Here is a 57,671-nt window from a genome sequence, read left to right as displayed (position 1 = left end):
AACCTTAGAATCCCATCAACAACAATTGCAATATTGGGCTAACCACTGCTCTGCCAACTTTTTACACAAGTCTCAATTAGTAGCTGCGGAAATAGCTCGGATTGAAGGTCGAGATTTGTCAGCAATGCGCCTGTATGAGCAATCAATTGCTTCAGCCAGTGAGCAGGGATTTGGGCAATATGAAGCCTTGGCTAATGAGCTAGCGGCTAAGTTCTACTTGGAGCAAGAGTTTGAATTAATTGCCAAAACTTATTTGGAAGCAGCTAAAAATGCTTACGTGCGCTGGGAGGCATTTGCTAAAGTCAAGCACCTGGAAGAATCCTATCCTCAACTATTGCCACAACAACAGCTTGTTTCTAATGGCACGTTTATCACCACAGGTGAGCATTTAGATTTTTTATCAGTAGTTAAAGCCTCTCAAACTATAAGTAGTGAGATTGTTTTTTCACGATTATTGAAGACATTAATGCAAATTGTGATTGAGCAAGCGGGAGCAGAAATCGGTTATTTGTTGCTTGAACATGAGCAAAATCTGGTGATTGAAGTAGAAGCTAAGGTTAATCCCCAAGCAGAAAAGCTCTATGTTTCTCGACCTATATTAGAGGGTGAAATTTCTCAGCTTATTCCGCAATCAATGTTGAATTATGTTCAGCGAACTCAAGAAACAGTGATTTTGCAGAATGCTACTGAGCAGAATTTGTTTTCCAAAGATGAGTATGTAATTCAAAAGCAACCTAAATCTGTACTTTGTTTGCCGATCGCCCGTCAGTCAAAATTACTTGGTATTTTATATTTAGAAAATAATCTCATCTCCAGTGCATTTACACAAGACAAACTTTCTGTATTAGAAATTTTGACAGTTCAAATTGCTATTTCTCTAGAAAATGCTCGTCTTTATCAAGGTTTAAAAGACAGCAAAGCACAACTAAATTTGGCGTTGAAATCTGCCAAAATCGGTGTTTGGAGTTGGGATATTAGCAGCGATCGCTTTGACTGGGATGAGCAGGTTTATCAACTATTTGGGTTAACACCGGAAACCTTTGCTGGCACTTCTGAGGCAATTTTAGCTCGTCTGCATCCAGATGATCGGGGATTGCTGACTCAATCGTTGAGTCGAGCTATTAACGAAGGTGTGGAGCATAATTTAGAATATCGAATTATTTGGGATGACGGCAGTATCCGCTACGCAGCCTGTCGGGGAAAAGCCTTTTTCAACGAAGCGGTTATTGCCACACACATGAGTGGTGTTGTGCTTGATATTACCGATCGCAAACAATCTGAAGCCGAACGAATCCAACTGATTCAAGAGCAAACCGCCCGACTGGAAGCAGAAGCCGATCAGCAACGAGCAGCATTTTTGGCTCAAGTCAGTGCAACCCTCGCTTCTTCCCTCGATTACGAAAGCACGCTAGCAAGTGTGGCAAACTTCGTTGTGCCTTACTTTGCCGATTGGTGTAGCGTTGATCTGCTGCAAGACAACCAATTTATTAATCGGGTAGCAGTTGCTCACCGAGATCCAGAGAAAGTTAAACTTGGTTGGGAACTTCATCAGCGTTATCCAAGAAAATTGGATGAGCTTGGAGGTGTGCCTAAGGTACTGCGTACAGGAATTCCTGAAATGGTAACTGAAATCTCAGATGCGCTGTTAGTAAAAGGCATCCCAGATGCAGAACATCTCAGGATTATACGTGAAATCGGTTTAAATTCCTGTATAATTTTTCCATTGATGGCACGTGAAAAAGTTTTTGGTGCAATTTCCTTTTTTACAGCGGAGTCAGAGCGTCGTTACAACACAACTGACTTGTCATTAGCGGAAGATATTGCCCATCGAGCGGCGATCGCGATCGATAATGCCCGCCTTTACCAAGAAGCGCAGCAAGCCCAAAGAACGGCAGAAAGAGCATTAGAGCGCATTGCCCGTCTTCAATCGATCACGGCTGCTCTTTCAGAATCTTTGACACCAGCCCAAGTATCTGATGTGATTGTAGAGCAGAGCATGGCTGCCTTGGGAGCTAGTTCTGCCCTTGTTGCTTTGTTGAATGAAAGTAAAACTGAACTGGAAATTGTACGTGCGGTTGGCTATAAGCAAGATTTGATAGACACTTGGCGGAATTTTGCCATCGATTTACCCTCTCCCTTAGCAGAAGCGGTGCGGACTGGGAAACCTATTTGGGCCGAAACAACAGAAAATCGGATAGCTCATTACCCACACTTAGCAGAAATTTACGCCCAATATGATTTTAATGCCTGGATTTCTATTCCATTGATGGTAGAAGGTTGGGCAGTTGGCGGTATAACTTTAGGATTTGCCCAACCTCAACAACTTAGTGGAGAAGATCAAGCATTTCTCTTGGCTGTTGCTCAACAATGCGCCCAAGCGATCGCCCGCGCCCATCTCTATGAAGCCGAACGAACGGCAAGAAGCGCTGCTGAAAGCGCAAATCGCGTCAAAGATGAATTTTTAGCTGTGCTGTCTCATGAATTGAGAACACCACTCAACCCGATTTTGGGTTGGGCAAAACTGATGCGGAGTCGCAAACTTGACCAAGCAACCAGCGATCGCGCCCTAGAAACTATTGAGCGCAATGCCAAGTTACAAACTCAATTAATTGAAGATTTGCTGGATGTTTCCCGCATCCTTCAGGGTAAACTTAATCTCAACTTCGACCGGATTAATTTGGTATCAGTGATTGAAGCTGCGATTGAGACAGTGCGTCTATCGGCGGAGGCTAAATCCATCCAAATTCAGACAATTTTTGAATCTGGTATCGGAGAAGTTTTAGGCGATGCCAATCGATTACAACAAGTCATTTGGAATATTCTTTCTAATGCCATTAAGTTTACTCCCATCGGTGGACAGGTAAAAATTAAATTAGAGCAAGTTGGCTTACAGGTACAAATCTGCATCACTGATACAGGGAAGGGGATTGCACCTGAGTTCTTACCATTCGTCTTTGATTATTTCCGTCAAGCAGATGGTGCGACAACTCGCAAATTTGGCGGTTTAGGTTTAGGATTAGCGATCGTCCGTCATCTTGTAGAACTTCATGGGGGAACTGTGCAAGCAGAAAGTCTGGGCGAAGCTAAAGGAGCAACTTTCACCGTCAGACTTCCATGTTTACAGGATAAAAACAAAGGAATTAAGGATGTAGAAGATAACTCTTCACTGGTGGCGAATCAGTCTTTGCCCTTATCTGGCTTAGAGATTTTGGTAGTGGATGATGACGCAGATATGCGAGAATTTTTGCCCTTTATGCTGGAGCAATATGGTGCAACTGTTACCGTTGCCGCCTCAGCCATTGAGGCTTTAACAGCATTGAGTCAATCCCAGCCAAATCTGATCGTCAGTGATATAGGGATGCCAGAAATGGATGGCTATATGCTGATGCGACAGATTAGAAGTCTGGAACCAGAGCAAGGCGGGACAATTCCCGCGATCGCTTTAACTGCTTATGCTGGTGAGATGAATCAGCAACAAGCGATCGCTGCGGGATTTCAGCAGCATATTTCTAAGCCTGTAGATCCAGAAGAATTGGTGAAGGCGATCGCCTCATTGGTTCCCGATTTGGCATGATGGTGGAATATAGCACAATACGCTTGGGTTAAGGCTAAAATCCTTTTTTTAACGAACCGCAAAGGACGCAAAGGACGCAAAGGACGCAAAGGACGCAAAGGAAGAGAAGGAAGAGAAGGAAGAGAAGGAAGAGAAGGAAGAGAAGGAAGAGAAGAAGACGCAATACGGTTCGGTTAAGATCCCCCCGCCTACGGCGACCCCCTTAAAAAGGGGGTAAATAGGAGGAAAAGTCCCCTTTTTTAAGGGGGGTTGGGGGGATCTCCGAGAGCCAAATATACTAACCGAACCGTATTGGAAGAAGACGAACCCCTACCAATAATTTGTATTTTTGAGGACTACCCAGATGACTGAGACAGCAACCCAAATACCGTTAACCGCCTTACTTCCTATGCTGACAGCGATCGGCGAACGGGACTACCCACGTTTTAAAGAGCTTGAGATTGATTTTGCCTCTACTCACGGCGTACAAGTGTGGGAGGATGTTTTTAATTTTCGTCTCAAGCCAGCACTGGACAAAGACTCTGACCGTTGGCTGTTAATTCAAAAATGCAGTAAAGATTTTGCTGTAGTATAGCAACGGACAAGCAGGTTAGGACATTAACTGATGATAAAACCTATATACAAACAGACTTTCAACCCAGTCCCTAGTCCCCAGTCCCTTGCTATATCAACGATATAGCCAAACACGCAACAGCGACAGCAATTGTTCGGTATCTACGGGTTTAGTAATGTAGTCTGATGCACCAGCTTCAATACACTTTTCGCGATCGCCTTGCATGGCTTTAGCGGTCAGTGCAATAATCGGCAAAGATTTAAATTGCTCGTTTTGGCGGATTACGCGTGTTGTTTCGTAACCATCCATTTCTGGCATCATCACATCCATCAACACCACATCAATATCTGGTGTATTTTGTAACATGGCAATTCCCTCTCTGCCATTTTCAGCATATAAAACCTGGATTTGATAACGCTCCAGCATACTGGTAAGAGCGAAGATATTCCGCATATCATCGTCTACAATTAGCGCTTTTTTGCCAGTGAGTAAGTAGTCTTGTGAATGCAGTTGTTCAAGTATTTGGCGCTTCGGCTCAGGTAAATTTGCTTGGACTCGGTGTAAAAATAATGCTGTTTCATCGAGGAGACGTTCGGGCGATCGCACATCTTTAATAATGATTGTCTCGGCAATCCGTCTGAGTTCTGTTTCTTGAGCTTTGCTAATTTCTCTACCTGTGTAGACAATAATTGGTAAAGTTTTACCGTGAGGTAAAAGCTTTATCTGTTCAATCAGTTCAAAGCCTGTCATATCGGGTAGCCCTAAATCGAGGACGAGGCAATCAAAATGCTGGGTGCGAATCGCTTCTAGGGCTGCTGTACCAGTAGCCACGGCTGTAGTTGAAACATCGCTGTTGCCAATTAACTCAACAATACTCAGCCGTTGAGTGTCATCGTCTTCGACTACTAATAAATTTTTCACCTGGCGCTCAACAAAACCTTTAATTTTGGTCAACGCCTCGGATATTGTCTCACTGGTTAAGGGTTTTTGTAGATACGCGATCGCACCTAGTTGTAAACCGCGTTGTCTCCCTTCCTCAACTGTCATGATATGTACGGGAATGTGACGGGTATTTGGGTCATGCTTTAGACGATCCAATACCGTCCAACCATCCATTTCTGGCAACCGGATATCTAGCAAAATCGCTGAAGGTAGAAATTGCTGCGCTAACATCAAACCTGTACTACCGGTTTGGGCAGCTATTACCTTGAATCCTTGCTGTTGTGCCATATCTAAAAGGATACGCGCAAAATTAAGGTCATCTTCGACAATTAATAACACGCGATCGCCTCTTTCAATGGTGGTGCGATCGTCATTTATGAGTGCTGAGTGCTGAGTGCTGAGTGGGGAGTAGGGAGTGGGGAGTGTCGATCTAGACTCAGGACTCAGCACTCGGAACGGGCTAAACGCCCCGCTATCGCTAACAGCACTCAATTGTGGTAAGTAGAATGTAAAGGTGCTACCTTCACCGGGTTGACTGATGAGTTTAATTTCGCCGCCGAAGAGACGGGCGATTTCGCGGCTAATTGATAAACCCAATCCTGTGCCGCCGTATCTCCGACTGGTAGAGCCATCGGCTTGTTGGAACGCTTCAAAAATCACTTTTTGTTTTTCGGGGGCAATGCCAATACCTGTATCGGTGACTGAGAAACCGATGACAATCTGAGCGCGATTTAAGGTTTCGTTGTCGTTGCTCCATCCCTGCTTGGCCACTGCAATCTGTAACCGTACCTCCCCTTGTTCTGTAAATTTAAAAGCGTTGGAGAGGAGATTTTTCAACACTTGTTGTATGCGTTTGACATCTGTATAGATGCTGTTGGGCAATTCGGGAGTAAATTCAATTGCAAAGGCAAGCCCTTTACTCTGAGCGATTTGACGGAAGGTGCGCTCAACTTGTTCGCCCAACTCCGCCAATGGCATTTGAGTCATGTCAATAGACATGGTTCCAGATTCAATTTTGGCAAGATCCAGAATGTCATTGATTAACGCCAACAAATCAGTACCGGCTGAGTAAATTGTCTGGCTGTATTCGACTTGCTTGGCGGTGAGGTTGCGATCGATATTATCTGTTAATAATTTCGCCAAAATCAACAAGCTATTTAGCGGTGTCCGTAGTTCATGGGACATATTGGCGAGAAATTCTGATTTGTATTTTGAGGAAAGGGCGAGTTGTTCAGCTTTGTCTTCTAAAGACAGTCTTGCTTGTTCAATTTCCCGATTTTTGCGCTCGACTTCTTTTTTCTGCATCGCCAACAACTCTGCCTTTTCTTCTAATTCGGCGTTGGTTTGTTGCAGTTCCTCTTGCTGTCCTTTGAGTAAATCTTCAGAGGTTTTGAGTGATTGGGCTTGTTGTTCTAAACGCTTGTTGGTTTCGCGGAGTTCGCTTTGCTGGGTTTGGAGTTCTTCAGCTAAAGATTGCGATTGTTTGAGTAATTCTTCAGTTCGCATCGATGCTGCGATCGTGTTGAGAACGATCGCAATACTTTCGGTAAGCTGGTCGAAGAATGTCAGATGAATTTCGCTAAAGCGGCGAAAGGATGCTAATTCAATCACTGCTGTCACCTGTCCTTCAAAGAGTACAGGTAACACCACGGCATTCAGGGGAGACGCTTCTCCTAAACCAGAGGCAATTCTGACATAATCACTTGGCACATCCGTCAGCAGAATTCGCTCTTTTTCTAAAGCGCATTGTCCCACCAAACCTTCACCCAATTGGAAGCGGTTAGCTAGATGTCTGCGTTCGCGGTAAGCGTAGCTACTGATTAATTTCAAATATGGTGTATTTTCCGCAGACTCCATCAGAAAGAATACGCCGTGTTGCGCTCCTACCAAGGGTGCTAATTCTGAGAGAATGAGTTTAGATACGGTTTCTAAGTCTCGCTGACCTTGGAGCATTCGGGTAAACTTGGCTAAGTTAGTTTTCAACCAATCTTGTTCGGTGTTTTTCTGCGTTGTCTCCCGCAGGTTGGCAATCATCTGGTTGATATTATCTTTGAGTATTGCTACTTCCCCAAGTGCTTCGACGGCAATTGAACGAGTTAAATCGCCTTTAGTTACAGCTGTAGCAACTTCTGCGATCGCTCGCAACTGAGTTGTCAGTGTAGCAGCAAGTTCATTTACATTATCCGTTAAATCTTTCCAAGTTCCAGCCGCCCCAGGTACTCTCGCTTGTCCGCCTAACTTCCCTTCAATTCCCACTTCTCGTGCTACTGTGGTTACTTGATTAGCAAATGTTGCTAGGGTATCAATCATCTCGTTGATTGTCTCTGCCAAGGTTTCAATTTCTCCCTTAGCATCTAACATTAGTTTCCGTTTCAAGTCTCCGTTAGCAACTGCGGTTACAACTCTGGCAATACCGCGCACTTGTGCCGTTAAGTTGCCCGCCATTGAGTTCACGTTATCAGTTAAATCTTTCCAAGTCCCCGCCACACCTTGGACTTGCGCTTGTCCGCCTAACTTCCCTTCAGTTCCCACTTCTCGCGCCACCCGCGTTACTTCACTGGCAAAGGAACTGAGTTGATCTACCATCGTGTTGGTGGTATTTTTTAAATCCAAAATTTCGCCTTTGGCATCGACGGTAATTTTCTTCGATAAGTCGCCATTTGCTACCGCTTTCGTAACTTCCGCGATGTTGCGGACTTGTCCGGTGAGGTTCCCCGCCATTGAGTTAACGTTGTCCGTCAAATCTTTCCAAGTTCCAGCTACGCCTCTAACGTAAGCTTGCACACCAAGTTTACCTTCCGTTCCCACCTCACGGGCAACCCTGGTAACTTCTGATGCAAAGGAATTTAGCTGATCCACCATTGTATTAATGGTGTTTTTAAGCTCCTGAATTTCACCTTTCACATCGACGGTGATTTTTTTAGATAAGTCGCCGTTAGCTACCGCCGTCGTAACTTCGGCAATGTTCCGCACTTGCGCCGTCAAACTTCCCGCCATGAAATTCACGCTGTCGGTTAAATCTTTCCAAGTGCCGGCTACACCTTTAACTTCGGCTTGTACGCCCAGTTTACCTTCAGTTCCCACCTCACGGGCAACCCTGGTAACTTCCGATGCAAAGGAATTGAGTTGATCAACCATCGTGTTAACGGTATTTTTCAACTCTAAAATTTCACCTTTGACATCAACAGAGATTTTCTTAGATAAGTCGCCATTTGCTACAGCTGTGGTAACGGCGGCAATGTTTCGCACCTGTGCCGTTAAACTTCCCGCCATGAAGTTTACGCTGTCAGTTAAATCTTTCCAAGTTCCAGCTACGCCGCGCACATCTGCTTGTACGCCGAGTTTCCCCTCACTTCCCACCTCACGGGCGACTCTTGTAACTTCACTGGCAAAGGAGTTGAGTTGATCCACCATGATATTGATGGTATTCTTGAGTTCCAGAATTTCGCCTTTGACAGCAACAGTAATTTTCTTAGATAAGTCACCATTGGCGATCGCAGTTGTCACTTCGGCAATGTTCCGCACCTGTGCCGTCAAGCTTCCTGCCATGAAGTTCACGCTGTCGGTTAAATCTTTCCAAGTGCCGGCAACGTCTTTCACTTCCGCTTGTACACCCAATTTCCCTTCAGTTCCCACCTCACGGGCAACTCTTGTAACTTCACTTGCAAAGGAACTGAGTTGATCCACCATTGTATTAATGGTATTTTTCAACTCCAGAATTTCACCTTTGACATCAACAGTAATTTTCTTGGATAAATCGCCTGTTGCAACCGCCGTAGTCACTTCGGCAATGTTCCGCACCTGCGCCGTCAAACTTCCCGCCATGAAGTTTACGCTGTCAGTTAAATCTTTCCAAGTGCCAGCTACACCGCGTACTTCTGCTTGCACGCCAAGTTTACCTTCGCTTCCCACTTCACGGGCAACCCTTGTTACTTCTGATGCAAAAGAATTGAGTTGATCCACCATTGTGTTAATGGTATTTTTCAACTCCAGAATTTCACCTTTGACATCAACAGTGATTTTCTTGGATAAGTCGCCTGTTGCAACCGCTGTAGTCACTTCGGCAATATTCCGCACCTGTGCCGTTAAACTTCCCGCCATGAAGTTTACGCTGTCAGTTAAATCTTTCCAAGTGCCAGCCACACCGCGCACATCGGCTTGCACACCCAGTTTACCTTCACTTCCCACTTCACGGGCAACTCTTGTGACTTCACTCGCAAAAGAACTGAGTTGATCCACCATTATATTGATGGTATTTTTAAGTTCGAGAATTTCACCTCTGACATCGACGGTGATTTTTTTGGATAGATCGCCATTTGCGATCGCAGTCGCAACCTCGGCAATATTTCGCACCTGTCCGGTGAGATTACCCGCCATTAAGTTAACGTTATCAGTTAAATCTTTCCAAGTCCCCGCAACTCCCCGCACTTCTGCTTGCACACCCAACTTACCTTCAGTTCCCACCTCACGCGCAACTCTTGTAACTTCCGATGCAAAGGAATTAAGTTGATCCACCATTGTATTAATGGTATTTTTCAACTCCAGAATTTCGCCTTTGACATCCACAGTAATTTTCTTAGATAAGTCGCCATTTGCTACAGCGGTAGTCACTTCTGCAATATTCCGCACCTGTGCCGTCAAGCTTCCCGCCATGAAATTCACGCTATCAGTTAAATCTTTCCATGTACCCGCTACGCCGCGAACTTCTGCTTGACCGCCCAATTTACCTTCTGCACCCACCTCACGCGCAACTCTAGTAACTTCACTTGCAAAAGAATTAAGTTGATCCACCATGATGTTGACGGTGTTTTTCAACTCTAAAATTTCGCCTTTCACATCCACAGTGATTTTTTTGGAAAGGTCGCCATTCGCTACCGCCGTTGTCACTTCCGCAATGTTACGCACTTGGGCAGTTAAATTTCCTGCCATTAAATTAACGTTGTCTGTGAGATCCTTCCAAGTACCGGCTACACCTTTAACTTCTGCTTGTACGCCCAACTTCCCTTCCGTTCCCACCTCACGGGCAACTCGCGTTACTTCACTCGCAAAAGAATTAAGCTGATCCACCATCGTGTTGACGGTGTTTTTTAGTTCTAGAATTTCACCTTTGACATCAACAGTGATTTTTTTGGATAAGTCACCATTGGCGATCGCAGTGGCAACTTCGGCAATGTTGCGAACTTGACCAGTGAGATTACCCGCCATCAAGTTAACGTTATCCGTCAAATCTTTCCAAGTACCAGCCACACCTTGCACTTCGGCTTGAACACCCAATTTACCCTCAGTTCCTACCTCACGGGCAACCCTGGTAACTTCACTCGCAAAGGAACCCAGCCGTTCTACCATCGTGTTGACGATATTCGCAGTTTGGAGAAACTCACCTTGCAGAGGTCTGCCATCAATTTCTGTGGCGATCGTTTGGGATAAGTCACCATTGGCAACCGACCGAATCACGCGCGTAGTTTCAGCCGTTGGTTGAACTAAATCTGTAATCAGAGTATTGACAGAAGTCACACAATCTGACCAAGAACCTCGAACATCTCCGAGAGAGGCGCGATCGGCAATTTTGCCTTCTTTGCCGACAACGTTACCAATACGTTGTAGCTCCGCCGCCATCCGCTCATTTTGATCGATAATATCATTAAGCGTATCAGCAATTTTCCCCGCCACACCAGTATGGTCTATGGGCATCCGAGCCGAGAAGTCACCTTGTTTAACAGCATTCAGCGTTCTTAGTAGCTGATTTAAATCTAGATTGTCGCTGTCTCTAGTTAACTGTTCGGTTGCCATAGCCTTATCCTTAATCTTGAATCTTGAGGAATTTTTTGTATTTTTTGTATCCCGTACCTAGTTAGAGAACTTTTAGGTAATGGTTATCAAAATAGAGAGTAGGAAATAAAAAGTAAATCAAACTAATTTTTATGGGTGCGAGTGTAAGCAGTTGATAAAGACTGCTAACTAAATAGTATTGCCGTTGTATCTGACATACCACTTAGCTAATGATAGCTAGTTGGACTCCGTTATGGAGCATTAACTGTGGGCGATGCCTACCTGGGCGAATACAGCATCGCACAGGAAAACACAAGATGACAATTAACATTACATTTTATGATTTTTGAAATTTGAGGAAAGCAGCAAATCAACAAATCCTAACTGATAACTGAAGATTTGCTAAAGTCAGAAATATCCGGCAACTCCAAGGATTGGCAAATGGTTAGAGAGTACTCAACCCAGAGACATCTGCCTCCGCTTGAAAGTGGCGATCGCTTAACTCGCCCTGAATTTGAACGGCGTTATGCGGCTGCACCCCAGATCAAGAAAGCAGAACTGATTGAAGGAATCGTTTACGTGGCATCTCCCTTAAGACATCAGCAACATGGCAAACCCCACAGTCGGGCTATAACTTGGTTAGGAGTATACCAATCATTGACTCCTGGCGTTGACTTAAGCGTTGAACCAACCGTCAGACTAGATTTAGACAATGAACCCCAGCCAGATGTAGTGTTGTTTATTGAACCAGACGCAGGCGGACAAACCCGTTTGAGCAGCGACGGTTACATTGAAGGATCTCCCGAATTGATTGTTGAAATTGCAGCGAGTAGCGTTGCGATCGATACAGGCAGCAAAAAGCAGGTTTATCGCCGTAATGGGGTGTTGGAGTACGTAATCTGGCAATCTTACGAGAATAAAATTGAATGGTTTTGCCTAATTGATGGCGACTATCAATTGCTATCTCCCGGTGCAGATGGAATTATTCGCTCTCAGGTGTTTCCGGGTTTGTGGTTAGCGGTGGAGGCGCTGTTAAACAATCAGATGGTGCGAGTGTTGGAGGTGGTGCAAGCGGGGTTGAATTCACCGGAACATAATGCGTTTGTGCAGCAGTTGAAGAAATACACAAGTCTGAAATAGTTTACTCACTGAGTTTTCGTGTCAGTTTTACCCCACCCTAACCCTCCCCGTATGTATTGGCTAGCGTGTATACACAAGTCGAGTTGGCAATCAAATGGACAAAAAAGAACGGGAAATTATTTTTAGAATCCTTGATTTTTCGTTATACCCCTATCAATAATGCAACACTATAACTTACCTACTGTGACTACCAATTTTTTTAGTATTTTTCTAACACTCATTCGTTCTTGGTGTTATCTCTAGACTTTTATCATAGCGTCTCTGATCGGATAATACTTGCCAAAAGCTGGAATAGTAAACGAAATTTTGCTTACAGCAGGCGATCGCAGATAATTGAGCTTTTCTGAAATCAAAAATATCTATTTTTTTATTTTAAAAAAACTCATAATTCAATATAGTCCATCTCTTGATAAAAACAATAAAAAAGTAGCTTTATTTTTTGCGATCGCTACTCAATCTAGAATTACTTTTAACTTCACTGTCAGTAAGCTCATACAAATAAAATCTAACTAAAGATGGTTGTAATTTGTCATTGGTAATAGGCTAAAAAGTCTTTACCTAAGATAGTTATGTTTATTTGTACTGACTTACTTGTTGGCTCATAGTCTAATTATTCAAGAAAGATTAAAGCAGTCAAATCCTCTAGGCTACTACAGTAACTCGATAAACTTTTAGTATTATCAGAAAAACTAATTATGGAAAAAGAAGTATTGCCATTAAACAGTAAATCTGTCATATTTAAGAATCTAATTAAAACCAAAAGCATTTGCATTATGTTAGCGACATCTATAAAAATTCTTAATGAGCATTATCAATCTCTCAACAATGAGGGTATAGATGTCATTCAAGGATTAACTCGAAGTGCAAAAACCTTACCTCCAAAATATTTTTACGACGATCTTGGCTCAGAATTATTTGAGCAAATATGTGAATTACCAGAATATTATCCAACACGAACAGAAGCATGGATTTTGCACCAATATGCTGATGAGATTGCTCAGATGACAGGTGCTTGTGAACTTGTGGAATTAGGTAGTGGTAGTTCTACAAAAACAGAGTTTTTATTAGATGCTTATCAAAAGTTTGCTAGTTATTGTAGATATATACCCATTGATGTTAGCAGGGGAATCCTTAAATCTAGTGTAATCAAGCTACAGCAAAAATATCCGACTTTCTTTATTGAGGGATTAATAGGAACCTATGAACAAGCACTCATAAAACTAGAATCTACTTTTGCAGCATCACGGCTAATTTTTTTCTTGGGTAGTTCTCTTGGTAACTTTAATCCACGAGAATGTGATGATTTTTTAAAACAAATTACTAAGACTTTACAGGTAGGTGACTACTTTCTTTTGGGGATTGATTTACAAAAACCCAAGGAAATTTTGGAGCCAGCCTATAACGATACTCAGGGAGTAACAGCAGCTTTTAACATAAATATACTCTCTCACTTAAATTGGCGTTTTCAAGGCAATTTTGACCTCAATTTATTCACTCATCAAGCTATTTATAATGAGACTGATGCTCAAATTGAGATGTATTTGCATTGCCAAAAGAGTCACAAGGTATCTTTAGAAGCATTAGACTTACAAGTTTTGTTTGCAGATGGAGAAAGTATTCTTACTGAAATTTCTCGTAAGTTTGATTTAGTTATTATGCAAAAGCAGCTAGAAATACACGGACTTAAAACACTTAAGACTTGGACAGATCCCAATAATTTATTTGGGTTAATTCTTTGTCAAGCTTAAACTTAAATTTTATATCATGCCCAGTTGAACAATTTTAATTGCGTTCACCATAACATATTACCAGTAATCTGCTGGGCATGATATTACTTATTCAAAATTGAATTTCAAATTCCAAAATAATTCTTCATCCTGTACATTTTTTAAATATCAATTTAATTGACACCATGAACAGTTATCAATCTATTTATCCACCAAAACTTGATAGTTGCAATTCTCAAGTAATCCTAGATTACTTTAAGAATGCTTGGCAGATGGAAGATATATTATTGAAAAGTCTGGTTGGGGAAGAGACATTCTATATCAATCCAGACCCTTTGAGAAATCCTCTAATTTTTTATCTAGGGCATTCGGCTGTTTTCTACATCAATAAATTAATCCAGGTAGGATTATTAGAAAAACGCCTCAATCCAGAGTATGAAATCCTGTTTGAAATTGGAGTCGATCCAGAAATTCCAGAGGAGTTGAATGAAGCGATCGCTCATTTGCAATGGCCGCAAGTTGCAGAGACTTGGGAATATCGAGAACAAGCATATACTGTAATTTCCGAACTAATTAAGACAACCCCAATTACTCTACCAATTCATCCCACTCATCCCCTTTGGGCTTTAATGATGGGGATTGAACACCAGCGTATTCATATTGAAACCTCTTCGATGTTAATTCGCCAACTACCGATTGAGAGAGTAAAACGTCCCCAAAATTGGCAATATGCCCCTTTCAATGGTTACACTCCTCAGAACGAAATGATAGAAGTTACTGGTGGGGTAGTAAAACTCGGTAAAGCCTTTGACGATTCGACTTATGGATGGGATATTGATTATGGCGATCGCACTGTTGAAGTTGCATCTTTTTGCGCCAGTAAATATCTGATAACGAACGCCGAATTTATCTATTTTATGAAGGCTAGTGGCTACGAAAATCAAGACTATTGGGATGAAGAATCTTGGAATTGGAAAACCCGATACAATATTCAGTGTCCCAAATTTTGGTTACATGAAAATGGTAGCTACAAGTATCGAGCGATGTTTGATCAAATAAATTTACCCTTAGATTGGCCTGTAGAAGTCAACTATTATGAAGCAATGGCTTATTGTCGCTGGCAAGGGAAAGATACTCGCTTAATGAGTGAAGCAGAATATCATTCAGCAACTTACAGTAATAGCTTATTAGATAATATAGAAAATTACAATCTCAATTTAAAATTTGGCTCACCTAGCCCTGTTGGAATGCTAGAAAGTACGAAAAGTAACTCTGGATTATACGATTTACGGGGTAATGTTTGGGAATGGTTGAGTGATAACTTAAATCCACTTACAGGATATCAACCTCATTTTCTTTATCAAGATAATTCTGCCATCTTTTTTGACGATCAACATCAGATGATGTTGGGGGGATGTTGGATAACTAATGGTACAGAAGCTTTAAAATATTACCGCAACTGGTTCCGTCCCAATTTTTATCAGCACGCTGGTTTTCGGATTGTTCAAGATGTGAAATTTTAATTTAATTCTCACCCCCCTTAATCCCCCCTTGTAAAGCTATCCATTATAAACATCTTTCTTAACAGAAAATTTGACAAAAGCCAGAGATTGTGTGTTGTCTAGATGAAGACCCCCGAAGCATTGCAAAGAAACACCGGGCGATTGGAAATCGCGGCTATACAAACTTCTAGTCTGTTCGCGTAGCGTGCGCCTTAGCGCAGGGCGGCGATCCGTCAAAAGTTGATGCTCCCGAACCAAATTAGGTGACGCAAGAAGAACCAAACGGTTAATCAAAATAGTCGAAAATTTAAGGACTAAACCTGAAGCTAGTGTTCCACAAGCAAGTGAAGGATCAGTCTTCTATCTTACTTGCACCTGAAATCAATAACACAGTTAGAATTCTGAGATTGGGCTGGAGAATATCTAATTCTCTAGCCAATCCAAATCAGAAATTATGCAATCACCAAATCCAATCTCACTCGACTCGCTGACCCCTTCACTACTGACTTCTTTAGAAGTGTGCAGTGATGAATCAGTGTATGCTCCCGGCTATATTCAGCCGCATGGACTGTTGCTGATGCTGCAAGAGCCACAGCTAACAATCTTGCAGATTAGTGAAAATGTGGAACAGTTTTTTGGGATTTCGGCAGAAGCATTGCTGGGTCAACCATTACAACGGTTATTTTCTAACGTTCAAGTGCAACGACTTGCTGGGTATCTAGCTCAAGATAACTTGGAGCTTTGCAATCCGTTTGGGCTAAAAACGCGGCGTCGGGTTGCTCAGACTGATTGGCAACTGAAAAATCAAACATTTAGAGGTGTGATGTATCGGATGGTAGATAGGTTGATCCTGGAACTAGAACCTCAGCAATCCAGCAACAGCAGCCATTCAACCCAGTTCTATCACCGCCTGCAAGGGGCGATCGCCAATCTCCGTAATGCCACTAACCTGAAAAGTATGGCTCAAACCCTTGCCAGAGATATAAAAGCAATGACTGGGTTCGATCGGGTGATGATCTACCGCTTTCAGGCAGACGACAGCGGTGTGGTGATTGCGGAGCAGAAACAGAGGCATTTAGAAAGCTACTTAGGACTGCACTATATGGCGACAGATATTCCCGCGCCAGCCCGCAAGTTGTTTTGCCGCAACTGGATGCGATTCATTCCTGATGTCAATTACACCCCGATCCCCCTAATTCCCAGCAACCATCCTCTGACGGATACACCCCTGGATCTGAGTAATTCTGTGTTACGAGGAGTCTCTCACTATCACATTGAATACTTACAGAATATGAGGGTTGCTGGGTCGATGACGATTTCGTTGCTCGACGACAAACGCCTCTGGGGATTAATTGCCTGTCACCACTCCAGCCCGAAACTAGTGGATTATGAAACTCGCCAAGCCTGTGAATTTTTAGGACAGTTTGCCTCAATTGAACTGGTGCATAAACAAGAACAAGAATTGCATATTTACCGAACACAGGTGAAAAGGATTCAGGATGAACTACAACAGTCATTATTGCAAGAGTCCAATTTGATTGAGCAAGTTTTGAGCCGAAATACTTTTCAATTACTGGAGCTAGTTCATGCTCAAGGAGCGGCGATTTCACTTGACGGTCATCTGACATTAGTTGGTCAAACGCCATCGATCGCCCAAGTGCAGGATTTAGTGACGTGGTTGGTGCAACATCAGGGGGAACAAGTGTTTGCTACCAATTCCCTCTCACGTTTATATCCAGAAGCGAAGGCATTTAAAGATCAAGCTAGCGGCATTCTCGCAATTTCAATTTTATTCAATCATGTTAAACAAAAGTCTTACCACATTATCTGGTTTCGACCAGAGCAAATCCAGACAGTGAATTGGGTGGGCAACCCCCAGGATACAGTGAAAATCAATGAAATTGGAGAGATGGAATTGTGTCCCCGAAAGTCCTTTGAACTGTGGAAGGAAACCGTGAGAGAAACTTCCTTGCCTTGGGAGATTGCGGAACTAGAAGCTGCTAGTGAGATGCGAAATACGCTGATGTTGGCACTGCTGGAGTTTTCCCAGATAGCCCTAGAACAAGCCGCAGAACAAGCCGCGATCGCCAACCGCGCCAAAAGCCAATTCCTCGCGAAAATGAGCCACGAACTACGGACTCCTCTCAATGCCATTCTGGGATTTTCTCAGTTGATGAACCGCAGTGGCAAGATTCCACCTGAGTTTCAAGAAGATTTAGACATCATTAGCCGCAGTGGAGAACACTTGCTAACCTTGATCAACGATGTGCTGGAAATGTCCAAAATTGAAGCGGGTCAGTTACAGCTAACGGAAAACTATTTCGATTTGCATCAACTAATCCACTCCATTAGAGATATGGTTTCCCTCAAAGCTTTAAATAAAGGAATTGATCTGAAAACAGAGCAGCATTCCAGCGTTCCTCGCTATGTGTATGGTGACGAATCAAAACTGCGCCAAATTCTGCTCAACCTGTTAAGCAATGGGATCAAATTTACGACAATAGGCAGTGTAACTCTGCGATTACAAGTTTTGACCGGGAGAGTTGGCAGCGTCAACTCACTTGATTCAACACAACGCAGTCCCTCTCTTTCTATCGATGATTCCAAACCAATCATCACCCTTCATGTAGAAGTTGAAGATACTGGATGTGGTATCGCTCAGTCTGATCTAGAGACTGTGTTTGAAGCCTTTATCCAAACAGAACTAGGTCGCCATAATCAAGGTACAGGATTAGGCTTATCGATTAGCCGTCAGTTTACCCGTTTAATGGGTGGTGATATTACAGCCCACAGTACTCTGAATCAGGGGTCAACTTTTATTTGTGAGGTTTTACTGAGTTTGGCAAAGTCAGTGGATATAATCACCTCAGATATAACTTGTACTGTTATCGGTCTGGAAGTTGAACAGTCCACTTATCGCATTCTGGTAGTGGAAGACGTTAGAGAAAATCGTCAGTTGCTTGTCAGGCTATTGGAATCAGTTGGTTTTGAGGTTTGTGCTGCCGAGAACGGAAATGAGGCGATCGCTCTTTGGGAAAAATGGCAGCCCCACCTGATTTTTATGGATATTCAAATGCCGGGAATTGATGGCTACGAGACTACTCGACAAATTCGAGGGAGGGATGCAGGTAAAGACGTGGTGATTATTGCGGTGACGGCTTATGCTTTTGAGGAAGACTACACCACCAGCATTCAAGCAGGTTGCAACGACCACATCAACAAACCATTTATAGAAGCTATCCTATTTGAGAAGATTGCACACTACTTAGGAGTCCGCTACTGCTACCGCGAAGAAGCTTTATCGGGGTTAGACCAGCAAACTTTACCTCAGAAATCCCTAACTACCAAAGATTTACAGGTAATGTCGCCAGAGTGGATTATTCAGGCGCATCAAGCAGCTTTGGATCTCAACGATGCCGAACTCTACAATCTCATCGCTCAAATCCCCAATGAGGAGCAAGTTCTCGCCAATGGTCTGAAATATCTGGTGGATAATTTTGAACTGGAGGCGATCGCAAATCTAACCCAAACTTAGAGGATGTTTGAAAAGTATTGGGCGAATAGAATTCGCGGCTACACAAACGTGGACTAAGAAATCAAGGTTTTTTAACCCACGGAGGTGGGTTTTGCCTGTGTAGGTGCGGTTTCTAACCGCCCTTTTAGCGCATTAATTTAGAATCATTCTAATTGCTCATTTCAGGATAGTAAAACTATGAATTCTCCATTTCTCGGAATGAATCCTTATTTAGAAAATCCTGTGTTTTGGTCAGAAGTACATCATCGATTGATCACAGCGATCGCAGATACTATTGAGCAAAATATTCCCCCACAGTATCGAGTTGCAATTGAACAACGTACTTATTTAAGTGATGACTCCGATTCTGTATTAGTTCGCATACTTGATGTTTCGGTAGATATATAGGAGTGCGATTTGATTTCTGAAAAAATCTAAGTATCTGTAGGGTGTGTTATGGCGTAGCCTAACGCACCTAAATCGTTAACTGGTGCGTTAGCCTTTGGCGTAACGCACCCTACTGGCGTGGCAAGGCTAAAATGTTGCAATAGAAAAATTAGGTTATGTTTCTAAAATCTCAATATTTGAGACATTTGTAATGCACTATTTTAGTCTTGCCACGCTACTACGTATATTTCAGAAATCAAATATGAGTCCTATAGAACCGATTATAATAAAGAACCAGTACCACCTCTAAAATCGGAAGATGCTGTATGGTCTGATACCCTTTTACGCGAACAAGGGTTAAGAAATAATTAGTTTTTACTGTAAATTAAAGGGGTTAAGAACCTGCAATCTACGTGTAGCACCCATTTCAGTCTGGGTTTAAATCCTCGCCTGAAATGTCTTTAATTTTGAATTTTGTTAGGGCAGCGTAAAGCCTGCGGCATGGCTTCTCTACGAGACGCTGCGCGAACGCTTAGAGCGAGTCTGCGTACCCTTACAGGGAAGCAAGCTACGCTTTTAGCGTCTCGTAGAGAGCGTCATTTTGAATTTTGAATTGTTAATATTTCCCATTTCCCTATGGCTAATTTACTTAAATCCCCTTCAGAAACGAATATCCTCATCGTGGACGATACCCCCGATAATCTACGTTTGTTAGCCAAAATGCTAGACTTGGAGGGTTATACTATTCGTAAATCCCTCAACGGGAGAATGGCATTACAAGCCGCCGGGCGAAATCCGCCGGATCTTATTCTGCTTGACATCAATATGCCCGAAATGAATGGCTATGAGGTTTGTCAACAGTTGAAAGCATCAAAAAAAACAGATCAAATTCCGATTATTTTTATTAGTGCCCTTGACCAAATTAATGATAAAGTGCAGGCTTTTGAATTGGGTGGACAAGACTATATCACCAAGCCATTTCAAGAACTTGAAGTGCTAATACGAGTCAGAAATCAGTTACTTATCAAACAGCAACATCAACAACTTATTGAGCAAAATCAACGCCTAGAGGGTGAAATTCAGGAACGCCTAAAGGCTGAAGCAGAGGTAAGGCAGCTATCTTTAACTGATGAGTTGACAGGATTATATAATCGACGTGGTTTCTTTTGGCTGGCAAATCATCAATTCAAAATTGCCCGACGCACAGAAATATTTTGCTGTCTTTTGTTTGTTGATTTAGATGGTTTAAAGCAGATTAATGATTCTCTAGGGCATGAAATAGGAGACAGAGCGATCATTGACACAGCCAAATTACTAAAACAAAGCTTCCGTGAGTCGGATATTATTGCCCGTATAGGAGGAGATGAATTTGTAATATTTATTTCTGTCTGCTCTCCAGGCAATACAGATGAATTTCGTCCGCGATTGCAAGAAAATATTGATCGCTTTAATCAAGAGCATAATTACTCATATCAACTATCCATAAGTGTTGGTGCTACTCAATGTGCTTTAAATGAAAACGTTTCATTAGAACAATTGCTAGAAGAGGCTGACAAGCTCATGTATGAGCATAAACGTGCTAAACGTCTCGTAACTTAACAAAACATAAATATTGGCCTCAGTTGCCAGAATTCAGAATTGAATTCTGTATAACTTGTGAGCCAAGGCTTTGATTAAAATTTTTTACCTATTCTCTTTACTTATAGGACTTACGCAAAATATCTCTCAAACTCTGATTTCTCCGTGCCCTCTGTCCTCTGCGGTTCCTTATTCCGTAACTCGTGCGTAAGTCCTAACTTATTCCAAATGTTATTTCCCCGTGAGCTTCACTAGTCCAACACCACCGAAATAAAGCGCTAAAACTGCTCCCGCTAAAAGACTTTGAGTCAGGGGATCAGTAGAAGGTGTCAGGACAGCTCCTAAAACCACTGCTCCCATAATCACGTAACGCCAACCAGAAACCATCTGTTGAGACGAGACAATATTCAAATTACCGAGCAACAATTGGATGATGGGAATTTGAAATGCTAAACCAGTGCTGAATAACAGTAGCAGCACAAATTCAAAATATTTATCAATTGACCAAAGTTGTTCGACTACATCCGCTCCGTAGCTGATGAAAAATTTCAATGCGGCGGGGATAAGAAGTAAATAGGCAAATACTAAACCTGCCCCAAACAGCACACTCGAACCCAAAACCACAGGCCCCAGTAAACGGCGTTCACGGCGAGTCAGTCCTGGAACCACAAATTGGATAATCTGGTAAAGAATGAAAGGACTAGAAATTATGAAGCCAGTGTAAGCTGCCACTTTGAGGGAGACAAAGAAATATTCTCCTGGTGCAAGTTGGAGAAATTTTACTCCTTGTGCTGGAACCTCAAGTAGTTGGACAATGGGCTTAACAGCAAAGAAACAGCCGATAATGCCCACCGCTACGGCAATCAGCGAATAAAAAATCCGCTGCCGCAACTCTTCTAGGTGGTCGAAAAGGGACATTTCGATTTCACCTGGCAACTCATCAAGAGGATCGGTGTCTGAGTTGCCATATCCTTCAGGATCGATGTTGGGAACGTTTATAGTATCTACGTCTTGTGAAGGCGTCACGTCGCTTCGCTCCGAATTCAAAATTCAAAATACCCTACGAGAACGCCAAGGGCGTACAAAATTCAAAATTAACAATCCCCTAAATTTATTTATGGGCTTGTATCATGAGTTTTTGTCAGTCATCGACCATTTCGGTGACCGAGCATTCTTCATTATTTTATCTGGGGAATGCAGCTACCATAGATATGTTTTTGGGTGCTGTGGGTTTTTGTCCTGTTTTTTGGGTTTGCATCTGCATAAGTTAGTAGGAAGCCATCTTGTAGGCAATGCCTAACCTGAAAAAGGGTGGAACCGATAATTAAGAAATCACGTCTCTGCGACCAGTAGCGCTGAATGAAGAGTGCTGAGTGCTGAGTTGAAAGACCGCCCACGTTCGCGCAGCGTCTCGCAGAGAGGGGCATGGCAAAAACCCAAGTGCGAAAGTACCGAGTACTCCTCTTCTTACTCAGCACGGGCTAAACGCCCCGCTACCGCTAACAGCACTGAGTATGGTAAATTTACACAACTTCAAAACTTCAACATTTAACACTCAGTTTTAAAAATCCGGTTCATCAAGGTGGCATCTATACATAGCGTAATCGGAAATTTTTAGCTGAGGTTGGGTATGAACCGAACAATTTGCATTGCCCTCATGGCATTGCCTATTTATTTATACAATGTTGAGCTAGGCAATACTTGTAGTAGTGACGTGACTATTGTTAAAAACCAGTTTTCCACAATAGCTGCTCTAATTGCTTACAGTACAAATGCTCAATCACGCATATTACCGTGGCAAATATCGGCTAGAGATGACCAAACCGAAGATTGCCTTCGGCTTGGTATTTGCAAAGATTGATAAGGGAACTCCAAGAAATAAATTATCCAATATTGTGGGGTGGGCATCTTGCCCACCATACAAACTGGGCGGACGAGACGCCCACCCCACAAGAGTTATTGGATATTTTTTTATTTGTCAGTCCCTAAAAAAAGGCAGCCCCATCATCAAATAAAATTAATGGTTGTAGAATATCAACGTACAGTAGTGGTTACAGGAGCCTCAACAGGAATTGGTCAGTCCACTGCTTTGCTTTTAGACCAGTTGGGCTTCTCTGTTTTTGCTGGCGTGCGTCAAGATATTGATGCTCAAACACTTAAACAGAAAGGATCGCCAAGGCTGATTCCGATTTTTTTAGATGTTACTGATGCTGAATCGATCGCAGATGCCGTTGATAAAGTAACAAATGCAGTCGGTGGTGGGGGAATTTTGGGTTTAGTAAATAATGCCGGAATTGCTGTCCCTGGCCCCTTAGAATTATTAACGATCGCCGAATTTCAACAACAAATGCTGGTTAATGTCACCGGACAATTAGCAGTCACACAAGCATTTCTTGGTCTATTACGCCAGAGTCGGGGGCGAATTGTCAATATGGGTTCCATTGCTGGTAGAAGTCCAACGCCGTTCTTGGGAGCTTACAATGCGTCAAAATTTGCGTTGGAAGCACTCACTGATGTGCTGCGGATGGAGTTAAGACCTTGGGGAATCTCCGTTTCTATTATCGAACCTGGTGCGATCGCTACCCCAATTTGGGAAAAGTCTCTCAGTCAATCGGAAATAGCACAGGATGATTTACCACAATCGGCACAAAATCTCTACGGGCAAGCCATGAATATTGTCCGCAAAAAAATGCAGATTCTTGCATCTGGGGGAATTTCTGCGGATATTGTCGCTCAAACCGTTATTCAGGCGCTCACTGCAAAGAAACCTAAGACGCGCTATCTTGTTGGACAAGATGCCAAAATTGGAGCGTTGCTAAAGCATATTTTGCCCGATCGTCTACATGACAGAATAATTTTATACTCAATGGGGCTATAGATTACTGATTGTCAATACTTCAGAGTTCACATCGCACTTAGTTATACTTTAGCGAGAGTGATAAAAGCGGGCTAAAGTCCATTGCCAATCAAAATAAAAGATGCCCAATAATATGGGTGACTAAAGTTACTAGCTGCTACAGGTGCGTTGTGACCTAGAGACTTCCAGTTTCCATTAATCAATGAGACTTGAGCTTTTCTTAAAGCTTCAACTTTAGTCAAATTCTCAGTAGAGAGGATACCATAAAAAGCACTCATGAGTGCTTGTGTACCGCCATCATCCACAGACCACAAAGAGGCGATCGCAGCTCTAGCACCAGTTTGTTGCATCTGATAGCCAAAGCCCAAAATTTCCTCACCGTTACCTAACTTGCCTCCCAAGCCGGTTTCACAGGCGCTCAACACTACTAAATCTACATGGGGGAGTGACCAAGTGGCGACATTTCTAAAATTAACGCGATCGCCATTCCCGAATAAAATAAACGAATCTTCTGGTTTACCCACAACAAAAGCTGCATGAGTCGCTAAATGGACAATTGTATAATCATCCATTTGGGGTACAGCAACGCTGGGGGTAAAGGCATCGTCTAAAAGCTTCTTAGTTTCAGGAACCGCAGCTGCTAGACTTTCTACCTCCTGCGTTGCAAAGGGTAAGCCAGCGTAAGCAACCTGTCGATTCCCAACTTTGATTTGATAATTACCTTTAGTAAAAGCACCGGCTAAAACTCGCAAAATAGATTGTTTTGGAGTATTTAAGTTAGTCAGACTGGCAGATGTAATGTGATTAACATTAAAGCGCTGCACTAGCCATTGCTTGCCATCATATAAAGCAGTTAAAGGAATGTAGCGTAACTGGTCATCAGGAGCGTAAATTAGAGTTTGTGTATCTGATGACTCCAGGTCTTTTTCTATCGGTTTAATTAGCCAGTCATACAATTGTTGTGCAGATGCTTTAATATTTTGGCTGGGGTCGATTAAAGCTTGGCGGAAAACACCAATTGATTTATAGAGGTTTTCGCGTTTTACAGCAACGGTACGATGAATTGGTGGAGATTCAGGAGTGACTAGTACCAGTTCCAAGCTATCTTTTAAAATCAATGGGTAGAGTAGTGCTGATTTTTGCGGTAATCGCGCCAAATTATCGCGAAGTTCGTTGAGACTCTCTAAATCCAAATTTTGCCGCCTAGCTGTACGGCTAATTTGCTCTATCTGTGCTTTGACTGAAGGACTATTGATAAATTCGTTAAATTCATCTAGAAGTTGCTGTTGATTTAAGACTAATTGCTCGATGCGTTGTTTTTGTTCGAGCGATCGCTCTTTGGGGCGAATTTTCCGTAGTGTCGTCAGTTCTTTACCCAACACAACAGCATTATCCAGAGTTTGCTCTAACTTTTGTTTAATTGGTTTTTCTGTTGCGGCTATATTAATACCTTTGACAGTACGTTGATTACCTGACACATTTTGGAGATATTCTTCTAGTTCTTCAACCTTGAGCAAATCCATTGTCCTTTGTGCTTCAGCAACACGTTCTTGTTTGAGTAATCGTTCACCCAAAATACGATATGTCTGGCTAACAGTTATGCTGTAAGCATCTGGTTGCAGCACACTCAGCGCTGATGGATTCAAGCGAGCTTTCTCACGATTAATCAAGCAGTGCTTGTAGAAAAAAATTGCTAACTCTGGTTGGTTTTGAGTATCAAATAAGTAACCTATATTACTGTAGGTTTTGCCAAGTCGAACCAGATCCTCAAGTTCTTTGTTAATTAATAGGGCTTGCTGATAAGATTTAAGTGCTTCTTTATACTTTTTTTGGCTTTGGTAGATTCTACCGATGTTGTTGAATGTTACCGCTTCCCAAGAACGCTCTCCAAGTTCTCTGCTGATGGCTAATGCTTTTTGTAATTTCTGCAACCCTTGTGTAAATTGACCTTGGCGAGATTCTTTGATAGCTTCTTCATTGAGCCTTGCAACTTCTGATAGTTGATTATTCTTGGGTAAAGCTTGAGCTTTTTCTCCAGATTTGTACCTCAACCTTGCATTTGTGCTTACATGGTTATTGTCTGGGTATACCATCCCAAAACCTAGTAAACTAAGTAGAGTCAAAGCAAAAACATTAACATACTTAATATTAGGCTGCATAATAAAATACTCCCTGTTCCAGGAGGGTACATATTAAATCAAGAAGTCCGGCAACGCAATTAATTTTTATTTGGAAAATTTATAGGTGCTGAGAAATTTGAACATGTCAGAAGAAAAATCCAGCCAACCAAAACTACCACCAACCAGTTCGCTTGACAATCCATCAAGTCATGAATTTGGGAATTGGTTTGAATATCCTGTGAGAGTGCAACCCCACCACACTGACTATGCCGGCATTGTCTGGCACGGTTCCTATATAGCTTGGATGGAAGAAGCACGCATTGAATGCTTGCGATCTATCGGGATTGAATTTGCTGATTTAGTCACTATCGGCTGCGATTTACCAGTTGTAGAACTGTCGGTGCGCTATCATCACTCAATTCAATTAGGTCTAACAGTGGTGGTAAAAACGCGTATGGCTGAGGTGACTGGCGTCCGAATCAATTGGGATTATGCCATTGTCTCAACTGATGGACAACAATTGTACGTCACCGCCAAGGTGACTTTAGTCGCTTTAGATCGCGAAAGAGGTAAGATTATGCGTCAGTTGCCAGCGAGTGTTAAGGATGCATTAGCCAAGATTTCGGCATTAAATAACAATTTTTAATTTTCTATTTGCCACTTTGTATCTGGGAGATAGTTTGAGCAAACTGCGTTACGTGGTGCCAGATATCTTGCGGAGTAATGCCAAAACTGATATTTAATAAGATTAGGATTGCGGCAATAGTCAATGCACTCTTTAGGGTTGCTTTCAGCAACTTCCATAATATTATGAAGACTATCCAAGCTACAATCAGCGTAGCAATCATATATTAATTCCTTTATACATAATTCCTTAATAATTGCCCTTATCTGAGAGTGTGTTTATTCACAAAGGGTAAATATATAGCTATTACAGCCAACTAATAGCAGTTACTAAAACTGGTTTCTTTGCGTAAATGTTCCAAAAGTATTTTACACGAGAATCAGACAAGAATTTGGATCTCAGGCAAATTATTTGGCAATTTGGCAAACGTCCGAAAAATCTGTTTATTTGTTTGTAGATATGTATAAAAACGATAAATGAGCAGGAAGCCACTAAATATATTGTAGGCAGAAATTAGGCTTTAGTCTGAAGTGAGAACAGATATATTCAGATCCCCGACTTCTTCAAGAAGTCGGGGATCTTTTGGTTCGATTTAAGGTTTTTATCGCAGAGAAATTATCTGCGAGTGAGTCTCTAACTTTTCAGTCGCTATTAAAACTTCTTGTCTTGCCCATTTATCTGCTGCCAAAATGTCATCTAAAGAGGGATTTGTACGGTTATCATTTTGATGGCGATCGCACACCCATTCGATACACCGGGGAATATCTAAAAAGCGAATTTTTTCATCTAAAAATAAAGCCACAGCTTGCTCATTGGCGGCATTCAACACAGCAGGCATCGAACCACCAGCTTTACCCACAGCATAAGCCAACCGCATACAAGGATACTTCTGGTGATCTGGTTCGCGGAAGGTTAAATTTCCAGCTTTGACTAAATCTAGTCGTTCCCAGTTGGTGTAGATGCGATCGGGCCAAGATAGGGCATACAGTAAGGGTAAGCGCATATCCGGCCAACCGAGTTGGGCTAAAACTGAAGTATCTTGCAGTTCAATCAGTGAGTGAATGATACTTTGGGGATGAATGACAATTTCGATATTGTCATAATCTAATCCAAACAGAAAGTGAGCCTCAATTACTTCCAGCCCTTTATTCATCAAAGTAGCAGAGTCTACTGTGATTTTCCGCCCCATCGACCAATTCGGATGCTTGAGGGCATCAGCTACGGTTACATCTGCTAATTTTTCTACATCCCAGTCGCGGAAAGCCCCACCAGATGCAGTCAGCAAAATTTTCCGCAAGCCATCCTTGGGAACACCTTGGAGACATTGAAAAATTGCAGAATGTTCGGAATCGGCTGGGAGTAATTTGACACCATGTTTTTCAACTAGGGGTAGAACTACAGGTGCGCCGGCAATCAGGGTTTCTTTGTTCGCTAAGGCAATATCTTTACCAGCTTCAATCGCTGCGATGGTAGGTAGCAAACCAGCACAACCAACGATGCCCGTAACAACAGTTTGGGCATCGCCGTAACGGGCAACTTCTATCACTCCGGCGTCACCCGCGAGTAGAATCGGTTGGGGATCGAGGTCAATGATTGCTTCTTTAAGGGCTGGTAATTGCTCTTCTGAGGAAATTGCTGCTATTTTCGGTCGAAATTGCCGAATTTGAGCAGCCAACATTTCCACATTACGCCCAGCTGCCAATCCCACAATCTGAAATTGATCTGGGTACTGAGTGACAATATCTAAAGTCTGAGTACCAATAGAACCAGTGGAACCAACGAGAGTAATCGCTTTCACAATTGCTTAAGGATTTACAGACAACTCCCACTATAAATTGCTGGGGACTCTTTAATCACAGCAATCACCATAATCGATACATTGCCGAAGAAGAGCGGAAGAATGAAAGTGCCCGCGTGTCTCCATGTCCTCTTTTTCTCGTCCCTGCGTCAGCCCCAATTTGTTAATTTCAAAGTTTTACAACAGATAAATCTCAAAAGATGTAACTAGACAAAATATGTATTTATAAATACTATCTTTTTAAAGAGAAACTCCGAGATAATTGGCAAAAGTAACCAAATAGGAAATAATTTCAATTAATTGCTAATTTGTCCAGTTTGTTAATTATGTTGGCGCAGGATTTAATATGCAAGATGTTACTCATAAATTGCTGTGTTACAGCTATATGTATAAGGATGTAGAAAGGAGTTTGTTAAAGCACTCAAGCTTATGGTCAAAGTTCAGATAGTTATAAAAAAAGTTTTATGGAAAAATGATTTCCTGTTTCCAGCCGCAATATGGTTTGCCAGTAGGATATTCATCTGGACTGCTATGTTGCTGATTGCGCCAAAACTACCATTACCAGCAGATGAATTTTTGCCCCATTTTGGCTGGGGGATTTTTGATGCTTGGGATAGTATACATTATCGAGCGATCGCAACTTCTGGCTATGAATTTGCCAATGACGGCAAACAGCATAATCTGGCCTTCTTTCCCCTATTTCCCTTAAGCATCTGGGTTTTGATGAAATTGGGCTTACCGTTTGAACTAGCAGGTATGTTAGTCAACAATTTGGCATTTTTTGCAGCGCTTTACTGTTTATACTTTTGGGTCAAGGAGCATTATGGCATCAATGCAGCGCATTGGGTAACATCTGTGGTTTCTTTGTATCCGTCGTCCATGTTTACGGGAGTGATTTACACAGAGGGGCTGTATTTATTTTTGAGTACGGCAACTTTACAGGCCTTTGATCATAAACAGTATGGCTGGACTGCCTTTTGGGGTGCAATGGCCACAGCAACACGTCCTACAGGTATGGCATTAATTCCAGCATTAGCGATCGCAGCCTGGAAAGAACGCCGATCACCCATTGCCTATATAGCTGCTTTGACTACCGCTATTGGCGTACTTCTATTCAGTTTGTATTGTGCGATTTATTTTGGCAACCCTTTAGCTTTTATCGAAGCACAAAAAGGATGGCGACCAACTCTGGGCTTTGATTGGCAGGGTTGGTTAAATATGTTCATGCAAATTGTAGTCGGCAGAGAAAATTGGCAGAATGGTTGGGTTCAAAACCCCTCTGGCAGGATTCAAGATCCTTGGTATCTCTTCTTGTTTGGCTTGAGTGTTGCCAGCAGCTATCTTTTATGGCGTTTCCGTCAAAGTTTTAGTTCTGTAAAATTATTCTATGGCTTTTATGCTTTAGCCTTACTTTTGTTGATTCTAGCAAGCGAACAGTGGATTAATAACTTGCTCAACTTGTTCATGGTCTTGGGTGGTGGCTATATATTGTGGCACTTACACACGCAACTGACACCGATTACAGTGATTTATGGCTTTTGTGGTATTGGTTTGCTGTTGGCTTCTGGAGGCACTATCTCCTTGAGCCGTCTCGCTTATGGTATTGTGCCCTTGAACATAGCCATTGGTGTGCTGTTATCTCGCCATCCTCGTCAGGGATATTTAATATTGGGGGCTTTTATGACACTACTAGCCAAAATAGCTGTAGGATTTGCCCAAGAGCGCTGGGTTGGTTAGAGGGTGAGGGTTGATCCATTCCATATAGATGAGTTGCATTGAATTTTCTAATGAATTTATTTAGTCAAACGAAGATCGCGATCGCTTCATTATTTCTAGGTGTAGGTGCCATATCTTTTGGCTCTATTTTTATGAAAATGAGCGAAATGGAACTCAGCCCCAGTGCCACTGTATTTAATCGCTTTTGGCTTGCTAGTGTGGTTTTCTTACTCTGGCATGGATACAAGGCAATACGGCAGCGATTTTCCAGAGAAAAACCTGTAGAACAGCAACCTTACACCAGTCAGGATCTATTGCTATTGCTAGGTGCTGGTATTCTTTGGGCTGCCACTTTAGTTTTGTTGGCTTGGTCACTAACTCAAACTAGCGTAGCAATTTCTAGTGTGTTGCATAATCTCGCCCCTATATTTACTAGTTTAGGGGTGTGGCTGTTATTTCGTAAGCGTTTTGAGCGCCAATTCTTGATTGGGATGGTTGTTGCCCTTGGGGGAGCGATCGCGATTGAATTTGAGGAACTGCAAATAGCCACAGACGAAGTTCAAGGAGGCTTGGCTGCCATAGTTTCGGCAATTTTATTGAGTGCATACCTGCTAATCGTAGAAAAATTACGCACCAAATTTTCTCCGGTCACAATTCAGTTATGGATCTGTGCGATCGCAGCTTTAGCTATTTTCCCCATACTTTTATTCACTCAAGATCAACTTTTCCCTTCTACAGTCAACGGATGGCTTTGGGTCATTTTCCTAGCTGTAATCTGCCAAGTTTTAGGTCATGGGCTTTTGACCTATAGCCTTGCTAAGTTTTCCTCTGTGGTTGTCTCCTTGGTGCATCTCTTAGAGCCAGTATTTAGCGGTATTTTCGCTCTGGTAATATTTTCGGAAACATTAACTTTATCAAATTGGGTAGGTTTTGCCGTAGTTTTAATCGGTTTATACTTAGCCGTATCTAGCCAAGCTGCTGTTAATTTGCCGTTTCAAGAATCAGTCACAAATATAGTTAACACTTTCGTTAAAAGTATGACGAGCAAACTGTCATTACTAAAGCAACAATTCTCCGAAACACCAGCTTTATTAGGGACTGTCTCATTATTGTTTGCCCTAATTCCCATATCTTTAGCACCATCTCTAACCAAATTGTGTCAACAAGAAATTGGTGCAAATGCTGTAGTATTTCATCGCAGTTGGATTGCTACAGTTGTCTTTGGTCTGTGGAATGGACTTGAGGCTTACCGTTACCAACAATCCATTGAAGGAGGTAGGAGGGAAGAGACAGGGAGCAGGGGGCAGGGGGCAGGGGGCAATATTACTCCTGCCTTTATTGATCGCCAATCTATAGAACAGAAGCCTTTTACGAAACAAGAAGTGTGGCTATTGTTGGCAATGGGAACCTCTGCTGGAACCTACCTTCTCTTGTGGGCTTGGGCGCTGAGTCAAACTAGTGTTGCCAATGTGGCTTTACTATCTAATTTGAACTCCTTATTTGTTGCTTTAGCTGGGTATTTTTTATTTGGTCGGCGTTTCGATCACAGATTCGTGATTGGTCTGGTCATCGCCTTGGGGGGAGCGATCGCATTTGAACTCAATAAGGTACAATTTGCAACCGATCAAATATTGGGTGATGCCTTAGCATTGCTTACTGCGGTTTTCATGGCCACGTGTATGCTGCTAATAGAACGACTACGAACCCGATTTAGCACTGCAACTATCATGCTGTGGCGCTGTGGAGTGACAACAATGTTTCTACTACCTGTCCTCCCATTCCTTGAAAATAGACTATTTCCCTATTCCTGGACGGGTTGGTTTTTCATCATATTCCAAGCCCTCTTCTGTCAAGTCTTGGGTCAGGGACTTTTAGCTTATAGCCTCAGCAGAATCTCTTCAGGAGTTGTCGCCGTCACGCTTCTTCTAGAACCAGTTCTAGCTTCCATTTTTGCTTGGTTTATTTTTTCAGAACAAGTCGGTTTGTTTGACTGGGCAATTTTTGCCGTAGTTTTAGTAGGTATCTATTTAGCCCAATCTAGCCAATCCACTGTTCAAGTAACAAACGAAAGCTTGTAGCATCATGACAGTTACCTATAAGAATAAGCTGGCATTATATTAGCAATCCGATAGCGAAGCGGTAGCGAGTCAGACGCTCCTGCGTCGCTAACGCTGCGCTATCGAGCGTCTTTGATTTCTGAATCACTCGTAGAGGTAAGGGACTGGGGACTGGGAAGAAGGAATAAAGGTGTACTGAGTTTTGTTCAAAGATCAAATATGAGTCTTATATTAGCAATCAAGCTTTTTGTAGTGGCTGTTAATTTTTTGTGCCTTTTTGTTACAAAATAGTGTTCCTAGAACAATACGGTTCAGTTAAGGCTAAAACTCTGTTATCAAAGTCAAATTTTTAACGTAGACGCAAAGCGGCTTGCCGCAGGCTACCGCCAAGGCGCAGAAGACGCAGAGAGAAGAAAGAAATGCTTAACTGAAGCGTATTGGTTCCTAGAATATCAATTAAAGGTTAATTTATCTATCTATAAAGATGAATATCAGGAAAAAAATTTTGGCTAATAGTTTATTTTTTGTCATAGCAATGTGGCTGTCGAGTAGACTTTTAATAGCTATCACAATGTTACTAATTGCCCCATTGTTCTCAACTCCATCAAATGGTGTTTCTGCCACCTTTAGCTGGGATGTTTTTTATGCTTGGGATAGTGTTTGGTATGAGAGAATTATGACTTCTGGTTATGATTACTCTAGTAACTTCAATGAAATGCATACAGTCGCATTTTTCCCTTTATTTCCATTGTTAAGCCGTATCGTTATGTACGTTGGCTTTACTCCCAAAGTGGCAGGTATATTAGTTAATAATTCGGCTTTTTTTGCTGCTTTACTCATACTTTTTTATTGGGTACAGGAGCTTTACGGAACAAGCACAGCACGATGGGCGACAGCTACTTTAGTATGGTGTCCCTATTCCCTTTATGGAACCGTAATTTACACTGAAGGTCTGTTTTTGTTGTGTACTACATCTGCCTTACGAGCTTTTGATAAAAAGCAATATATTTGGGCAGGATTCTGGGGAGCATTATCTACAGCAACGCGACTACCTGGAGTTGCACTCATCCCAGCTTTTATATTTGTTTCTTGGAAAGAACGTAGAGGTATAAAAGCCTATATTGCCAGTTTAACTGTTGGCTTGGGTATATCTCTGTACAGTCTTTATTGTCAAATTAAATTTGGCGACGCTTTGGCTTTTATCCATGTACAAAAAGCTTGGCGTGGTGATGCAACAGGGTTTGCTTGGGAAGGTTGGTGGATGATGTTGATGCAAATTACGGTAGGTTTTACTAATTGGAAATCTGGCTATATTAAAGACCCTTTACATCCATTATTATTTTTGATAATTATTATTAGTGGCTGTTTATTATGGCGTTTTCGTTTACATCTAGGGATGATAAAATTCCGCTATGGATTATATTTTTTATGGCTATTATTGTGGATATTGACAGGAGATGAAATAGTTAAAATTGCCCTAGTTTTTGGTGGAATCTATTTACTATGGTTCTCACGAGCTAAAATTCCCCTTGTTACTGTTGTCTATGGGTTTTCTTCCTTCACTTTAATTTTAAACACTGGGATTACACCCTCGGCTGAACGCTACGCTTACGGGATTATATCGCTGTCAATGGCATTCGGGTTATTACTTGCCCGTTATCCTCGTTGGGGATACCCAATTATGTACTTTTTTGCAATACTAATGTTCACATTTTCTATTCGATTTGCCCGCGATCTTTGGGTAGCTTAAGAGGATATTTTAAAAGTCCTCTGCTCGCTAGGAAAGCGTTTTAGATCCCCCTAAATCCCCCTTAAAAAGGGGGACTTTTAGAGATTTTGCCCCCCTTAAAAAGGGGGGTTGGGGGGATCAAAAAGTGCCTAAAATTACAGCTACCCACTTTTAAAACATCCTCTAAGTTGATATTATTCATTAGTATTTTATCTATAAATAAGATACCCGACTTCTCTGAGAAGTCGGGTATCTGTGGCTTTTAGTATGATTAATTTTTGGTAATCAGTGTAAATCCATCAACGGCTCCTATAACTTTACTACCAGTTAAATTAATTTGCTGTAAAGCCATATTATCTAATAGCAAATAAGATTTATTAGATAACATTTTTTGTAAAATTGGTACAGTTGCAGCAGTTACCTTGCAATCGCTGTAAAAGTCCAAGCTAGGACGCCCATACGCAAAAGAAGTATAAATTTGTGTTCCTGGTGAAACATTTGCCCGAATTAAGTCTGCAACTGGTTTAACTGGAAAAGCTTCCTTTAATTCCCAAATCCATGATTGCGAACTCATTAATAGTGCTAAAACTAAATACATCCCTGTAAATAGCGCCGGAATAAAGTTGCGATCGCGCTTTTTAATTAGCCATGCTGTGATACCCATACTTATTGTCAAAATAATGCTCATGACTATCAAAATAGGCTGTTTTTTCAGATAAAAGTAAACACAACCTCCTAAACCAGCAACAGCAATAATAGTCAGAAATATAGTCCAAGTTCTTACCCTAAAATTACCATGTTGCCAAATTTCGCTAAATCTAGCACCAATTGCCAAAGCTAAAAATGGATATACAGGCATCACATACCAAGGCAGTTTAGTTCTCATCAAAGAAATAGTTCCTAAGTAAATAATTGTACCTAATAGAACTAGATAACCCCAAGTATGATGACGTTCTTTCCAAGCTAGATAAAGCCCTCCAGGTAAAAATAATAGCCAGGGAAAACCATATTTAAGTAATTCTAATAAATAATACCAAGCAGGCCCGCTATTACCTTCAACAGATTGTACCAGGCGGTCAAAAGCTTGTGCTTGAAAATGCACTTCTAAGAAAGTATTACCATAATGTTGCCACTGAGCAATATACCAAGCGATCGCCGGGGCATTTCCTAACAAAATTCCCACCCAGAGATAGGGACTTTTTAATAAAGCTAATTGTCGATCTGCAAGCAAAAATAAACAGGCGATCGCCCCCAACAGGAAAACTATCATCCCTTTTGTCAGAATAATTAACCCCAGACAAAATCCCACCCCTAGAGCATATTTTCGGTTCTGACGTGCCTTCAAAAAACAAAACAGCAACAGCAAGAAAAAAGAAATAGTCATCCCATCTAACATTGCTAGTCGTCCATGACGCACCACAGGCAACATTGTCAAGTAAACTAAAGCAGCAAATAGAGCCGGTAAACTTTGCTGAAAGGCCAAACGCCCCAGCAAGTAAAGCAAAGGCACTCCCAAGGCAGTTAAAACCGCACCAGGTAAGCGTGTGGTAAATTCTTGTACTCCTCCTAAGTTGTAGCAGCAAGCAATTAACCATTGCATCAAAGGCGGTTTTAATAAAAATGGTTCACCCTGAATAGTTGGATAAAGCCAGTTACCAGTGCGATAAATTTCTCTGGACACTATAGCGTAAGTACCTTCATCCCAATCTCGTAAAGGGGAGTTTCCTAAAAATATCAGCCAGAGAACTAGAGATATTACCAGTAAGCTAAATAACCATTCTTTTTCTTGGAATACGATCGTTCTTTTTGTGAATAGCTTTACAATATTTATGCTATACATTTAGGTTTGATAATTATAGTGAATAATATTGCTAATTATGCATCTAAAATACTCACAGTGAAAACTTTTTTGGTGGTATGAGGAAAAAACTTAATCAGCTTGGTTATCTTGGTTGGATAATTGGCGTGAGTGCCTTAATTTTGTTTGGATGCAGCAGCTTACGACATGAGTTATTTCAATCAAACGCTTTTGACTTAGGAATTTTTGACCAAGCGATTTATTTAATTAGTCAAGGGGAACCGCCTATTAGTTCTTTCATCGGTTTTCATATTCTCGGCGATCATGCTACTTGGATATTCTATATCTTGGCTTTACTGTATAAAATTTACCCTAGTGTTTATTGGCTATTTGCTGTGCAGTCAATTGCCTTGGCATTAGGTGCTTTACCAACTTGGCATCTAGCGCGTCAAGCTGGACTGAAGGAAAACCAAGCAATAGCGATCGTATTTGTATATCTCTTGCAGCCATTGGTGTTTAATGCCAATTTATTTGATTTTCACCCAGAAGTGATAGCTGTACCACTACTATTGACCGCAGTTTTAGCAGCACGGTTAGGTCAGTTGGGATGGTTTTGTTTAAGTATTTTTGTGGTCTTGGGATGTAAGGAAATAGTGTCCCTCACTGTTGCTGGAATGGGAGTTTGGTTGCTGTTGTTTGAAAAACGGCGTTTATATGGTGCGATCGCTCTTGGTGCTGGTGTCACCTGGTTTTTGATTGCTACTCAGGTAATTATTCCTTTTTTCAACAGTGCAGAAGCAACAGCATTGGTACGTTACAGCTATTTAGGTAATTCAGTTTTAGACATTGCTAAAAATATCGTTTTTCAGCCAGGACTAATCTTGGGAAAGGTTTTTGTATTGGATAACCTGGAATATTTAGTTCTGGTGCTAGCACCTGTGATTTGGTGGCTTTCCCTGCCAGGAATCAAACCTTTGGTAGGAGCTATTCCTTGTTTGGCACTCAACATTCTAGCTGATTACTCACCTCAAAAAAATCTGATTCTTCAGTACTCTCTTCCAGTGCTGCCATTTTTGTTGTTGGCTGTAATTTCTAGCCTCGCCGCAGGTAGGGGATTGCTACAAAATAAACGAGCAATTATTCTGTGGTCATTAGTGGTGTTTTTAAGTCTGGCAAAATTTACCTTGTTTGGAGGTAAATACTTAAAATCTATAGATACTTGGCAAGCTACAAAACAAGCGATCGCTCAGATTCAAACTCAAGGAAGTGTTTACACCACAGCACAAATTTCCCCGCATTTAAGCCACCGAAAATTGATTACATTTACAAATAACGATTCCCCACCTGCTGATTTAAATACTTATAATTATGTATTACTGAATGTCCGTCATCCCAGTTGGTCAAATACTCAAGAGTTTGCTGGTAGCTTGGTAAATCAACTGAAAAATAATCAAGAATTCCAGTTGAAATATCAGCGTGATGAGGTGTATTTATTCGTCAAAGTTGCTTAAGCAGCAGTTTTTGGATAACTTTTTATCGAAGTAGAATACATACGTCAGTCATCAGAATTAAGTTGGTATTCTGTACAAGTGGCCAATAGCGCATTGATAGAGTATTGATTATCATTGATTTTGAAGCGTTTCTGTTATATCGAACTCAGGTGATACGACTTTTCTCGTTTCTCGTTCCCAGTCTCCGACTGAGAATGCCATCCTAAAGGCTCCGCCTCTGTTGCCAGCAACAGCATTTCCAGCCTCCGGCTGGAAACGAGATTTGAAGAGGGTTTTAGCTTAAGTTGACACCAATGAGCGAGGCGTAGCGTCTCCGGCTTTGCTTCTGAATTCTTCTTCATCTTCCCACTTCAGCTAGGAGACGAGATCCAAATACTCCCGTTGAAAAAGATATCCCATCTTGACGAAAGGTAATTCTTTAGTGCGTTGTTATACGCAATACTAAGATATTCTTGCTTTCTTCGCCAAGATTGTCATGGTTCCATTCGATGAACAGCTACGCCGCTTAGTTACAGAAGCCTGTGGACACAAACCTGGAAGCCCTCAGCGTCAGAAGTTGCTCACGCAAATTATTCGCTTGACAGCAAGTAGACTCTGGAGAGAAACTACTCCCTACTATCAAGATGCACTACAACAAACTTGGTTGTATTTCTGTCGGAATGTTTGTGAAGGTTTGACAGGTCAAATCTACGATCCCAATTATGGCAGTGTCATTACTTGGCTGAATGCCTACCTCAGAAGGAGACTACAAGACTTTTACCTTAACCAGAACCGGGAACAAGCCACAACAGTCCCTCAGAGAATTCGTCAGTCTACATCAAGTGGAATAAGTGAAGCCATTGATCCTATAGATAACCTCCCGGCTAGTCCCCAAGCACCTCCAATTCTGGAAGATTTGGAGATGTGGGCGCAGACAGATTCTAATGGAGAACTGCGCGGTATTTACATTAAAGGGCGTCCAGATGTGAATTGTCAGGTGTTAATTCTCAAACGCTTACCCCCAGAAGTTAGCTGGAGAGAATTATCTGAAGAATTTGGGCTGTCAATTCCCACATTAAGCAGTTTTTATCAACGCCAATGTCTACCGCGTTTGCGTAAATTCGCAGAATTGGAGGGATTATTATGATGGGTGATGAGTGTTGTTAGCAGTAGCGGAGTGCTGAGTAAGAAGTAGTACTGTTGAATCTTTCCATTTTCAGCCGAGAAACTCACTCTTTGGTGATAAATAAGATTGTGGAAGCTCAGGGGTAGGTGAGAGAGAGGAATGATACCATTACTCTGGTAGCCCAAGCACCTATAGTTCATCCTGTACGCTCCTGGTTATCATCTACCTCTTGTCGTGGTTATGGCTAAAACAACTAGGATTTTTGGCGCTAATTCTGTAAAAGCTAAAAGGCAAAAGGGGCTGGGACGTAGCGTGTTTTTCCTATGTTGCAGGATTTTTTACCCCTTCAGAGTTGGCCAATCACTCATTTTGGAAACCCAAAAAACTGCACTGGCTCACTTTTTATCTTTGCCTTTTTACTTCCTGATTGCTTTGCTATGCATTATCGGTTCACCGGTGCTAGCAAAAGTTCCTAGTTCAATCAATTCATCATCGCAACTGTCAATTAACAGGCTGATATCGCTAGCTGTCACCACCGATCCCGCTTCATTATTACAACAGGGCAAAGTTTTATACAGTGCTGGTAACTTTGCGAAAGCTGTAGAAGTATTGCAAGAAGCTGTCCAAGCATATAAACAGCAAGGGGATAATCTCAAACTAGCAGTGACACTGAGTAATCTTTCCTTAGCTTATCAGCAACTCGGTGCATGGAATCAAGCGCAGCAGGCAATTAAAGAGAGCTTAGATTTGCTGAAAGGACAGGATAAAAACCAAAATTTGCAAATATTTGCCCAATCATTAGATATTCAAGGCCGTCTACAACTGGCAATGGGACAGTCCGAGGCAGCTTTAGCAACTTGGCAGCAGACGGAAGAAATTTACAAGCAAGCAGAGAATCAAAGTGGTGTGGTGCGATCGCTAATCAATCAAGCACAGGCGTGGCGCACCCAAGGATTTTACCCCCGCGCCGTCAAAACACTCGATCTGGTTAGTCAGACATTAAAATCTCAACCAGATTCTATAGAAAAAACAGTGAGTTTGCGATCGCTCGGTGATGCCCTTTTGGTATTGGGTGATCTCAAAAAGTCACGCCAAGCACTAGAAGAAAGTTTGAGAATTGCTCAAAATCTGCAATCTGGCGCTGATATTGGGGCTAGTCTGTTCAGCTTAGGGAATAATGCCCGTAAACAACAGGAAAAACAACAAGCGATCGCCTATTATCAACAAACAGTCGCAGCATCTCCCTCACCTCTGACAAAAATTCAAGCGCAATTAAATCAACTGGGACTACTAATTGAAGACCAACAATGGGCAAAGGTTCAAAGTCTCTTGCCGTTGATTGAGTCCCAACTTGACCAACTTCCCCTCAGCCGTGCGAGTATTTATGCTCATGTTAACTATTCACAAAGTTTAGCAAAAGTCAAGAGTGGTGTATTGCAAGCATCTAGAAATAATTATTACTCAGGAATCAGCACCAAAGACTCAGCAAAGTTACTCGCTAGTGCCATCCAGCAATCCCGCAGTTTAGGGGATAAACGGGCAGAGGCTTATGCTTTGAAGAGTTTAGGCGGCTTGTATGAAGAAACCAGACAGTGGTCAGAGGCGCAAGACCTGACCCGGCAAGGGTTAGCTTTGGTGCAGAGTAGCAATGCACCAGAAATTACCTATAGCTTGGAATGGCAGTTAGGTAGATTGCTGTGGGCAACCAAAGATATTAATGGTGCGATCGCCGCTTATGATGCGGCTGTAGAAACTCTCCAGTCTCTCCGCAGAGATTTAGTAGTGAATAAAGATGTCGTGAACCAGGATATACAATTCAACTTCCGGGACAGTGTAGAACCCGTCTACCGCCAGTCAGTAGAATTATTGCTACAATCCCAACAGGGAAAACCAAATGAAAAAATCTTAGAGAAAGCACGCGATCGCATTGAAGCACTCCAACTAGCAGAATTAGACGACTTCTTCCAAGAAGCTTGTCTGCAAGGACAAAAAGTAGCCCTAGATGAACTGGTAGACCAAAATAATTCCAAGGCTGCCATCCTTTATCCAATTATTCTTCGTGACGAACTCCAGGTAATTGTCAAAATTCCCAAACAATCTCTGCAAAGCCACAGTACCAAGATTTCCCAAGCAGAAGTAGAGAAACTCTTAGTAGAACTGCGAAGAAATCTTGTCAATCCCACTGCGACTAAGATTGTCCAAACTCAATCGCAAGAAGTTTACAACTGGCTGCTGAAACCCATTGAGTTACAACTGCAAAAGAGTGGCGTCGATACCCTAGTATTTGTCCTAGATGGCCCATTACGCAACTTACCAATGGCAGCACTCTACGATGGTCAACAATACTTAGTAGAGAAATATGCGATCGCTCTCAGCGTAGGTTTGCAACTCCTAGATCCGAAACCGCTAGTAAAACAGCAACTCAGAGCGCTAACAGCAGGACTGACTCAGCCACCGCCAGGATTTACCAAATTTGCACCATTGCTTGCGATTAAATCTGAGTTTGATGGCATTACTAAAGCCGGAGTTGCGACAACCAGCCTCATGGATGGAAATTTTAAGAAAAAGAATTTAGAAAGTGAAATTAGTGCTGCTTCATTCAACATAGTGCATTTGGCAACCCACGGTCAGTTTAGTTCTCGCCTTGAAGACACTTTCATTTTAGATTTCGATGGTCAGATCAATGTCAAAGATTTTGATACTCTCTTCCGCAGTCAGGGTAAAACCATCGTAGAACTATTAGTTTTGAGTGCTTGTCAGACAGCAGCAGGAGACAGTCGTGCATCACTCGGTCTAGCAGGAGCCGCTGTACGAGCCGGGGCACGTAGTACCATAGCTTCCCTATGGCAAATTGATGATGAATCAACAGCGATGTTTGTGAGTGCCTTCTATCGAGAACTCAAGAGTGGCAAAATCACCAAAGCCGAAGCAGTCCACCGTGCCCAGCTACAACTGTTGAAACATCCCAACTATCATGCACCAAGCTTTTGGTCTGCCTATGTGTTGATTGGGAATTGGTTGTAATTTTGTGGCATAAATTTAGTGAATGCAGCTGATATGTAACATAGCAGCATTGATCACTCAAGATTGACTTATGAATAACTCCACCTATCAGCTAGACGATTTCGCTTTAACATTGCCGATTTCCCAAAGAGCTCGCATAACTGCCCAGCAATTTGCTAACCAGCAGCCAAACCCTGAAAAAGCAGAGCAAGTCCGGTTGAATACTCTAGCTGTATGGGTGGTAAATGACTACTTGCAGATGATGGATATTCCAACTGATCTTCAAGCTAGTGACAGCTGGAACCCCATCATGCGCTTTTGTGGAAATGTTGCTGACTTAGATGTACCCTCAATTGGTCGTCTGGAGTGTCGCCCCGTCCATCTACATCAGCAAATATGTTCTATTCCTCCAGAAACTTGGGAAGAACGAGTAGGTTATTTAGTAGTTCAATTTGATGAATTGCTCCAAGAAGCGAGGCTGCTTGGTTTTATCCCTAGTGTCGCAACTGAAACACTGCCTTTAGCGCAACTGCAACCATTGGAAGCCTTTATCGATCATCTATGGCAACTGCGTCAATCTCCAGTTAATTCACTAGTGAATTTGAGTCAGTGGTTTGCTGGTGTATTTGAGACTGGCTGGCAAACTATTGAATCCCTGTGGAACATACCAGAACTCAGACCAACTTATGCATTTCGCAGTATTGAAACTTTGGAACTAGAGACCATTAATCGACCAGAATCAACTACTAAACGGGCAAAACTGATTGATTTGGGTATCCAAATTCTTAACCAACCAGTCATGTTAATTGTGGAAATTAGCTCCGAAAAAGATCAACAAACTAGTATTCATCTCCAATTGCACGCCACTGGCAATCAAATCTATTTGCCACTAGGAGTTCATCTCACTGTTCTAGATAGTTCGGGAGCAGTATTTCTAGACGCTCAATCTAGAAGATCGGACAATTACATTCAGTTGCAGTTCCGTGGTGAACCCACAGAGCAATTTAGCGTTAGGGTAGCCTTGGATAATACTAGCATTACCGAATATTTCCGAATTTGAATTGTGTAGCTATCTTACCTCCTTGTCAGTAATTTCTTAAGTGGTAATTGGTTAATTAAAAACTAAAAATTCAAGCTGGCTTTTGGGGATTTTGAGAAAAGTCTGTAGATGCTTGTGGAGCTTGTTATGAGACATTAGAACAGGGCGTGATCTTGCATAGGGAGATAACGAGGGTCATGGGTAAGTTAGTAGTGATGAAATTCGGAGAGGGTAGTTTTGAGCAGGGATTTGCTGTCACTCTCCAAATTGGTGAAGAACACGAGCGTGCTGCAACAGAAATTACAGGGAAGCTACCTTCATTTCCTGAAATGCCGCTCTATTATAGTCATTGGCAGTCTAGTTATCGGCAAATAGGCAATCGTTATCGCCTTCATGCTGACAAAATGCAGGTAACTAATGTATCGATGATTCAAGACTGCGAAAACACTTCTCATATTTTGCGGGCACGCTTTAATACCTGGCTGCGAGCGGAAGAGTTTCGCCCTTTGAGAGAAAAATGGTTAGAAAGATTGTCGTCTACGGACGAAGTACGGGTAATTTTGCAAACAGAAAATAGCCAATTACAGCTATTACCCTGGCATCTGTGGGACTTGTTAGAACGCTACCCCAAGGCTGAAATTGCCCTTTCTTCACCATCTTACGATCGCATTCACAAGCTACGCACTCCCAATAAATCAGTCAACATTTTGGCAATTGTGGGCAACAGTAAGGGGATTGACACCCAAGCCGATCAAGCTTTACTGCAACAGTGTAGTAATGCAGAAGTCAGTTTTTTAGTAGAACCGCCGCGTAAAGAATTAACTGATCATCTCTGGGGGAAAAACTGGGATATTCTCTTCTTTGCTGGACATAGTTCTAGTAATAAAAATGGAGAAAGCGGACGAATTTATCTGAATAAAACTGATAGTCTGACCATTGGCGAGTTAAAGTATGCTCTTAAGAAAGCCATTGAAAACGGCTTGCAATTAGCTATATTCAACTCCTGTGATGGATTGGGTTTGGCGCGAGAATTGGCTGATTTGCAAATTCCTCAAATAATTGTCATGCGCGAACCTGTCCCAGACCAGGTTGCCAAGGAGTTTTTAAAGTATTTTCTCGAAGGCTTTGCAGGTGGTGAGTCTTTATATCAAGCGGTACGCCAAGCGCGAGAACGCTTGCAAGGACTTGAGGATCGATTTCCTTGTGCGACTTGGCTACCAGTGATTTGCCAAAATCCAGCCCAGATGCCACCTACTTGGGATGAATTAAGGTCTGTAAAAACTGAAGAAGATAAACCGAATTTACCTTTGCCTACCAAACGCAGATTTCGGACAATTTTGTTACCCAGTTTGGCAATTACAGTCTTGGTTTGTGGGATGAGATGGTTGGGATTTTTAGAAAATCAAGAGATTCAAACCTTTGACTTAATGATGCGATCGCGCCCTGCGGAAGGTATCGATTCCCGACTGTTGATAATCACAATTGACGATGACGATCTGGCAATTCAAAGACAAAATAACGAATCCTTGATCGGAGCATCGATTTCCGAAAAATCTCTTAATAAACTCCTGGCAAAACTGAATCAATACCAACCCCGTGCGATCGGCTTAGATATCTACCGTGATTTTTCTGCCAAAGAACCAGATTTAATTACTCGTCTCCAACAAACTCAAAACTTGATTGGTGTATGCAAGGGGAGTGATAGCACAGGAAATATCAAAGGCATTAAGCCACCCCCAGAAATCCCCCCGGAAAATTTGGGATTCAGTGACTTTATTCACGATCGCGATGGCGTGATTCGTCGGCAACTTCTGTTTATGAATCAGGAGACAACATCCTTGTGTTCTGCTCCTTATGCCTTCAGTTTACAACTAGCCTCCCTCTATCTGCACCCTTTAGGAATTCAAACAAAGTTCACCCCAGAAGGGAATTTACAGCTGGGTAAAACTATTTTTCCGAATCTGAAGCCTCATACTGGCGGCTATCAAAATATTGATGCTAATGGTGGTCAAATCTTACTCAACTATCGTTCATCAAAAGAGATAGCCGAACAGGTGAAGCTAACGCAATTTTTATCTAGTCCAATTAACCCCAGCGCCATTAAAGACCGAATTGTTCTCATTGGTGTAGTGGCAAAGGGGGATTCTCCAGATACCTGGCCAACACCCTATGGCGTTCCTTTAGATGAGCAAATGCCAGGAGTGTTAGTACAAGCTCACATGGTCAGCCAGATCCTCAGTGCAGTCCAGGATGGGCGGCCGTTATTGCAGGCTTGGTCATTCTGGCTTGAAGTGGTCTGGATTTGGGGCTGGTCTTTAGTGGGGGGAGTTTTAGCTTGGCGCAGGTTTTCATTACCCTGGTTGGCGTTGGCAATTGGTGTTACTTCTAGCGTTTTGTATGTAGTTTGCTTTGGTCTGTTAATTTCAGGTGCTTGGGTGCCGTTTGTCCCGTCAGCTTTATCACTAGTAGCTATGGGAGGATTGATGTCAATTTATAATTCAAAAACAGATCAGGAGGGGAATAGGGAATAGGGAATACGGAGAATAACTAATGCCCAATTTAAAATCTAAAATCTAAAATCGTATAAGCGAAGGTTTTTATGAATTCAAATGCACAACCACCAATAAAACTGTTTTTAGTAGTAGCTTTTAGCTGTACAAGTTTACTAGTTAGCTTGATTCCAGTACTGGCTAAACCAACCCCAACCCTGGCTCAAGCCACAACCTTGAATCAACCTCCAATTCCATCTGGCCCGGCTCCTGGTGGTCGGGTTCGTGGTGGAGCGAAACGCGGGGGGCCTGGATGTAAAATTACCAAACTTGACCTGACTGCTTTAGTACCTTTTACTCAGGAAGCTAACTCAGTAGTTAATGTCTGGGGACAAACAACAGTAGAACACCCAAGTTGGTTTTTCTATGTGCCATATACCAAAGATTTGCCTTATGCAGTTGAATTTGTACTGCAAGAATATCCTGACTCTAAGGATTCTAAAGAGATTTACCGAAAAGCGATCGCTCTACCAGATAAAGCAGGAGTCATCCGCGTTTCTTTGCCTACGAATACTCCGGCTTTAGCAGTAGACAAACAATACCGCTGGTTTTTTACCATTAACTGTGACAAAGAAAAGAATTCGCCCCCGACTTACGTTGAAGGGGTAATAAAACGAGTTAACCTGAGTGAAGCAACAGTCAAAGAACTAGAAACCACAGAACCTCGAAAGCGCTATGCAATCTATGCCCAAAAAGGAATATGGTACGAGGCACTGACGACATTGGCGGAACTGCGTCAAAAAAATCCTCAAGATGCGGCACTGCAAGCAGAGTGGTTAAATTTACTAGGCAGCATCCGCTTAGATGATGTTGCAGCAGAACCTATTCTTCCAGTAACACCTTAAATTCAGAAAAAATTTTCAGTTAAGAATTATTTGTAAACATGTTGATGTAGAGACTTTGCATTGCAGAGTCTTTACAGAGGCAATACGGTTCAGTTAAGCCTTTTTTCTCGCCCTGCTTCCTCTGCTTCCTCTGCCTCCCCTGCCTGCCTTAACAGATAAATTTCCTTAACTGAACGTGAATTCGATTGCTCATATAATATCTACCCAATTTGCTCAATCAAAAAACCTCTAAGAAGGTTTTACTACCCAAAACCGTCCCTCTCCGAGTCGGAGAGGGACAGACTTGAACTTTAGTTCAAGGCAGGGAGAGGTTCGTCGAACTCACGTTAACTGAACTGTATTGTCTACAGAGGTGTTGTTTAGTTTGCAGCCGCACTTACTAAACCATTGTGCCTCAGCAAAGCGATCGTACTTGGTTCACGACCCCGGAAAGTTTTAAACACTTCCATTGGATGCTTGCTACCACCTAAGGCCAGCACCGTATCTCGATAACGTCCACCTGTCGCTTTTACAGCTTCCTCATCTTCTAGCCCAGCTTCTTCAAAAGCGGCAAAAGCATCAGCGCTCAGTACCTCAGCCCACTTGTAACTGTAGTAACCCGCTGCATAGCCACCCTCAAAAATATGCCCGAAAGCACATAACATTGAGTCTTCTGGAAGTGGTGGTAAGATGGTAGTAGTTTTAGCTATGCGATGACGCACATCTGCCGGAGTTTCATCGCTACCAGAACGATAACGGTAATGTAATTCTAAATCAATACTGCTAAAGTGAATTTGCCGCAACATCGCAGTACCACTCATATAATTACGCGCCGCTAGCAGCTTTTGATAATAATGTTCCGGTAGAGCTTCTCCAGTTTCGTAATGTTTAGCCATGCCAAACAAAGTAGGTCGCTCATAACACCAGTTTTCCATAAACTGACTAGGTAGTTCCACTGCATCCCATTCCACGTTATTGATGCCTGCGGCTCCAACATAATCAACCTTGGTGAGCATGTGCTGCAATCCATGACCAAACTCGTGGAACAAAGTTTCTACTTCATAGAAAGTCATTAAACTCGGCTTGCCGTCTACTGGAGGAGTTTGGTTACATATCAAATAAGTCACAGGCAACCGAACACTAGATGCACCATTATCATTGATTTTGGCACGATTGATGCATACATCCATCCAAGCACCACCACGCTTTTCTGCTGGACGGCTGTAGGGGTCTAAATAGAAGTAGGCTATAGGAGAACCGGTTTCATCAGCAATTTGGAAATAACGGACATCCTCATGCCACACTGGGGCTTGACCATCAGCTGGGGTTACTGTAACACCAAACAGCCGCTTCACAAGTCCAAACAAGCCATCTAGCACTTGAGGAAGGGGAAAGTAGGGACGCAATTCTTCAGCAGTAAAAGCAAATTTTGCTTCTCGTTGGCGTTCTGCCCAAAAGCTGATATCCCAGTGTTTTAAATCTTGAGATTCTTCTCCATAAGATGCAGCAAAAGCTTGGAGTTCTTTTAAATCTTTGACAGCAGCATCATAACTAGCCTGACGTAGTTCTTCTAATAGTGCTTCCACTGCTTCAACATTAGGAGCCATTTTACTGGCAAGGCTCAACTGGGCAAAACTCTGAAAGCCAAGTAAATCTGCGAGTTCTTGCCGTAACTCCAAAATCCGCACAATTAACGGATTATTATCTAAATCGCCACTAGAAGCGCGAGTGATATGAGCTTTGTAGAGCTTTTCACGCAAATCTCGACGGGTGCTGTGCTGCATGAAAGGGCCGAAACTGGGGAAGTCTAAAGTAATGCGCCAAGGGCCATTTTCTGGTGTGGCCTTTTCTTCTCCCGCCGCCCGTGCAGCTTGGGCAGCTAAACTTACCAAACTTGGTGGTAAACCGTCAATTTCCGCTTTTGTTGTTAGGGTTAAGCTAAAGGCTTTTGTGGCATCAAGTACATGATTAGAGAATTTGGTCGAAAGTTCTGCTAACTCCATCTGAATGGCGTTGAAACGATCTCTTGCTTCTCCTTGTAAGCCAACACCAGAAAGCTCTGCATCTCGAATGGCAGCTTCAACAATCCGCTGTTGGGCTAATTCTAAAGTTGCCCAACTATCACTGCTACGGAGTGCTTTAAAAGCATTGTAGATGGGTTGGCTTTGACCGAGCTTGTTGATAAATTGTACGACTAGTGGCTGTACAATTTCATGAGCTTCGCGCAGTTCCGGGCTATTTTTAACACCCATTAAATGATTTACCGTCCCCCAACTCCAGGTAAGCCGTTCTGTCAGCTTTTCTAAGGGTTCTACTAAACCACTCCAAGTAGGCTCTACATTAGCCTCTAAGGTGGCAAGGTGCTGGTCAAGTTCTGCCAACAACTGATTGAAGGCTGGTACTACTCGTTCTGGTTTAATCTCTGCAAATAGAGGTAAACCATTGCCTTGGAGTAAGGGATTATGGGAAATAATGGTACTTGCACTCATGATTTTGTGTGAACTGCGAACGAACAAAAATCAACAATGATTTTTATTTATATATCTTCTAATGTAACGATCACTGTGCTATTTAGTATTGCAATTCTGATAAAAAGGCAAAAAAAGCGAGAATTACTCACAAAAGTATCCCAATATAGCTATTTTGTTTGGTCTTTGAACAATAAGTTGGGGGATTGGGGATTGGGGATTGGGTATGGTTATTCTCCCTCATCTTAGGGTATCGACTGCGAGGTGAGGTGTATGAGCCAATTACAGATAGTCGATGTGAACCTTTGCAGCTACGTTTGCAAATAGAGGGGCAACTAATTGGTTTTTATCGAGAAGACACTGGAGAAAAGTTGCTGATTCCAGAGGAGTTGGCAGAGGCGCTGAAACAGGAAAGATTGGCGAGAGAACAAGCCCAAGAGCAAGTAATACAAGCAGAATTGCAGGTGGAAAGGTTGAAGGAACATTTGCGTAGACGCGAAGCGGCTTGTCGTTAGACATCGCTTGGCGTTAATCCTGATAGTATCTAGCGTACATTTGCGATCGCCTTTGGCGGATGCTTCGCACCATCGCAAGAGTGATTTACCTACTTAGTGCTGAGTACTTTCGCACGATGGTAAAAGCCCTGCCCCTCTCTGCGAGACGCTGCGCGAAGGTGGGTGGTCTTTTAACTCTAAACCGAGGAACCGACTAAACGCCCCGCTACATCTAACAAAACTCAGCACTCTTCATCTAACTCAACCTGACTAAAGGCGATGCCTATGGCGGGCTACGCCTACGCGAAAAGATATCATAATGTACTATGTCAAACAGATAGCTCATCCGCGAGTATGGGCGTTATCGTGAAGGACTAGGTTTCAGTCCAGGAATTATACGCTTTCAAGGCGTGAGAGTAGTTCAATTAACTGAGTGCGATCGAGCGTCCTTGCCAAACAGAGAAAGAATACTCTATATTGTTCCACATTTATGATATTATTTGGCAACTCATGTTTTTACTCGTAAAATCGAAGACAAGATCAAGGTCAGTAGAAAAGAGTCCCTAAATTAATGAGTACGTTAATCAGTCATGATGGAAGAGCTATCACTAAATATCAGGTGGTAGACCGGATCAACGATATCGCTTGGCAAGCTCACCAAGGTAGCGTTGCTGCGATTATTCAGCTATTGAACGAAAAGCTAGCCAAGTCTGGTGTCAGAACTAGAGCGATTTTTTCTGATGGTGTCTTACAAATTCTGTGTGAAGCGGCTAGGTTAGAGCAACTGGAGCAATCTCCCCTTGTAGAACAAATTCACCAAATTCTTGAATCCATCGCCCCGCGTCACATTCGCCGAGTTAATATCAACAGTCGGATTGTTCGGGAACAACAATTACTGTGGTTAAAGGAAATAGATAGCGATCGCGAAAACCAATTGCTTTGGTCACAGGAAATTACACTAATTCAGCCTAATATTATAAAGCAATTAATTAAAGATTTCACAGAAGCTCAAGCCGAACTAGGAAAACCAAATTATCCTAAAACTCAAGTCTCTCGTCCTTTAGTACTCATTAACAAAGAAAAATACAAAAATAAACCTAACACAAAAATATTAGCGGCAGCTGGTTTATGCTCACTGTTGTTGCTCAGTTGGGTTGTTTATGCCCAGTTAGGTAATAAACTGAAAAACCTCATACAACTAGAAACTTCCAAATCTTTAACTACAGAAAATACTAACGATAGGAAAGCCCAAACACCATCCCGCGCTCCTAACAATAGCTTTTCTGAGCCATCTGACGATCCATTTCAAATATCTGTGCGAATTGCCAACCAAGCTTCTGCATCTGGGAAAACAGCTACAACCTCAACTCAGTGGTTAGAGATCGCTGCTAAATGGCAACGGGCTTCGGATTTAATGAGTACGGTACCACAAACCCACACTCGCTATCAAGAAGCTAAGATTCGTACTCAACTATATAAGAAATATAGTGAAGCGGCGCAGAAAGAAGCCGATAAGAGCAAATCTTAGTTTCTTGTTATTAGAAAACTAAGATTACTAATTAGTATTCCAGCAGTGGGGAATAGATTATTTATTTTACTTCTCGTACTTCACCTAAGCGCGTAAAACGAATTTCAATGCGTCGCCGCTTCGGTTCTGGCTGACGCTTTTCTTGTGGAATGGGAGCAAATTCCCCACTTGGTAATATTAATTGTGCTGCCGAATAGGCGCGAAATTGAACTCCTGGCATCTTATTTTGTTGCTGGATTTTCAGCAATTCTTTAACCACTGCAAGAGAACGCATCAATCCTAAATCAGCGTTAGAACCTGCTTTAAGTGTACTAACTGAACCCCCTGAACTAGCTGCTGTCTCTAAACTCGAGTCTAGATTACTACTGATAATGCCAATCGGTTGTTCATCAGTATGCCCAATTATTTCAACTGTATTAATATTATAAGATTTTGTGGTTTTTTCTATATCAGGTACGAGTTTATTTGTGATGAAATCTAACATTGTCGTTGGAATTACTGCACTACCTGGATCAAATCTCGAATTTTCATCTTTAATTAACAAAATTGGCGGTGTCCCTGGATTAGATATTTGCGATATCGTATAGTTAGTGCTGGCTATTAATAATAATAGTAGTAAGATCATAAAGGCATTGGACATTAAATCTGTAAAAGCAGGCCAAATATTTAAATCTTCTTTGTAGTCATTATGTCGTGAACGACGAGTCATAATTTAATATTATATTTCAAATTAATGTCAATATAATCAGCTAGAGTTTTTCTATTTGCTTTTCCATTTTTTGCCTCATCTGAGAAATTTCATTCTTTATACTGTTAACATCCTTATTGAAGTCTTGAATATTATTAATTAACATTTGTAATCCTTGTTTATTTGTTTCTGTCTGCTGAATAATTCCTTTAATAATCATGGCACTGACATTTTTATATTCAGTATTAAAATTTTCATTATTATTTTGAATAACATCGATAAAATCTGATTTAGACATATCAAATTTCACACCTAACTGATTAGCATATCCTTCAAAATTGACCATGACAGCCTTAACTTGTTGATTGTTAGAACCAATTTGTTGAGATAAGTTTAAAATCAAGCGATCGCCTAAAGCCTCGATTGCCAAATTAACTTGCTCTGTATAGCTTTGAACAACTTCTAGCAACTGCGTCAAATTATCAGCTTTGTTTGCAATTCTTTGCTCTAACTTATCAAGTTTGTTAATGGCTTTTGAAAAACTAGTAGCTCCTTGTTTGAGTTGAGGAATAATCTCACCAAGGGAGTTTTGATTATTTTGATGTAACTCTAAAACTTGAATTGAAGTTTGATTAGAATTTTTCATATCTACTGCCAAATTAGTTAACTCTTGACTACAACCCTGAACTTCTATCAATGCTGTTTCAATCAATTGGGTTGTCTGACCCAAACTCGCAGCAGATTGTGAAAATCTTTCTTGCATAGTAGTCAAATTGACTGTAGCTGCTGATAACTTCTCAGGAAACTGACTATTAGCAAATATTTCAGCAGACTGTTTAAATATATGAGATTTTGCATTCAGTTCAGTAATCGTATGTTCAAATTCATTAGCAGCACCAGATATAGTACCAGCAGCTTGATAAAAGCCCTCATAAACTTGCTTGGCTAAATCAGCAGCTTCTTTATTACCGTCGGCAATTTGTTTTGCCACACTTCCTATAGATTTCTCCACTGCATCCCGCACAGTATCACCAAAGCGAGTTAAAAACTCATCTTGCTGGGATACCATTTTCTTCACGATTTTATCGAGGCGAGTATCACCTTGTATTTGGGGATGATAAATATTATCTAGGTAATCTTCAAGAGTACAAATAAGTCTGTATTTGGCAAAAGTAGTATTTTTAAACCAGTTAAATATTGTTAAGAAAGTACTAAAGAAAAGTCCGGTTAAACTGGTAGTGAAGGCAATACTCATCCCTTCTAGCGGTTTCTTTAATTCAGCGACTAAACTGCTAACATTGCTGCTATTGGTTTGATTGATTGTTTGACTGAGTGCGGCTAAATTAAGCGTAATACCAAAAAAAGTACCAAGTAAACCAAAGGCTAAGAGTAAATTAGGAAGAATCCGACAAAAGTAATCGATTTGTTCACAAGTAAATCCCCACACTTTTTCTTGGCTATAAACTTGGTCGATTAACGCTGCTGTATTAACCTGATCTAAGTTTCTACTAGCGTCTCTAAACCTTCGTTCTAATTCTTCTATTATTTTTGGTTGTTGTCCAGGTGATTGTCTACTAATTAACCTTCGTACCTTTTCTTCTAACGATAATAGATGTTGATACAGAGCCAAGCGGAGAAAAATCGTAGCTAGAGATGGTAGAAAGACGAGTACAAGAGTAATAAATATTAAATAACCTGGTACTAGTGGCATCAAAAACACCTTGAGAGTAGGAAAAGGTTGCTAAAAAATGTGGATATTATCTAACCGGAATAAGATACTAAAGGGGGTATTTAGCAAAGATTTTTTGTTTCTCGCGATCGTACTCTTCTTCAGTAATCAATTCGTCAGCTAAGTCTTGTTTTAGTCGATCCAATTCTAAGCGTCGTTTTGCTCGATTATCAGTAGAATCTACAGGATAATCAACAACTATTTCACCTACAATAGCTTTTTGCTTCCCTAGATTTGTGCTGAGAGTTGGGGAAATTTTAAATCGCTCATTCATCTTTCTGCGGAAGCGATTGATAATTCCCTCTTTAGCTATAGGATCTGTACTTGTAGGAGTTCCAACTACTGCTGCTTTGTAGGGATAATTGGCACTATCTTCTGGTAAATCATCGACTTCTCTGACAAATTGCCGGACTTTAAGTAGATAGTTATTGTCCCAAAGTTCAGGTTGTCCTTCTATGACAGCAATTTCATCATTCAAAAGCTGTTGTAAAGCTTCAGTCATGTCCTTACGATTAGCAAGTTCCTCCAAAGCTTGACTCCACTCTGTATTTAAAGAAGCAGTAGTATAACTATCACGCAATGGATCATGATATTGAAATTCCAACTGTTGATTATCCTGATTTTTTTCTAATAAACCCAATGCTAGGCAAGGATAAAAAACATCCTCCAATTCTTCCATTTTTCTAGCATCAGGCGGAATAATGTCAGGAAATGAAGCGTTATAGTCGTTATGAAGAAAAGATGTTGGAGAATGTTGTTCACGCAGGTAGGGGTTTCTCATTCTTGCTAGACTACTAATTAGTCTGAGAGGAAAACCAGCATACTCATTTACAATTAAAATTTCGTCTTCAGCTTGTGTTGCTTTTAAGACACTTACTTCTACTCCTATATCCTGTGTCAGCAAAGTTTTAAACTGTCGTACTTCTAATTCATCTGTATCTTTAAAACCGACTAACTTACTACTTTTAGCAGGGTCTTCACGGAAATAGGGGTCAGTTAAATTTAAACGCAAGAGAGGTTCAGCTTCCTGCATAACTTGTGCTAAACGAGTTGAACGTACCGCTAGAGAGTAGTTTTGCATAAAACGCTTAATCACAGAGTTGACAATATTAATACTCCGAGAAGCAAATAATTTATCAACTTTCAGGTCAATTTCTTTTTGCAACTGTTCTGAAGTAGTGCGTTCTCTGTCTATAAAACTTACCAAAGATTGTCCTCTACCAGTTTGTTCTGTAATTGTCGAACTTACTAGCACAAACTGGCGACGTAAATCATCTTCTGGCAAAATATTTTGATAACAGCGATCAATATCCTCACTATCAAATATTGCTTCTCCGCTCATTTCATCAAAATTCAATTGTCTTAAGTCCCTATCTTGCTTTTCATAGAAACTTTGTAAATCTTCTACTAAGCTACTAAAGGCAGCAACTTGAGTTGTTCTTTCTTGAACGTGCTTTTGCAGATTATTAACAATTTTTAGCGACTCTTGAACGACAGTGACATCAAAGTTATGCTGAATAATTTTGCAGACTTCCTGTACTGATTTTTTGGCTTCATCTTGAAATTGACTATTTTTATTATTGAGGAGGGGAATACCAGCTTTATGTTCAATATCCTCGATTGTTTGTTCAGTGTCTCGCCATTTTCTTTCCAAATCTTCCAAGATTTTCATTCCACCGTTATCAGTGATTTTTTCTTGCAAGTTTAGTTGATAGTTATGCAATTCATGTTGCAAAGCATCTAGCCAATCACGGACACTTTTAATCGAAAAAGTAGAATCTGTTGGCGTGAGTAACTGACTCAGATAATCATCAATATTAGTCTTTAGTTCCTTGGTAGTATTTGGAGAAATTTGTAGCAGTCTTGTCAGCCAAATACCTCTAGTGCTTTCAGTTTCACCAGGCTGAACTTTACGAAATTGCTCTCTAAATTCCCTTGGCAACTGTCCGCGAATATCATTGCGATTATCGCGTTTTTGACACTCGGAAATTTGCCGATCTAATTTATTTCTCCAAATACTAATAGTATTGCGAAAGCTCTTATTATTTTCTTGAACTGATTCTGCTAGCTTAGTAGTGAAATTATCTTTATTTTCTGGGTCGTTGTGCCAATGATATTGAATGAGGAATTGCTCAATTAATTTTAGGGGATCTGGACTTTGACCTTTGCCGTTTAGCCAAAATTTCACTAGCTCTAAACTAACGCGGTTTAAGGCTATTTGGACAATAGTATCGCGGGGAAAATAGATAGCCGCCAATCCAAATGTTAAATAACGCTGGCTATTGGGGCGCGGGTGCTTATCACATTGGATCATGTGTTGCAGAAAGTTGTCCCTACTGCCTTTGATTGCTGGTGCTAATTCACTGGAAAAATCCAAAGCAATCTTATGAGCAATCACATTACATAGCTTACCTTGAACAAGAATTGAATATTCCCCTCCTGTTTGACTTGATACTAAATAGGTATAGTCAAATGGTGGACGCTGTTCTTGGATAAAAACTAAATTTTGGAGGTCATAAAATGCTTCAAATTTCGTGCCTGGTGTGCTGTAATAGTTTAATTCTTTGAGAGCAGCGTAAGTATTTGCGCTCATACTAGGAGCATTGCCATACAATTCTGGACTAATCACTAAATAGCCAAAAATTTTGGCGCTTTGGTCGCCATAAAGCTGTCTGAGACTATAAGCAATATCCAAAAACATCCCGCTACCAGTCCCGCCACAAAGAGAACCAACAACAAAAATGCTCAGTCCTGGTTCGACTCTTAAACCTGCTTTCAGCAATAAAGAATCATGTCCTCTTGTGCGCCTTTCTGCGCTTTCAATTGCTGTTTTAATCTTTTGGTAATTGTGGAAAAAAGCTAGCCTACCTACAGGTCTAATGCCTTTTGCACCTTCTTCAACTGCTTTAATATTTCGCAGTAGTTGTGGTGGAAACCATCTGGCAATATGGTCGTATGGGCCATGACGAGTATATTCTGACCGCCGCTCCAATCCTTCGACAAACATGGTAACTTCGTTGGAGGACATTGTAGCGCTGACTTTTTCTGCCTCTTTAAAGCTGAGGTCAACGCCATGATAGGTACTTCCTGTCCGAATACCAGTGACTTGTGTTGCAGCTTTATCTGTATCAATGTGAACAAAACTCACAATTGGGAGGTTGCTTAAATCCCCATAACGGTCAACAATTAACCGCCGAATTCGCATTAAAACATCGCGCCCAGTACCGCCTAAACCTATACAAATTGTCCGGTTTATTCCCCGATATTGAAGTTCATTTGTAGTTGTTTGACTCATTCTATGCACCCTAGAGATACTACTTTTTTAGTTTAATAATGATCTCGTAGTCGCGGTTGCGAAAATCTGGACAATTCAGCCGAAACCTAGATTTATCTATGAGAGTACGTGACGTAATTTCTTTACCATTATAATAAATTGGGGTCAAATTAGTTGGTACTAAATAAAGCTTCTCACCTTTGCGCTCTAAATATGCCCTAACTTCTACACCTGGACAGTCAATAGAATCTACAGAAGTAGAGTCATATTCACCAATTGCAATGCGTTTATTGTTTGGTAAAGTGCATTTTTGATCTTCTGGTTTTGCTGTTACTTCAAAATCAACTATCAACTCCCATTTTTTTTGCAGACGATATAATTTTACTCCACCTAAAATTACCCCTACTAATAGTAATATTACAACTAATCCAGGTATCCACAGTTTTTTAATTAAATAAGGTGTGACTAAACAAGTTTCTTGATTCCCTGGGGCTGGGGTGCAAAATTCTTGAACTGTAGGAGCAATATCGACTACAGTGAGTTTGTATTGTTGATTATTCTGCGTTTTTATTGATAGCGATCGCTTCTGAATTGGCAAATCTTTAATCCAAGCTTGTCGCTGTTGACTTTCTGGAGATTCCGCTATCCGAAAAGGGCTATTAGCAGGCGTTTCTATCCAAATTTGGGAAGGAATTCCTGGTTGGGTAAATAGGGGCGCATCTGTAACCCAAACTACTGATTGTGGTTTTATATATTGGCTTTCTTGCAGGCGATTCTGATTAATCTGAGCCAGACCTTGATAAATAGTGAATTCAGCTTGCTGAATATCTGTACCGTAGTATTTTGGGTCTGGTGAAGGTATTTTTGCTAAAATTTTGTCAATATTTTCTTGATTATTACTAATAAAGTAGATGGGTGTTCCCAACGGATTTACACCCAATTTAACTTCACTTAAAACTACATCTTGAGCAAAAGGAATAATGTATACAGTGTCCCCAGGCTTCAGGCTATCTTGAATGATTTGACGTAAGCGGATACGACCTTCATCATTTAATCCCACGCTTTCTGTCAAATCAATCGCCAAAACAACATCTCGTCCGCCACCCAAAACAGCAACTAAATCTAAGCCAACTTTTTGTGTGGAAGTAAGTGTTTGTCCAGGAGTAATTTTAGTTATAGTCACAAATAATATAGTTTAATTAAATAATGTATGAGATTTGTTGCATAGATATCTAATGATATGTAATTAGCGCTTTCATACCCATATAAAAATGGCAATATAGCGCTTCTGGGTTGAGTTTAATACAGACCTAACCCCCAACCCCTTGCCTGCTAGCGTTGGGGAGTAAAGCTCAAAGCCTTTCTCCTTTTAGGAGAGAGGTCAGAGTGTATTGCATACAAACGAGAAGCGCTATAGAAAAGACTTCATTTATATACTTACGCATAGGCAAATTCCAAGCCTCGTTTCTTGCATTACTTAGGCAGACAGAGTTCAGTAGACATTGACTTTTATCTGAAATCTATTATCACATATTGTATACATTATGACTGTTGGCTCAAAATTTTCAGTCTTGTACAAAATACTGTTTAAGACAATTGGAAAAAATCGACCTTATTGACAATACAATAAGGTCGATTTAATCAAGCAGATTGATTCATGGAGTTAATCTAAAATCCAAAATCCAAAATCCAAAATGTGTATCTCCCCTAACTTAGGAGTTCTCCTGTTTCTTGTAGGGAGTGCAAGCGGCGGTAAATACCTTCGTGACGCAAGAGTTCATCGTGGCTACCTACTTCTACAATCTTTCCTTGCTCCAAAACTACAATTTTATCAGCTTCTCGCACTGTGCTTAAACGGTGGGCAATCACAATGGTCGTGCAAGTACCCTGAATCGATCGCATGGCTAGCTGAATTGAACGCTCAGATTCATAATCTAAACTAGAGGTGGCTTCGTCAAAAATCAGCACGTCTGGTTCCACTAGCAACGCCCTCGCAATTCCCAAGCGCTGTCTTTGTCCTCCAGATAGCCTGACACCTCGTTCTCCCACAACGGTGTAATAACCTTGGGGTAA

General features: G+C 41.5%; 34 protein-coding genes and 2 pseudogenes (2 of these 36 only partly in view). 23 read left to right on the top strand and 13 right to left on the bottom strand.

Features of this window, described 5'->3' with window-relative positions; translation table 11 throughout:
- Together V7L07_RS11395 and V7L07_RS11390 are read left to right on the top strand one after the other, a co-directional pair.
- Positions 1-3,574, top strand: partial view of an AAA family ATPase gene (locus V7L07_RS11395; RefSeq protein WP_335057796.1) — the 3' portion only. 3,569 nt of this gene lie to the left of the window's left edge; 3,574 of the gene's 7,143 nt are visible here — the last part of the coding sequence; its start codon lies off the left edge, out of view; its stop codon occupies positions 3,572-3,574.
- A 343-nt stretch (positions 3,575-3,917) separates the two neighbouring features.
- A complete protein-coding gene (locus V7L07_RS11390) occupies positions 3,918-4,148 on the top strand; it encodes a hypothetical protein (protein ID WP_335057794.1) in 231 nt (76 codons plus the stop codon).
- A 93-nt stretch (positions 4,149-4,241) separates the two neighbouring features.
- Here the strand turns inward: V7L07_RS11390 and V7L07_RS11385 are convergent, their stop codons facing one another.
- Positions 4,242-10,859, bottom strand: a complete 6,618-nt coding sequence (locus V7L07_RS11385; protein ID WP_335057792.1) for a HAMP domain-containing protein — start codon at positions 10,857-10,859, stop codon at positions 4,242-4,244.
- A gap of 420 nt (positions 10,860-11,279) precedes the next feature.
- On the opposite strand from V7L07_RS11385, the gene V7L07_RS11380 reads away from it, so the two are divergent.
- The 7 genes and pseudogenes from V7L07_RS11380 to V7L07_RS11350 all read left to right on the top strand — a co-directional run bounded on the left by V7L07_RS11380 (position 11,280) and on the right by V7L07_RS11350 (position 20,707).
- Positions 11,280-11,978, top strand: coding sequence for a Uma2 family endonuclease (locus tag V7L07_RS11380; protein WP_335057790.1), 699 nt, complete (start codon positions 11,280-11,282; stop codon positions 11,976-11,978).
- A gap of 773 nt (positions 11,979-12,751) precedes the next feature.
- The gene (gene egtD / locus V7L07_RS11375; protein WP_335057916.1) at positions 12,752-13,726 is read left to right on the top strand and encodes an L-histidine N(alpha)-methyltransferase; all 975 of its coding nucleotides are present in this window, start codon (positions 12,752-12,754) and stop codon (positions 13,724-13,726) included.
- 164 nt (positions 13,727-13,890) lie between these two features.
- Positions 13,891-15,228, top strand: coding sequence for a 5-histidylcysteine sulfoxide synthase (ovoA, locus tag V7L07_RS11370; protein ID WP_335057788.1), 1,338 nt, complete (start codon positions 13,891-13,893; stop codon positions 15,226-15,228).
- Between the two features lie 241 nt (positions 15,229-15,469).
- A pseudogene (locus V7L07_RS11365) lies at positions 15,470-15,586 on the top strand (transposase DNA-binding-containing protein); the annotation flags it as partial.
- Positions 15,587-15,661: 75 nt separating this feature from the next.
- Entirely contained in the window at positions 15,662-18,742 is a 3,081-nt protein-coding gene (locus V7L07_RS11360) for a response regulator (RefSeq protein ID WP_335057786.1), read from the top strand.
- Between the two features lie 177 nt (positions 18,743-18,919).
- Positions 18,920-19,129: a DUF4058 family protein gene (locus V7L07_RS11355; protein WP_335057784.1), complete on the top strand. Its 210-nt coding sequence runs from the start codon at positions 18,920-18,922 to the stop codon at positions 19,127-19,129.
- Between the two features lie 615 nt (positions 19,130-19,744).
- On the top strand, positions 19,745-20,707 hold the full coding sequence (locus V7L07_RS11350) for a GGDEF domain-containing response regulator (RefSeq protein WP_335057782.1): 963 nt from the start codon (positions 19,745-19,747) through the stop codon (positions 20,705-20,707).
- A gap of 210 nt (positions 20,708-20,917) precedes the next feature.
- Here V7L07_RS11350 and tatC read toward each other — a convergent pair whose 3' ends face one another.
- Complete coding sequence (gene tatC / locus V7L07_RS11345) at positions 20,918-21,712, bottom strand: twin-arginine translocase subunit TatC (protein WP_334697171.1); 795 nt, start codon at positions 21,710-21,712, stop codon at positions 20,918-20,920.
- Positions 21,713-22,316: 604 nt separating this feature from the next.
- On the opposite strand from tatC, the gene V7L07_RS11340 reads away from it, so the two are divergent.
- Both V7L07_RS11340 and V7L07_RS11335 read left to right on the top strand, forming a co-directional pair.
- Entirely contained in the window at positions 22,317-22,547 is a 231-nt protein-coding gene (locus V7L07_RS11340) for a hypothetical protein (protein WP_292848643.1), read from the top strand.
- A gap of 159 nt (positions 22,548-22,706) precedes the next feature.
- A complete protein-coding gene (locus V7L07_RS11335) occupies positions 22,707-23,564 on the top strand; it encodes an SDR family oxidoreductase (RefSeq protein WP_335057779.1) in 858 nt (285 codons plus the stop codon).
- A gap of 71 nt (positions 23,565-23,635) precedes the next feature.
- Here the strand turns inward: V7L07_RS11335 and V7L07_RS11330 are convergent, their stop codons facing one another.
- Positions 23,636-25,702, bottom strand: coding sequence for a CHAT domain-containing protein (locus V7L07_RS11330; protein WP_335057777.1), 2,067 nt, complete (start codon positions 25,700-25,702; stop codon positions 23,636-23,638).
- A gap of 103 nt (positions 25,703-25,805) precedes the next feature.
- Here V7L07_RS11330 and V7L07_RS11325 point away from each other — a divergent pair, with 103 nt between their 5' ends.
- Positions 25,806-26,309 carry an acyl-CoA thioesterase gene (locus V7L07_RS11325; protein ID WP_335057775.1) on the top strand — a complete coding sequence of 168 codons (504 nt, stop codon included), beginning with the start codon at positions 25,806-25,808 and terminating at the stop codon, positions 26,307-26,309.
- 4 nt (positions 26,310-26,313) lie between these two features.
- Here the strand turns inward: V7L07_RS11325 and V7L07_RS11320 are convergent, their stop codons facing one another.
- Both V7L07_RS11320 and dxr read right to left on the bottom strand, forming a co-directional pair.
- A complete protein-coding gene (locus tag V7L07_RS11320; RefSeq protein ID WP_334705584.1) occupies positions 26,314-26,511 on the bottom strand; it encodes a hypothetical protein in 198 nt (65 codons plus the stop codon).
- 378 nt (positions 26,512-26,889) lie between these two features.
- The gene (dxr, locus tag V7L07_RS11315; RefSeq protein ID WP_335057772.1) at positions 26,890-28,086 is read right to left on the bottom strand and encodes a 1-deoxy-D-xylulose-5-phosphate reductoisomerase; all 1,197 of its coding nucleotides are present in this window, start codon (positions 28,084-28,086) and stop codon (positions 26,890-26,892) included.
- A 429-nt stretch (positions 28,087-28,515) separates the two neighbouring features.
- Between dxr and V7L07_RS11310 the strand changes: the two genes are divergently transcribed.
- The 3 genes from V7L07_RS11310 (at position 28,516) to V7L07_RS11300 (ending at position 33,609) form a co-directional block, all read left to right on the top strand.
- Entirely contained in the window at positions 28,516-29,823 is a 1,308-nt protein-coding gene (locus V7L07_RS11310) for a mannosyltransferase family protein (protein ID WP_335057769.1), read from the top strand.
- A gap of 50 nt (positions 29,824-29,873) precedes the next feature.
- Positions 29,874-31,880 (top strand): DMT family transporter, encoded by a 2,007-nt coding sequence (locus tag V7L07_RS11305; RefSeq protein ID WP_335057767.1) that lies wholly within the window; start codon positions 29,874-29,876, stop codon positions 31,878-31,880.
- Between the two features lie 463 nt (positions 31,881-32,343).
- Positions 32,344-33,609 (top strand): mannosyltransferase family protein, encoded by a 1,266-nt coding sequence (locus V7L07_RS11300; RefSeq protein ID WP_335057765.1) that lies wholly within the window; start codon positions 32,344-32,346, stop codon positions 33,607-33,609.
- Positions 33,610-33,859: 250 nt separating this feature from the next.
- Here the strand turns inward: V7L07_RS11300 and V7L07_RS11295 are convergent, their stop codons facing one another.
- Entirely contained in the window at positions 33,860-35,428 is a 1,569-nt protein-coding gene (locus V7L07_RS11295; RefSeq protein ID WP_335057763.1) for an ArnT family glycosyltransferase, read from the bottom strand.
- Positions 35,429-35,505: 77 nt separating this feature from the next.
- Between V7L07_RS11295 and V7L07_RS11290 the strand changes: the two genes are divergently transcribed.
- Complete coding sequence (locus V7L07_RS11290; protein WP_335057761.1) at positions 35,506-36,897, top strand: DUF2079 domain-containing protein; 1,392 nt, start codon at positions 35,506-35,508, stop codon at positions 36,895-36,897.
- A 134-nt stretch (positions 36,898-37,031) separates the two neighbouring features.
- Here the strand turns inward: V7L07_RS11290 and V7L07_RS11285 are convergent, their stop codons facing one another.
- Positions 37,032-37,238: a hypothetical protein gene (locus V7L07_RS11285; RefSeq protein WP_335057759.1), complete on the bottom strand. Its 207-nt coding sequence runs from the start codon at positions 37,236-37,238 to the stop codon at positions 37,032-37,034.
- A gap of 134 nt (positions 37,239-37,372) precedes the next feature.
- Between V7L07_RS11285 and V7L07_RS11280 the strand changes: the two genes are divergently transcribed.
- The 5 genes from V7L07_RS11280 to V7L07_RS11260 all read left to right on the top strand — a co-directional run bounded on the left by V7L07_RS11280 (position 37,373) and on the right by V7L07_RS11260 (position 45,438).
- Positions 37,373-38,023, top strand: a complete 651-nt coding sequence (locus V7L07_RS11280; RefSeq protein WP_335057757.1) for a sigma-70 family RNA polymerase sigma factor — start codon at positions 37,373-37,375, stop codon at positions 38,021-38,023.
- A 213-nt stretch (positions 38,024-38,236) separates the two neighbouring features.
- The gene (locus tag V7L07_RS11275; RefSeq protein WP_442936043.1) at positions 38,237-41,026 is read left to right on the top strand and encodes a CHAT domain-containing protein; all 2,790 of its coding nucleotides are present in this window, start codon (positions 38,237-38,239) and stop codon (positions 41,024-41,026) included.
- Positions 41,027-41,096: 70 nt separating this feature from the next.
- Positions 41,097-42,065 (top strand): DUF1822 family protein, encoded by a 969-nt coding sequence (locus tag V7L07_RS11270; protein WP_335057753.1) that lies wholly within the window; start codon positions 41,097-41,099, stop codon positions 42,063-42,065.
- A 176-nt stretch (positions 42,066-42,241) separates the two neighbouring features.
- Complete coding sequence (locus V7L07_RS11265) at positions 42,242-44,575, top strand: CHASE2 domain-containing protein (RefSeq protein WP_335057751.1); 2,334 nt, start codon at positions 42,242-42,244, stop codon at positions 44,573-44,575.
- Positions 44,576-44,643: 68 nt separating this feature from the next.
- Positions 44,644-45,438 carry a DUF928 domain-containing protein gene (locus V7L07_RS11260; RefSeq protein ID WP_335057749.1) on the top strand — a complete coding sequence of 265 codons (795 nt, stop codon included), beginning with the start codon at positions 44,644-44,646 and terminating at the stop codon, positions 45,436-45,438.
- A gap of 359 nt (positions 45,439-45,797) precedes the next feature.
- Here V7L07_RS11260 and V7L07_RS11255 read toward each other — a convergent pair whose 3' ends face one another.
- Complete coding sequence (locus tag V7L07_RS11255; protein WP_335057747.1) at positions 45,798-47,906, bottom strand: M3 family metallopeptidase; 2,109 nt, start codon at positions 47,904-47,906, stop codon at positions 45,798-45,800.
- 206 nt (positions 47,907-48,112) lie between these two features.
- On the opposite strand from V7L07_RS11255, the pseudogene V7L07_RS11250 reads away from it, so the two are divergent.
- Positions 48,113-48,400: pseudogene (locus V7L07_RS11250) on the top strand (Uma2 family endonuclease); the annotation flags it as partial.
- 550 nt (positions 48,401-48,950) lie between these two features.
- Positions 48,951-49,907: a hypothetical protein gene (locus V7L07_RS11245; RefSeq protein ID WP_335057745.1), complete on the top strand. Its 957-nt coding sequence runs from the start codon at positions 48,951-48,953 to the stop codon at positions 49,905-49,907.
- A gap of 61 nt (positions 49,908-49,968) precedes the next feature.
- Here V7L07_RS11245 and V7L07_RS11240 read toward each other — a convergent pair whose 3' ends face one another.
- From V7L07_RS11240 to V7L07_RS11220, 5 genes are all read right to left on the bottom strand, one after another.
- Positions 49,969-50,616, bottom strand: coding sequence for a flagellar motor protein (locus V7L07_RS11240; RefSeq protein WP_335057743.1), 648 nt, complete (start codon positions 50,614-50,616; stop codon positions 49,969-49,971).
- 40 nt (positions 50,617-50,656) lie between these two features.
- Positions 50,657-52,306, bottom strand: a complete 1,650-nt coding sequence (locus V7L07_RS11235; RefSeq protein ID WP_335057741.1) for a hypothetical protein — start codon at positions 52,304-52,306, stop codon at positions 50,657-50,659.
- A 67-nt stretch (positions 52,307-52,373) separates the two neighbouring features.
- Complete coding sequence (locus V7L07_RS11230; protein WP_335057739.1) at positions 52,374-55,619, bottom strand: tubulin-like doman-containing protein; 3,246 nt, start codon at positions 55,617-55,619, stop codon at positions 52,374-52,376.
- A 19-nt stretch (positions 55,620-55,638) separates the two neighbouring features.
- Entirely contained in the window at positions 55,639-56,781 is a 1,143-nt protein-coding gene (locus V7L07_RS11225; protein ID WP_335057737.1) for a VWA domain-containing protein, read from the bottom strand.
- Between the two features lie 524 nt (positions 56,782-57,305).
- On the bottom strand, positions 57,306-57,671 hold the 3' end of the coding sequence (locus V7L07_RS11220) for an ABC transporter ATP-binding protein (RefSeq protein WP_335057735.1). It continues 1,455 nt past the right edge of the window; the window shows 366 of its 1,821 coding nt (coding positions 1,456-1,821); its start codon lies off the right edge, out of view — the gene reads right to left on this strand; its stop codon occupies positions 57,306-57,308.

It is taken from the genome of Nostoc sp. (assembly GCF_036916985.1).
In the GTDB taxonomy this organism is placed as follows: Bacteria; Cyanobacteriota; Cyanobacteriia; order Cyanobacteriales; family Nostocaceae; genus Nostoc.
The sequence above is the reverse complement of the archived record's forward strand: the minus strand, read 5'-3'. Positions and strand labels throughout refer to the sequence as shown.

Bases quoted from the DNA above. Each gene is read 5' to 3' on its own strand.
- V7L07_RS11330 (WP_335057777.1), bottom strand. From the start codon at position 25,702: ATGCAGCCTAATATTAAGTATGTTAATGTTTTTGCTTTGACTCTACTT.
- V7L07_RS11260 (WP_335057749.1), top strand. From the start codon at position 44,644: ATGAATTCAAATGCACAACCACCAATAAAACTGTTTTTAGTAGTAGCT.
- V7L07_RS11380 (WP_335057790.1), top strand. From the start codon at position 11,280: ATGGTTAGAGAGTACTCAACCCAGAGACATCTGCCTCCGCTTGAAAGT.
- V7L07_RS11355 (WP_335057784.1), top strand. From the start codon at position 18,920: ATGAATTCTCCATTTCTCGGAATGAATCCTTATTTAGAAAATCCTGTG.
- V7L07_RS11295 (WP_335057763.1), bottom strand. From the start codon at position 35,428: ATGTATAGCATAAATATTGTAAAGCTATTCACAAAAAGAACGATCGTA.
- V7L07_RS11255 (WP_335057747.1), bottom strand. From the start codon at position 47,906: ATGAGTGCAAGTACCATTATTTCCCATAATCCCTTACTCCAAGGCAAT.
- V7L07_RS11235 (WP_335057741.1), bottom strand. From the start codon at position 52,306: ATGCCACTAGTACCAGGTTATTTAATATTTATTACTCTTGTACTCGTC.
- V7L07_RS11335 (WP_335057779.1), top strand. From the start codon at position 22,707: ATGGTTGTAGAATATCAACGTACAGTAGTGGTTACAGGAGCCTCAACA.
- V7L07_RS11360 (WP_335057786.1), top strand. From the start codon at position 15,662: ATGCAATCACCAAATCCAATCTCACTCGACTCGCTGACCCCTTCACTA.
- V7L07_RS11325 (WP_335057775.1), top strand. From the start codon at position 25,806: ATGTCAGAAGAAAAATCCAGCCAACCAAAACTACCACCAACCAGTTCG.
- V7L07_RS11240 (WP_335057743.1), bottom strand. From the start codon at position 50,616: ATGACTCGTCGTTCACGACATAATGACTACAAAGAAGATTTAAATATT.
- V7L07_RS11390 (WP_335057794.1), top strand. From the start codon at position 3,918: ATGACTGAGACAGCAACCCAAATACCGTTAACCGCCTTACTTCCTATG.
- V7L07_RS11245 (WP_335057745.1), top strand. From the start codon at position 48,951: ATGAGTACGTTAATCAGTCATGATGGAAGAGCTATCACTAAATATCAG.
- V7L07_RS11350 (WP_335057782.1), top strand. From the start codon at position 19,745: ATGGCTAATTTACTTAAATCCCCTTCAGAAACGAATATCCTCATCGTG.
- V7L07_RS11230 (WP_335057739.1), bottom strand. From the start codon at position 55,619: ATGAGTCAAACAACTACAAATGAACTTCAATATCGGGGAATAAACCGG.
- V7L07_RS11265 (WP_335057751.1), top strand. From the start codon at position 42,242: ATGGGTAAGTTAGTAGTGATGAAATTCGGAGAGGGTAGTTTTGAGCAG.
- V7L07_RS11300 (WP_335057765.1), top strand. From the start codon at position 32,344: ATGAATATCAGGAAAAAAATTTTGGCTAATAGTTTATTTTTTGTCATA.
- V7L07_RS11305 (WP_335057767.1), top strand. From the start codon at position 29,874: ATGAATTTATTTAGTCAAACGAAGATCGCGATCGCTTCATTATTTCTA.
- V7L07_RS11340 (WP_292848643.1), top strand. From the start codon at position 22,317: ATGAACCGAACAATTTGCATTGCCCTCATGGCATTGCCTATTTATTTA.
- V7L07_RS11280 (WP_335057757.1), top strand. From the start codon at position 37,373: ATGGTTCCATTCGATGAACAGCTACGCCGCTTAGTTACAGAAGCCTGT.
- V7L07_RS11290 (WP_335057761.1), top strand. From the start codon at position 35,506: ATGAGGAAAAAACTTAATCAGCTTGGTTATCTTGGTTGGATAATTGGC.
- V7L07_RS11285 (WP_335057759.1), bottom strand. From the start codon at position 37,238: ATGAAGAAGAATTCAGAAGCAAAGCCGGAGACGCTACGCCTCGCTCAT.
- V7L07_RS11310 (WP_335057769.1), top strand. From the start codon at position 28,516: ATGGTCAAAGTTCAGATAGTTATAAAAAAAGTTTTATGGAAAAATGAT.
- V7L07_RS11270 (WP_335057753.1), top strand. From the start codon at position 41,097: ATGAATAACTCCACCTATCAGCTAGACGATTTCGCTTTAACATTGCCG.
- egtD (WP_335057916.1), top strand. From the start codon at position 12,752: ATGTTAGCGACATCTATAAAAATTCTTAATGAGCATTATCAATCTCTC.
- ovoA (WP_335057788.1), top strand. From the start codon at position 13,891: ATGAACAGTTATCAATCTATTTATCCACCAAAACTTGATAGTTGCAAT.
- V7L07_RS11385 (WP_335057792.1), bottom strand. From the start codon at position 10,859: ATGGCAACCGAACAGTTAACTAGAGACAGCGACAATCTAGATTTAAAT.
- V7L07_RS11320 (WP_334705584.1), bottom strand. From the start codon at position 26,511: ATGATTGCTACGCTGATTGTAGCTTGGATAGTCTTCATAATATTATGG.